Source organism: Streptosporangium sp. NPDC049078, from assembly GCF_040648855.1.
Lineage (GTDB): Bacteria > Actinomycetota > Actinomycetes > Streptosporangiales > Streptosporangiaceae > Streptosporangium.
Genome location: NZ_JBEZEL010000020.1, coordinates 1 through 51,473, shown reverse-complemented (window position 1 = coordinate 51,473; position 51,473 = coordinate 1). Strand labels below are relative to the sequence as shown.

At 68.3% G+C, this 51,473-nt stretch carries 74 protein-coding genes and 1 tRNA gene (1 of these 75 running past the window's edge); 46 read left to right on the top strand and 29 right to left on the bottom strand.

From position 1 onward, the window contains the following. Together AB0B90_RS30360 and AB0B90_RS30355 are read left to right on the top strand one after the other, a co-directional pair. A protein-coding gene (locus AB0B90_RS30360; RefSeq protein WP_362925961.1) for a DUF6221 family protein crosses the window boundary here: on the top strand, positions 1 to 350 show its 3' portion. 46 nt of this gene lie to the left of the window's left edge; 350 of the gene's 396 nt are visible here — the last part of the coding sequence; its start codon lies beyond the left edge, outside the window; the stop codon is at positions 348 to 350. Beyond that, positions 347 to 598: a hypothetical protein gene (locus AB0B90_RS30355; protein WP_362925960.1), complete on the top strand. Its 252-nt coding sequence runs from the start codon at positions 347 to 349 to the stop codon at positions 596 to 598. Before AB0B90_RS30360 ends, AB0B90_RS30355 begins: the two co-directional genes overlap by 4 nt. 48 nt (positions 599 to 646) lie before the next feature. Here AB0B90_RS30355 and AB0B90_RS30350 read toward each other — a convergent pair whose 3' ends face one another. Beyond that, on the bottom strand, positions 647 to 787 hold the full coding sequence (locus AB0B90_RS30350; RefSeq protein WP_362925959.1) for a hypothetical protein: 141 nt from the start codon (positions 785 to 787) through the stop codon (positions 647 to 649). A 33-nt stretch (positions 788 to 820) separates the two neighbouring features. Next, on the bottom strand, positions 821 to 1,204 hold the full coding sequence (locus tag AB0B90_RS30345; protein WP_362925958.1) for a helix-turn-helix domain-containing protein: 384 nt from the start codon (positions 1,202 to 1,204) through the stop codon (positions 821 to 823). Between the two features lie 109 nt (positions 1,205 to 1,313). Between AB0B90_RS30345 and AB0B90_RS30340 the strand changes: the two genes are divergently transcribed. From AB0B90_RS30340 to AB0B90_RS30195, 30 genes are all read left to right on the top strand, one after another. Continuing rightward, the gene (locus AB0B90_RS30340; RefSeq protein WP_362925957.1) at positions 1,314 to 1,562 is read left to right on the top strand and encodes a hypothetical protein; all 249 of its coding nucleotides are present in this window, start codon (positions 1,314 to 1,316) and stop codon (positions 1,560 to 1,562) included. Beyond that, entirely contained in the window at positions 1,555 to 1,854 is a 300-nt protein-coding gene (locus tag AB0B90_RS30335) for a DUF6221 family protein (RefSeq protein WP_362925956.1), read from the top strand. The genes AB0B90_RS30340 and AB0B90_RS30335 overlap by 8 nt, the downstream gene beginning before the upstream one ends. Before the next feature lie 29 nt (positions 1,855 to 1,883). Next, positions 1,884 to 2,048 carry a hypothetical protein gene (locus tag AB0B90_RS30330; RefSeq protein ID WP_362925955.1) on the top strand — a complete coding sequence of 55 codons (165 nt, stop codon included), beginning with the start codon at positions 1,884 to 1,886 and terminating at the stop codon, positions 2,046 to 2,048. Positions 2,049 to 2,196: 148 nt separating this feature from the next. Continuing rightward, positions 2,197 to 2,451, top strand: a complete 255-nt coding sequence (locus AB0B90_RS30325; RefSeq protein WP_362925954.1) for a hypothetical protein — start codon at positions 2,197 to 2,199, stop codon at positions 2,449 to 2,451. Positions 2,452 to 2,495: 44 nt separating this feature from the next. Next, on the top strand, positions 2,496 to 3,062 hold the full coding sequence (locus AB0B90_RS30320; protein ID WP_362925953.1) for a hypothetical protein: 567 nt from the start codon (positions 2,496 to 2,498) through the stop codon (positions 3,060 to 3,062). Between the two features lie 53 nt (positions 3,063 to 3,115). Continuing rightward, on the top strand, positions 3,116 to 4,243 hold the full coding sequence (locus AB0B90_RS30315; protein WP_362925952.1) for a LamG-like jellyroll fold domain-containing protein: 1,128 nt from the start codon (positions 3,116 to 3,118) through the stop codon (positions 4,241 to 4,243). Between the two features lie 19 nt (positions 4,244 to 4,262). Further along, positions 4,263 to 4,568 carry a hypothetical protein gene (locus tag AB0B90_RS30310; RefSeq protein ID WP_362925951.1) on the top strand — a complete coding sequence of 102 codons (306 nt, stop codon included), beginning with the start codon at positions 4,263 to 4,265 and terminating at the stop codon, positions 4,566 to 4,568. A gap of 11 nt (positions 4,569 to 4,579) precedes the next feature. Next, positions 4,580 to 4,921, top strand: coding sequence for a hypothetical protein (locus AB0B90_RS30305; protein ID WP_362925950.1), 342 nt, complete (start codon positions 4,580 to 4,582; stop codon positions 4,919 to 4,921). Then, positions 4,918 to 5,253 (top strand): hypothetical protein, encoded by a 336-nt coding sequence (locus AB0B90_RS30300; RefSeq protein WP_362925949.1) that lies wholly within the window; start codon positions 4,918 to 4,920, stop codon positions 5,251 to 5,253. Before AB0B90_RS30305 ends, AB0B90_RS30300 begins: the two co-directional genes overlap by 4 nt. A 13-nt stretch (positions 5,254 to 5,266) precedes the next feature. After that, positions 5,267 to 6,262 carry a hypothetical protein gene (locus tag AB0B90_RS30295; protein WP_362925948.1) on the top strand — a complete coding sequence of 332 codons (996 nt, stop codon included), beginning with the start codon at positions 5,267 to 5,269 and terminating at the stop codon, positions 6,260 to 6,262. Further along, complete coding sequence (locus tag AB0B90_RS30290) at positions 6,262 to 6,840, top strand: hypothetical protein (RefSeq protein ID WP_362925947.1); 579 nt, start codon at positions 6,262 to 6,264, stop codon at positions 6,838 to 6,840. Before AB0B90_RS30295 ends, AB0B90_RS30290 begins: the two co-directional genes overlap by 1 nt. Beyond that, complete coding sequence (locus tag AB0B90_RS30285; protein ID WP_362925946.1) at positions 6,840 to 7,421, top strand: hypothetical protein; 582 nt, start codon at positions 6,840 to 6,842, stop codon at positions 7,419 to 7,421. Before AB0B90_RS30290 ends, AB0B90_RS30285 begins: the two co-directional genes overlap by 1 nt. A 15-nt stretch (positions 7,422 to 7,436) precedes the next feature. Further along, complete coding sequence (gene terL, locus AB0B90_RS30280) at positions 7,437 to 8,972, top strand: phage terminase large subunit (protein WP_362925945.1); 1,536 nt, start codon at positions 7,437 to 7,439, stop codon at positions 8,970 to 8,972. Between the two features lie 16 nt (positions 8,973 to 8,988). Continuing rightward, complete coding sequence (locus tag AB0B90_RS30275) at positions 8,989 to 11,013, top strand: hypothetical protein (protein ID WP_362925944.1); 2,025 nt, start codon at positions 8,989 to 8,991, stop codon at positions 11,011 to 11,013. A 27-nt stretch (positions 11,014 to 11,040) separates the two neighbouring features. After that, positions 11,041 to 12,603 (top strand): phage protease, encoded by a 1,563-nt coding sequence (locus tag AB0B90_RS30270; protein ID WP_362925943.1) that lies wholly within the window; start codon positions 11,041 to 11,043, stop codon positions 12,601 to 12,603. A gap of 4 nt (positions 12,604 to 12,607) precedes the next feature. Then, complete coding sequence (locus AB0B90_RS30265) at positions 12,608 to 13,000, top strand: hypothetical protein (protein WP_362925942.1); 393 nt, start codon at positions 12,608 to 12,610, stop codon at positions 12,998 to 13,000. A gap of 19 nt (positions 13,001 to 13,019) precedes the next feature. Continuing rightward, positions 13,020 to 13,955 carry a hypothetical protein gene (locus AB0B90_RS30260; protein WP_362925941.1) on the top strand — a complete coding sequence of 312 codons (936 nt, stop codon included), beginning with the start codon at positions 13,020 to 13,022 and terminating at the stop codon, positions 13,953 to 13,955. 10 nt (positions 13,956 to 13,965) lie between these two features. Further along, on the top strand, positions 13,966 to 14,307 hold the full coding sequence (locus AB0B90_RS30255; protein WP_362925940.1) for a hypothetical protein: 342 nt from the start codon (positions 13,966 to 13,968) through the stop codon (positions 14,305 to 14,307). A 68-nt stretch (positions 14,308 to 14,375) separates the two neighbouring features. Next, positions 14,376 to 14,828, top strand: a complete 453-nt coding sequence (locus AB0B90_RS30250) for a hypothetical protein (protein ID WP_362925939.1) — start codon at positions 14,376 to 14,378, stop codon at positions 14,826 to 14,828. Between the two features lie 12 nt (positions 14,829 to 14,840). Further along, positions 14,841 to 15,296 carry a hypothetical protein gene (locus AB0B90_RS30245; RefSeq protein WP_362925938.1) on the top strand — a complete coding sequence of 152 codons (456 nt, stop codon included), beginning with the start codon at positions 14,841 to 14,843 and terminating at the stop codon, positions 15,294 to 15,296. Further along, positions 15,296 to 15,715: a hypothetical protein gene (locus AB0B90_RS30240; RefSeq protein WP_362925937.1), complete on the top strand. Its 420-nt coding sequence runs from the start codon at positions 15,296 to 15,298 to the stop codon at positions 15,713 to 15,715. The genes AB0B90_RS30245 and AB0B90_RS30240 overlap by 1 nt, the downstream gene beginning before the upstream one ends. Positions 15,716 to 15,748: 33 nt before the next feature. After that, on the top strand, positions 15,749 to 16,072 hold the full coding sequence (locus AB0B90_RS30235; RefSeq protein ID WP_362925936.1) for a hypothetical protein: 324 nt from the start codon (positions 15,749 to 15,751) through the stop codon (positions 16,070 to 16,072). Then, positions 16,072 to 16,410: a hypothetical protein gene (locus AB0B90_RS30230; RefSeq protein WP_362925935.1), complete on the top strand. Its 339-nt coding sequence runs from the start codon at positions 16,072 to 16,074 to the stop codon at positions 16,408 to 16,410. Before AB0B90_RS30235 ends, AB0B90_RS30230 begins: the two co-directional genes overlap by 1 nt. Continuing rightward, the gene (locus AB0B90_RS30225; protein WP_362925934.1) at positions 16,410 to 16,964 is read left to right on the top strand and encodes a hypothetical protein; all 555 of its coding nucleotides are present in this window, start codon (positions 16,410 to 16,412) and stop codon (positions 16,962 to 16,964) included. Before AB0B90_RS30230 ends, AB0B90_RS30225 begins: the two co-directional genes overlap by 1 nt. Then, a complete protein-coding gene (locus AB0B90_RS30220) occupies positions 16,964 to 17,425 on the top strand; it encodes a hypothetical protein (protein WP_362925933.1) in 462 nt (153 codons plus the stop codon). Before AB0B90_RS30225 ends, AB0B90_RS30220 begins: the two co-directional genes overlap by 1 nt. Before the next feature lie 29 nt (positions 17,426 to 17,454). After that, the gene (locus AB0B90_RS30215) at positions 17,455 to 17,652 is read left to right on the top strand and encodes a hypothetical protein (RefSeq protein WP_362925932.1); all 198 of its coding nucleotides are present in this window, start codon (positions 17,455 to 17,457) and stop codon (positions 17,650 to 17,652) included. A gap of 28 nt (positions 17,653 to 17,680) precedes the next feature. Then, a complete protein-coding gene (locus AB0B90_RS30210; protein ID WP_362925931.1) occupies positions 17,681 to 21,871 on the top strand; it encodes a hypothetical protein in 4,191 nt (1,396 codons plus the stop codon). Continuing rightward, the gene (locus AB0B90_RS30205; RefSeq protein WP_362925930.1) at positions 21,868 to 23,055 is read left to right on the top strand and encodes a hypothetical protein; all 1,188 of its coding nucleotides are present in this window, start codon (positions 21,868 to 21,870) and stop codon (positions 23,053 to 23,055) included. Before AB0B90_RS30210 ends, AB0B90_RS30205 begins: the two co-directional genes overlap by 4 nt. A 4-nt stretch (positions 23,056 to 23,059) precedes the next feature. Next, positions 23,060 to 26,365 (top strand): hypothetical protein, encoded by a 3,306-nt coding sequence (locus AB0B90_RS30200; protein WP_362925929.1) that lies wholly within the window; start codon positions 23,060 to 23,062, stop codon positions 26,363 to 26,365. After that, positions 26,362 to 26,532 (top strand): hypothetical protein, encoded by a 171-nt coding sequence (locus AB0B90_RS30195; RefSeq protein ID WP_362925928.1) that lies wholly within the window; start codon positions 26,362 to 26,364, stop codon positions 26,530 to 26,532. The genes AB0B90_RS30200 and AB0B90_RS30195 overlap by 4 nt, the downstream gene beginning before the upstream one ends. 1 nt (position 26,533) lies before the next feature. Here the strand turns inward: AB0B90_RS30195 and AB0B90_RS30190 are convergent, their stop codons facing one another. Beyond that, a complete protein-coding gene (locus AB0B90_RS30190; RefSeq protein ID WP_362925927.1) occupies positions 26,534 to 26,758 on the bottom strand; it encodes a hypothetical protein in 225 nt (74 codons plus the stop codon). A gap of 132 nt (positions 26,759 to 26,890) precedes the next feature. On the opposite strand from AB0B90_RS30190, the gene AB0B90_RS30185 reads away from it, so the two are divergent. The 7 genes from AB0B90_RS30185 to AB0B90_RS30155 all read left to right on the top strand — a co-directional run bounded on the left by AB0B90_RS30185 (position 26,891) and on the right by AB0B90_RS30155 (position 29,229). Continuing rightward, positions 26,891 to 27,262 carry a hypothetical protein gene (locus AB0B90_RS30185; protein ID WP_362925926.1) on the top strand — a complete coding sequence of 124 codons (372 nt, stop codon included), beginning with the start codon at positions 26,891 to 26,893 and terminating at the stop codon, positions 27,260 to 27,262. Continuing rightward, positions 27,259 to 27,465: a hypothetical protein gene (locus AB0B90_RS30180; RefSeq protein WP_362925925.1), complete on the top strand. Its 207-nt coding sequence runs from the start codon at positions 27,259 to 27,261 to the stop codon at positions 27,463 to 27,465. Before AB0B90_RS30185 ends, AB0B90_RS30180 begins: the two co-directional genes overlap by 4 nt. Continuing rightward, positions 27,458 to 27,775 carry a hypothetical protein gene (locus AB0B90_RS30175; protein WP_362925924.1) on the top strand — a complete coding sequence of 106 codons (318 nt, stop codon included), beginning with the start codon at positions 27,458 to 27,460 and terminating at the stop codon, positions 27,773 to 27,775. The genes AB0B90_RS30180 and AB0B90_RS30175 overlap by 8 nt, the downstream gene beginning before the upstream one ends. Continuing rightward, positions 27,772 to 27,930 (top strand): hypothetical protein, encoded by a 159-nt coding sequence (locus tag AB0B90_RS30170; RefSeq protein ID WP_362925923.1) that lies wholly within the window; start codon positions 27,772 to 27,774, stop codon positions 27,928 to 27,930. The genes AB0B90_RS30175 and AB0B90_RS30170 overlap by 4 nt, the downstream gene beginning before the upstream one ends. Beyond that, positions 27,927 to 28,658 carry a peptidoglycan-binding protein gene (locus AB0B90_RS30165; protein WP_362925922.1) on the top strand — a complete coding sequence of 244 codons (732 nt, stop codon included), beginning with the start codon at positions 27,927 to 27,929 and terminating at the stop codon, positions 28,656 to 28,658. Before AB0B90_RS30170 ends, AB0B90_RS30165 begins: the two co-directional genes overlap by 4 nt. 125 nt (positions 28,659 to 28,783) lie before the next feature. After that, positions 28,784 to 29,038, top strand: a complete 255-nt coding sequence (locus tag AB0B90_RS30160) for a hypothetical protein (RefSeq protein ID WP_362925921.1) — start codon at positions 28,784 to 28,786, stop codon at positions 29,036 to 29,038. Between the two features lie 80 nt (positions 29,039 to 29,118). Beyond that, positions 29,119 to 29,229: transfer RNA gene (locus AB0B90_RS30155), tRNA-OTHER, on the top strand. 45 nt (positions 29,230 to 29,274) lie between these two features. Here the strand turns inward: AB0B90_RS30155 and AB0B90_RS30150 are convergent. Continuing rightward, positions 29,275 to 30,366 carry a hypothetical protein gene (locus tag AB0B90_RS30150; protein ID WP_362925920.1) on the bottom strand — a complete coding sequence of 364 codons (1,092 nt, stop codon included), beginning with the start codon at positions 30,364 to 30,366 and terminating at the stop codon, positions 29,275 to 29,277. Continuing rightward, positions 30,291 to 30,743 carry an NUDIX domain-containing protein gene (locus AB0B90_RS30145; protein WP_362925919.1) on the bottom strand — a complete coding sequence of 151 codons (453 nt, stop codon included), beginning with the start codon at positions 30,741 to 30,743 and terminating at the stop codon, positions 30,291 to 30,293. Before AB0B90_RS30145 ends, AB0B90_RS30150 begins: the two co-directional genes overlap by 76 nt. A gap of 317 nt (positions 30,744 to 31,060) precedes the next feature. Here AB0B90_RS30145 and AB0B90_RS30140 point away from each other — a divergent pair, with 317 nt between their 5' ends. Further along, the gene (locus AB0B90_RS30140) at positions 31,061 to 32,350 is read left to right on the top strand and encodes a hypothetical protein (protein ID WP_362925918.1); all 1,290 of its coding nucleotides are present in this window, start codon (positions 31,061 to 31,063) and stop codon (positions 32,348 to 32,350) included. 146 nt (positions 32,351 to 32,496) lie between these two features. On the opposite strand, the gene AB0B90_RS30135 is transcribed toward AB0B90_RS30140, so the two are convergent. The 17 genes from AB0B90_RS30135 to AB0B90_RS30055 all read right to left on the bottom strand — a co-directional run bounded on the left by AB0B90_RS30135 (position 32,497) and on the right by AB0B90_RS30055 (position 42,626). Continuing rightward, complete coding sequence (locus AB0B90_RS30135) at positions 32,497 to 33,084, bottom strand: hypothetical protein (protein WP_362925917.1); 588 nt, start codon at positions 33,082 to 33,084, stop codon at positions 32,497 to 32,499. Positions 33,085 to 33,092: 8 nt separating this feature from the next. Continuing rightward, positions 33,093 to 33,587, bottom strand: coding sequence for a helix-turn-helix domain-containing protein (locus tag AB0B90_RS30130; protein ID WP_362925916.1), 495 nt, complete (start codon positions 33,585 to 33,587; stop codon positions 33,093 to 33,095). Between the two features lie 75 nt (positions 33,588 to 33,662). Further along, entirely contained in the window at positions 33,663 to 33,818 is a 156-nt protein-coding gene (locus AB0B90_RS30125) for a hypothetical protein (RefSeq protein WP_362925915.1), read from the bottom strand. A 452-nt stretch (positions 33,819 to 34,270) separates the two neighbouring features. Beyond that, positions 34,271 to 34,816, bottom strand: coding sequence for an NUDIX hydrolase (locus AB0B90_RS30120; protein WP_362925914.1), 546 nt, complete (start codon positions 34,814 to 34,816; stop codon positions 34,271 to 34,273). 209 nt (positions 34,817 to 35,025) lie between these two features. Then, on the bottom strand, positions 35,026 to 37,269 hold the full coding sequence (locus AB0B90_RS30115) for a hypothetical protein (RefSeq protein ID WP_362925913.1): 2,244 nt from the start codon (positions 37,267 to 37,269) through the stop codon (positions 35,026 to 35,028). A gap of 30 nt (positions 37,270 to 37,299) precedes the next feature. Continuing rightward, on the bottom strand, positions 37,300 to 38,775 hold the full coding sequence (locus AB0B90_RS30110; protein ID WP_362925912.1) for a hypothetical protein: 1,476 nt from the start codon (positions 38,773 to 38,775) through the stop codon (positions 37,300 to 37,302). Beyond that, a complete protein-coding gene (locus AB0B90_RS30105; RefSeq protein ID WP_362925911.1) occupies positions 38,772 to 39,218 on the bottom strand; it encodes a transcriptional regulator in 447 nt (148 codons plus the stop codon). Before AB0B90_RS30105 ends, AB0B90_RS30110 begins: the two co-directional genes overlap by 4 nt. Then, positions 39,218 to 40,303, bottom strand: a complete 1,086-nt coding sequence (locus AB0B90_RS30100; protein WP_362925910.1) for a DUF2637 domain-containing protein — start codon at positions 40,301 to 40,303, stop codon at positions 39,218 to 39,220. The genes AB0B90_RS30105 and AB0B90_RS30100 overlap by 1 nt, the downstream gene beginning before the upstream one ends. An 89-nt stretch (positions 40,304 to 40,392) precedes the next feature. After that, positions 40,393 to 40,557: a hypothetical protein gene (locus AB0B90_RS30095; RefSeq protein WP_362925909.1), complete on the bottom strand. Its 165-nt coding sequence runs from the start codon at positions 40,555 to 40,557 to the stop codon at positions 40,393 to 40,395. After that, complete coding sequence (locus AB0B90_RS30090) at positions 40,554 to 40,724, bottom strand: hypothetical protein (protein WP_362925908.1); 171 nt, start codon at positions 40,722 to 40,724, stop codon at positions 40,554 to 40,556. Before AB0B90_RS30090 ends, AB0B90_RS30095 begins: the two co-directional genes overlap by 4 nt. Beyond that, positions 40,724 to 41,047 (bottom strand): hypothetical protein, encoded by a 324-nt coding sequence (locus tag AB0B90_RS30085; RefSeq protein WP_362925907.1) that lies wholly within the window; start codon positions 41,045 to 41,047, stop codon positions 40,724 to 40,726. Before AB0B90_RS30085 ends, AB0B90_RS30090 begins: the two co-directional genes overlap by 1 nt. After that, positions 41,044 to 41,190, bottom strand: a complete 147-nt coding sequence (locus AB0B90_RS30080; RefSeq protein ID WP_362925906.1) for a hypothetical protein — start codon at positions 41,188 to 41,190, stop codon at positions 41,044 to 41,046. Before AB0B90_RS30080 ends, AB0B90_RS30085 begins: the two co-directional genes overlap by 4 nt. Next, the gene (locus AB0B90_RS30075) at positions 41,190 to 41,390 is read right to left on the bottom strand and encodes a hypothetical protein (RefSeq protein ID WP_362925905.1); all 201 of its coding nucleotides are present in this window, start codon (positions 41,388 to 41,390) and stop codon (positions 41,190 to 41,192) included. Before AB0B90_RS30075 ends, AB0B90_RS30080 begins: the two co-directional genes overlap by 1 nt. A gap of 83 nt (positions 41,391 to 41,473) precedes the next feature. Continuing rightward, a complete protein-coding gene (locus AB0B90_RS30070) occupies positions 41,474 to 41,761 on the bottom strand; it encodes a hypothetical protein (protein ID WP_362925904.1) in 288 nt (95 codons plus the stop codon). Further along, entirely contained in the window at positions 41,748 to 41,960 is a 213-nt protein-coding gene (locus AB0B90_RS30065; protein ID WP_362925903.1) for a hypothetical protein, read from the bottom strand. Before AB0B90_RS30065 ends, AB0B90_RS30070 begins: the two co-directional genes overlap by 14 nt. Before the next feature lie 196 nt (positions 41,961 to 42,156). Continuing rightward, positions 42,157 to 42,405, bottom strand: coding sequence for a hypothetical protein (locus AB0B90_RS30060; protein WP_362925902.1), 249 nt, complete (start codon positions 42,403 to 42,405; stop codon positions 42,157 to 42,159). Beyond that, positions 42,402 to 42,626, bottom strand: coding sequence for a hypothetical protein (locus AB0B90_RS30055; RefSeq protein ID WP_362925901.1), 225 nt, complete (start codon positions 42,624 to 42,626; stop codon positions 42,402 to 42,404). Before AB0B90_RS30055 ends, AB0B90_RS30060 begins: the two co-directional genes overlap by 4 nt. A gap of 284 nt (positions 42,627 to 42,910) precedes the next feature. Between AB0B90_RS30055 and AB0B90_RS30050 the strand changes: the two genes are divergently transcribed. Further along, positions 42,911 to 43,192: a winged helix-turn-helix domain-containing protein gene (locus tag AB0B90_RS30050; RefSeq protein WP_362925900.1), complete on the top strand. Its 282-nt coding sequence runs from the start codon at positions 42,911 to 42,913 to the stop codon at positions 43,190 to 43,192. 2 nt (positions 43,193 to 43,194) lie between these two features. Here AB0B90_RS30050 and AB0B90_RS30045 read toward each other — a convergent pair whose 3' ends face one another. Next, positions 43,195 to 43,422, bottom strand: a complete 228-nt coding sequence (locus AB0B90_RS30045) for a hypothetical protein (RefSeq protein WP_362925899.1) — start codon at positions 43,420 to 43,422, stop codon at positions 43,195 to 43,197. 134 nt (positions 43,423 to 43,556) lie between these two features. On the opposite strand from AB0B90_RS30045, the gene AB0B90_RS30040 reads away from it, so the two are divergent. From AB0B90_RS30040 to AB0B90_RS30030, 3 genes are all read left to right on the top strand, one after another. Further along, entirely contained in the window at positions 43,557 to 44,402 is an 846-nt protein-coding gene (locus tag AB0B90_RS30040; protein ID WP_362925898.1) for a helix-turn-helix transcriptional regulator, read from the top strand. A 6-nt stretch (positions 44,403 to 44,408) separates the two neighbouring features. Beyond that, positions 44,409 to 44,615, top strand: a complete 207-nt coding sequence (locus AB0B90_RS30035; protein ID WP_362925897.1) for a DUF397 domain-containing protein — start codon at positions 44,409 to 44,411, stop codon at positions 44,613 to 44,615. 192 nt (positions 44,616 to 44,807) lie between these two features. Next, a complete protein-coding gene (locus AB0B90_RS30030; RefSeq protein ID WP_362925896.1) occupies positions 44,808 to 45,899 on the top strand; it encodes a hypothetical protein in 1,092 nt (363 codons plus the stop codon). 405 nt (positions 45,900 to 46,304) lie between these two features. Here AB0B90_RS30030 and AB0B90_RS30025 read toward each other — a convergent pair whose 3' ends face one another. Both AB0B90_RS30025 and AB0B90_RS30020 read right to left on the bottom strand, forming a co-directional pair. Beyond that, positions 46,305 to 46,550, bottom strand: coding sequence for a tyrosine-type recombinase/integrase (locus AB0B90_RS30025; protein ID WP_362926065.1), 246 nt, complete (start codon positions 46,548 to 46,550; stop codon positions 46,305 to 46,307). Positions 46,551 to 46,602: 52 nt separating this feature from the next. Then, entirely contained in the window at positions 46,603 to 46,764 is a 162-nt protein-coding gene (locus tag AB0B90_RS30020; RefSeq protein WP_362925895.1) for a hypothetical protein, read from the bottom strand. Positions 46,765 to 46,837: 73 nt separating this feature from the next. Between AB0B90_RS30020 and AB0B90_RS30015 the strand changes: the two genes are divergently transcribed. Continuing rightward, positions 46,838 to 47,326 (top strand): HAD-IA family hydrolase, encoded by a 489-nt coding sequence (locus AB0B90_RS30015; protein WP_362925894.1) that lies wholly within the window; start codon positions 46,838 to 46,840, stop codon positions 47,324 to 47,326. Positions 47,327 to 47,733: 407 nt separating this feature from the next. On the opposite strand, the gene AB0B90_RS30010 is transcribed toward AB0B90_RS30015, so the two are convergent. Both AB0B90_RS30010 and AB0B90_RS30005 read right to left on the bottom strand, forming a co-directional pair. Further along, positions 47,734 to 48,273 carry a hypothetical protein gene (locus AB0B90_RS30010; RefSeq protein WP_362925893.1) on the bottom strand — a complete coding sequence of 180 codons (540 nt, stop codon included), beginning with the start codon at positions 48,271 to 48,273 and terminating at the stop codon, positions 47,734 to 47,736. A gap of 255 nt (positions 48,274 to 48,528) precedes the next feature. After that, positions 48,529 to 48,786 carry a hypothetical protein gene (locus AB0B90_RS30005; RefSeq protein WP_362925892.1) on the bottom strand — a complete coding sequence of 86 codons (258 nt, stop codon included), beginning with the start codon at positions 48,784 to 48,786 and terminating at the stop codon, positions 48,529 to 48,531. Between the two features lie 616 nt (positions 48,787 to 49,402). Between AB0B90_RS30005 and AB0B90_RS30000 the strand changes: the two genes are divergently transcribed. After that, entirely contained in the window at positions 49,403 to 49,795 is a 393-nt protein-coding gene (locus AB0B90_RS30000) for a Cpe/LpqF family protein (protein ID WP_362925891.1), read from the top strand. Between the two features lie 278 nt (positions 49,796 to 50,073). Here the strand turns inward: AB0B90_RS30000 and AB0B90_RS29995 are convergent, their stop codons facing one another. Beyond that, positions 50,074 to 50,484, bottom strand: a complete 411-nt coding sequence (locus AB0B90_RS29995; RefSeq protein ID WP_350941944.1) for a Rid family hydrolase — start codon at positions 50,482 to 50,484, stop codon at positions 50,074 to 50,076. 383 nt (positions 50,485 to 50,867) lie between these two features. Then, positions 50,868 to 51,149: a hypothetical protein gene (locus AB0B90_RS29990; protein ID WP_362925890.1), complete on the bottom strand. Its 282-nt coding sequence runs from the start codon at positions 51,147 to 51,149 to the stop codon at positions 50,868 to 50,870. Between the last annotated feature and the right edge of the window lie 324 nt (positions 51,150 to 51,473).

The window sequence follows — 51,473 nt, the reverse complement described above, 5'->3', positions numbered from 1 at the left end:
AGATGGTCGCTGTCGCTGCCACGAGAGGACCGTGGACCTGGACTGCGCCGCGCGGCTACCCGCAGCAGGTCAGCAATTCGCGGGCTGTGCTCATCGCTGAGACGTATACCAACCCCGCCTTCCCGGCGTACGACATCGAGCACATCGTCCGCCACGACCCGAACCGCGTATTCCGTGAGGTCGCAGCCAAGCGGAAGCTCCTCGATGATCTGTTCCCGGACATCCAGGGCATGGACGGCATGATTGAAGGGGAGTGGGGCCACCACAACCCTGCCGCCGACCGACTTCTGGAAGTGCTCGCCCTGCCGTACGCCGACCACGACGACTACCGGGAGGAATGGCGGCCGTGAGCGACCTGATGGCCGACCTGAAGTTCTGGGCGCAGATCGAAGGCGACAGTAAACGCACCCTCGCCTGTTCACCCGCCGACGCACCTTGGGTTCGTGAGGCGATCGAGGCCGCCGGGTGGAACCACATCCTCACCGTCATCGCCAGCCCCATCGTCACCGATGGGCAGATGATCATCATGGACGTGCAGGCCATGGACGCCAGCTTCAACGAGGCACTACAGCACTACCAGCCTGAGCCGCCCTGGTGACATGCGAAAGCCCCCACCAAAGAACTGGCGGGGGCCGACGCGCGGAGGTCAGACGGCGGGCTTCTGTGTACTGCGCTCGGCAGCGATCCGCTCCCAGAACCGCGTCTGCTGCTGCGGGGTGAGGAAGGACGCGAAGTCCTCCAAGTCCTGGTCGGTCTGGGCGGCGAGGATCTCGATGGTGCGGCTCATGGTTTCTCCTCGGAGAGGGGGATTGGGTGGAGGTCAGGCAGCGCGGTGCGCGGGGACAGCGGCGGCGAGGATGGCGGCCGCGGCCCGGTGGTAGCAGAGGTGCTTGCCGCGGGCGCCGGCTGGGCAGGAGCAGCCGCACCGGTGCACGAGGTAGGTGACGGCGCCGTCCGAGCTGACGGCGGTGTAGATGCCGGGGCGGCTGGTGGGGAGGATGCCGCCGGACTCGATGAGTTCGCGGGCCTTGTCGATGGCGGCGGGCTTGAAGTCGGCGAGGTTGGCGTTGAGGGTGATGACCCAGCGGCCGGCCTCGTTCTTGGCGGCGTTGAGCTTGCCCGAGGCGGCCCAGCGCTGGGCGGTGCGGAGGGAGACGCGGTGGGCGGCTGCGGCTTCGCGGGTGGTGACCTGGATGCTGGCCATCTTGTGCTCCCTCCCCAGAGTTTCGCTCCGGTGTTTCGTAACTTGCTTACGAATTCATCATGCACCGATCCCCTTTAATTCGCAAGAGGGTTTCGCTACCATCTTTCGTATGACTGAACCCGACCCCGTAGCCGCAGCCAGCGAACAGTGCCAGCGCTCTCAGAAGAAGGCAGACGAAGACCGCGCAGCCTTCTTCGACCTATGCGCCCAACGGGTGAAGAACGGCGTAGACACCGCCGACACCCTCGCCGCCCGCTCATTCCCCACGGCAGTCACCATCCGCAAAGAGCTGCGCGTGCGAGGCGTGGAAGCCCTCCCCAGAGGACCGAAAGCACGAAAGGGAACCGCGAATGGATGACCTGAAAGCCTTCCTGAGCGCCCGCTGGGACAAAGAGCACCGCGATGCTGACGCCGACGTGAACTTCTCCAGCCTCAGCGGAGTCCAGGACTACGCCGCCCGCACACTCCGCGACATCGAAACCAAGCAGCGAATCCTCGCTTCCTGGCCCGACCCGTTCGGTCGATGGACGGCAGAACAGGCGGACGCCGCGCGGGCCATGAAGGAGCAGATCCTCCGCCAGTTCGCGAAGGACTACGACCAGCACCCCGACTACGCCAAGATGACGGCTGCCAGCGAGAGCACGAAGTAGCGCCAACCACCTGGGAGAATGAGCGCACCATGCTCGACACCCAGCGCCTCCCCGTCGACGTCCTCCCATGCCCCAGCGGCGACGTCATCCTCATTCCTCGCGCACTCCTCGCCATCCGGTTGACACCCGAGCAGCAGCTCCAGCTCGCCGCCCGGTTCCCCGCGCTCGGCGCGCCAGCGGGCAACCCGAGCTGACCATCGACTGCCGCAACGCCGCGACCTGGAACAACCCCCCGATATGACAGCAGATTGACCTTCGCGGCCCCGACGTGTCACACTTCGCGCAGGCGAGACACGTATGCCCTCACCACGGTGAGGGCATTTCGCATATCCAGGGGGTGACATGACCCCCCTGGAACCCGTCACCGCCAAAACCGGCGGCCAGCGACTCCGTAGAACCCCCGCCACCATCCGGAAATGGGCGCAACGCTACGCCGCCCGCCAGATCGGCCGGCTCGGCCGCGAAAAGGCCTACGACTTCGCTGACCTCGCCACCATCGACGGCTGCATCCACCGCGGCGAAGAAGTCCCCGCCACCCCCGAGGCCCGCGACGAGCTCCGAGCCCGCCTGCGCGAGTCGTTCCGCACCGCCGCCTGAACCCCTCACCCCGCTTCCCCGCCCCGACCTGCTTGGAGGGTGCCATGACCGCCACCGCCGTCGACACGGCCCAGGCCACCACCCGCTGGACAGTCCACAGGTGGGACGCCGACCAAACCGCATGGGTACAGCGCAAGTCCGGACTGCTGTCGCCGACCGCGGAGGACTTCGCCCGGCTCGGCGTCGAGCCGTACAAGGTGTCCGAAGTGCTCGGCAACCTGGTGACGAACGCCGGATGGACCAGGTTGATGAGTTTGCTCACCAACCAGGGCGGCACGCAGGCGATGACCGCCACCCACACCCGCATCGGCGTAGGCGACAGCAACACCACCGAGACCTACACCGACACCGCCCTCAACGCGGTGACGAACAAGCTGTACAAGCTGGTGACCGGTGCGGGCACCCTCGGCACCCGCAGCCTGTCGTTCGCCACCACGTTCGGGCCGTCGGAGGCGAACTGGGCGTGGAACGAATTCGGCATGGACATCGGCGCCACCGCAGACAGCACCACGGTCGCCGCCTGCTTCTGGAACCACAAGGCCGGCATCGCCCAAGGGACGAAGGCGAACGGGCAGACGTGGGCGGCATCGGCCGCTGTCACGTTCTCCTAAATGATCTCTCTTTGGTCTGACCTGCAGCCCCGACAGCAGGAGGCGAGGCGGCCATGTCGGTCAGATTCGACGCATCCGGAGAGGCCTACAGCAGAGCCACCGGCTGGGGCGTCCAATCCGCGTTCACCGTCTGCTGCTGGGTCAAAGCCGCCATAGCCCCCTCACTGCGCACCGTCTGGCACGTCCACAACGGCGACGGCACCAACTACGCGCGCCTGTCCGGCACCTTCGACGGCTTCTCGCTGAACGTCGTCGCCGACGACGCCTCCGGCCCTCTCGGCTCCATGTCGGTCAGCACCAACACCTGGTACTTCGTCGGCATCGCGGTCAGCGGCTCCTCCGGCCGCCGCGTCTCCAAACCTGAGGGCGGCAGCTTCACCACCTCCACCTGGGGCAGCGGCACCGGCAGCGTCAACATCGCCACCTTGCGGGTCGGCGCCTCCGACACCACGTGGTGGAACGGGTCGCTTGCCGGATTCAAAATCTGGACCGCCGCCCTGTCGCAGGCGGAGATGGAGGCGGAAGCCGCCCAGTTCGCGCCGGTCCGCACCTCGAACCTGCGCGCCTACTACCGGTTCGCGACCCCCAGCACGACCGACGACTCCGGCAACAGCCAAACCTTGACCGGCGGCACCGGCGCGGCCACCGACACAGACCCCGCCCTCGCCACCACCATCCCCCTCACCGACACCGGCGCCGCCTCAGACGCCCTATCAACGTCGGCGACGGTGCCGCTCACCGACACCGCATCCGCCGCGGACACGCTGACCGTCACCCGGCAGATCGCCCTCACCGACACCGCGTCCGCCGCCGACGCTCTCACCGTGTCGGCAACCGTGCAGCTCGCCGACGCCGGCGCTGCCGCGGACACGATGTTCAACGGCCAACCGGTCGCCTTCGAAGACACCGGCACCGCCGTCGACGCGCTGACGGTGGACGGCGTCGCCGCACCCCTCGCCGAGTCCGCGTCCGCCGCCGAAGCGCTCACCGTCTCCGCGGCCGTGCCGCTCGCTGACACCGCGTCCGCCGTCGACGAGCTGTCCGTCAGCGAAGTGTTCTTCCCCGAGCTCGCCGACACCGGCGCCGCTGTCGACTCGCTGACGGTGGTCGAGGTGAAAGACCGGCACGCGGTCGCGCTGCCGCTGCGCCGCGCCTGGTCCTCCACCCCGCCAACCACCTGACCGAGAAGGGAGGTGCACGGTGGGCCCGTCCATCACCATCCCGGCGATCTCCAAGGAGTATGTGAAAGCGGGAGTCGGCGGATCCGCTGACCTGCCCGACTTCCTGGTGCACATGGCGCTGCTCCCGGCAGGCCAAGACCCGGGGCCCGACGACTGGCTGCCCGCGGAGTGGATCGTCGAGGACGGTGCGACCAAGGCGATGATCCTCGTCGGCCCCAGCACCCAGCTGCCCTTGACGAAAGGGATCCTCTACCAGGTGTGGGTGCGCATCACCGCCGCCCCGGAAATCCCCGTGCTTCAACCCGGCACCGTCTACGCCAGCTAGAAGGGGGAGTCGTGGCCGCCTTCCACCGCCTCGTCATCGAGCAAGGCGCCACGTTTGAGGAGCGCTACGAAATCGTCAACGACGAGGCGGTGTGGCCCATCCCCGCCACCTGGCAGGCCCGCGCCCAGGTTCGCGCCGAACCACTCGCCCTGGCCGTCATCCTCGACCTCACCGAGCACCTCGCCGTCGACCACGACGCCGGCACCATCACCCTGCGCATCCCCGCCACCACCACCGCAGCCCTCGACCGGGGCGGCGTCTGGGACCTGGAGCTGTACGACCCCGGCGACGTCGACCAGGTGTATCGCCTCCTGGCTGGCACCGTCGAGGTTGAACCGGAGGTCACCCGGTGATCGGCATCCGCATCGTCCAGGTCAGCCCGCCGCCCGGCCAGCGCACCATCCGCGTCTCACCCCCAGCAGGGCCGCCCGGCCCGGCAGGCGCTCCAGGCCCGACCGGACCGCAGGGGCCGCCGGGTCCGGCGGGCGGCGACATCTTTGTCTACGACCGGGCCGGAATACCCGCTGCGACGTGGACCATCGTCCACAACCTGGGCCGGTATGCGCATGTGTCGGTGCTCGCCGACGACGGTTCTGAGGTTCTCACCGACGTCGTCTGGGCCGACGTCCACACGACTGTGATCACTTTCGCTGCGCCGTTCTCCGGCAAAGCCATCATCGGATAAGGGGCAGCACAGCATGACGCGCAAGGTCCTCAACGGCCTCGACCTCGACAACCAGCGGATCGTCTCCCTGGCAGACCCGTCCTCAGCCAGCGACGCGGCCACCAAGGCGTACGTCGACCAGGTCGCCAGAGGCCTGAACTGGAAGCAGAGCGTCCGCGCAGCCACCACCACGAATGCGACCCTGGCCAGCGGGTTCGAGAACGGCGACGTCGTCGACGGCGTCACCCTCGCCACCGGCGACCGCATCCTCATCAAGGACCAGTCGTCCGGCGCCGAGAACGGCATCTACGTCGTCGCCGCCTCCGGCGCCCCCACCAGGGCGGTCGACATGGCCAGCGGCTCCGACGGCAAGGGCGTCGCCGTCACCGTCACCTCCGGCACCGTCAACGCCGACCGGGTGTACATCCAGACCGCCGACACCGCGACCGTCGGCACCGACCCGCTGACCTGGTCACAGCTCGGCGGAGGAGGCTCCTCCTACACCGCCGGTGACGGTTTGAGCGAGAGCCCGGCCGGAACGTTCAACGTGTCCGTCGGGGCGGGCCTGGAGGTCTCCTCCGACACGGTGCGCATCGCCGCCGCCGCGGCCGGCGCCGGTCTGACCGGCGGCGCTGGTTCCGCGCTCGCCGTCGGCGCGGGCACCGGTATCACGGTGAACGCCGATGACGTCGCCCTGTCGGCCAGCGTGGCGGGCGCCGGGTTGACGCACACCACCGGGGTTCTGGCCGTCGGCGCGGGCACCGGCATCTCGGTGGCTGCGGACGCGGTGGCGGTCGACACGGCTGTGGTGTCCCGGCATGTGGCGGCGAACGTGGGCGACGGGTCGAACACGCAGATCGACATCAGCCACAACCTCGGCACCTACGACGTGTCGGTGGAGGTGTTCGTCAACTCCGGCTCCCGGGAGACGGTGATCTGCGATGTGTCCCGCACCGACACCAACACCGTGAGGTTGAACTTCGCGACCGCACCCACCAGCGGCCAATACAGGGTCGTCGTGCAGGGCTGATGTCCACCCACCTGACCGCGCTGCAGCTGCTTCAGCAGGCCAGCCCACCCAGCCCGCCATCCGGCTACACCGCGCTGTCGGCCCGGTCCGGCGACCTGCTGTACACCGAGGACTCCGCTGGGGTGGAGCGCCTCCTGGCTGCCGGTCCGGCCCCGGTCCGGCTGACATCCACGGTCGCGTCGAACGCCACCGCGCTCAGCGACGCCACCGGCCTTGGTCTCGCCGTCCAAGCCGGGCGACGGTATCTGTTCAGGTTTTCCGGCCAGTACGTCAGCGCCGCGTCCACAACGGGGCTGGGGTTGGCGGTCAACGGGCCGACCCTCGGCTCTGACGGCCTGATGTGCAACATTTTCATGGCGCACACCAACGCCATCCCCATGCTCGGAGCAGTCTCGGCGTACAACACAGCCATCCTCGGCACCGCCAGCTCGACCGGCACCCGCATGCCGTGGGAGGTATGGGGCCACGTGCACGTCTCTGCGAGCGGCACCCTGCAGCTGCGCATGCGGTCCGAGGTCGCCTCCTCCGCGGTCACCCTCCAGATCGGCTCCTACGGGTACGCGTGGGCGGTCGGCTGATGACGCAGTTCCTGACTCCGGCGCTGCTCGCCGAAGCCGTCCTGGACACGCCTGAGGCGGGTTTCACCGCGCTGGGCGGGCTCGCGTCCGGCCCAGCAGCCCGCACCTCCGACGGTGCCGCTCTGCGCGTCCTGGACATCGTCACCGGCCGCGTCGCCAGCGCGCTGACCAACACCACCACGACGCTCGCCGACATGACCGGCCTGGGCCTACCGGTGGTCGCGGGCGGCGTCTACGTGTTCGAGTTTTCCGGCACCTACAGCAGCTCGGCGACCGGCTGCTACATCGCCGCCGCCATCAACGGCCCGTCCCTGGGCGCCTCCGGTGTGATCGTCAACCACCATCTGCACGTCGGAGTCGGCGCGGACACCTGGCACAACGGCTGCACCAACGCGTTCGCCGCGACGAACACGCCCGCCTACGTGATCGCGGCCAACACGGCGACGCCGTGGCGGCTCGACGGGTCGGTGGAGGTTGGCGCCAGCGGGGGACTGCTGGTGCCGCAGTTCGCCCGCGACTCCGGCGCCGGAACCATCACCATCCAGGCGGGTGCCTGGGGCTGGCTGCTGCGCATCGCATGACAGGGGAGGGCCGCCGTGACTGTGACCGCGCCATCCCCGTGGAAGATCGCCGCCGCCCAGTTCCAGCCTCGCACCCGACGGTGGGCCACCCCCGGCGACCTCGCCCAAGCCCTCGACCCCACCACCGTGCAGACTCCGGCGCTGGACCTCATCGACCGCGAGCTCGTCGCCGTCGCTGACGGCGAGGTAGACCGCCTCATGGTGTTCATGAGCCCACAAGAGGGCAAGTCTGTCCGGGTTTCGCACCGTTTCGCCGAATGGATGCTGGTCAACAACCCGGACACGCGGATCGCGATCGTCTCCTACGCCGACGAGATAGCCCGCCGGTGGGGTAGCGACATCAAGCTGGACACCCAGACCTACGACGGCTCCGACGACACCATCGACCTTGGCCTGCGCCTGCGCGCCGACTCCCGGGCCGCGGGCCGATGGCAGATCGAGGGGCACCGCGGCGGCGTTTACTGTTGCGGCGTGGCGGGGTCCCTAACCGGACGTGCTGTGGATCTGCTCCTCGTCGACGACCCGCTTAAAGATCTTGAACAGGCGCAGTCCGCCGCTTACCGGGAGCGAGCCTGGCGGTTCTGGCAGGCGGTAGCCGTACCCCGTCTCGGCCCAGGCTCCCGCGTGGTGATCATCCAAACGAGATGGCACGACGCGGACCTCGGCGGACGACTCCTGGCCCAAGACCCTGGCCGATGGCGTGTCGTCTCGATCCCCGCTGTCGCCGAATCGCCAGACGATCCGCTCGGCCGCCAGATCGGCGAACCGATGATCTCAGCGCGCGGAGAGCGAGACTGGGCCGCGATCCGCCGCGACGTCGGCGAGTACGTATGGGCTGCCCTCTACCAGCAGCGCCCCCAGCCAGCCGACGGCGGCCTGTTCAAACGGGCTGGCCTGCGCCACTGGGTGTCGGGCGGCGAGCAGCGGCTACGGCTCGGCGACCGCATCGTTGACCTGCGTGACTGCTGGAAGTTCCTCACCGTCGACCTCGCCGCGAGCGTGAAAACGTCGGCGGACTACACGGCGGCCGCGGTGTGGGCGATCGGCCCGGCTGGGGACCTGGTCATGCTCGACGGCATCCGGGAGCGCCTCGACCCGGCCGGCCACTGGCCCGCGGTGCGGGGGTTGCGGGAACGCTGGTCGGCGGACGTGGTGTTCGTCGAGTCGCGCATGTTCGGCACGACCTTGGTGTACGAGGCGGCTCAGGCTGGGGTGCCGGTGCAGGAGTTGCACGCCGACGCCGACAAGATCACCCGAGCCCTTCCGGCGACTGCGCGCGCGGACTCCGGCAGGTTGTGGCTGCCGTCGCAGGATCGGATGCCTGAGGTGGCCGATTGGCGGGATGAGCTGCTGGCATTCCCGAACGGGACGCACGACGACTGTGTGGACGTGGTCGCCTACGCGGCCCGGGTGGCGGGAGCGCACTGGCTGCCTGCGGAGTCTGCGCCGCTGCCTGGTCGGGGCGGTTCGGATGACGGGGTGATCGGCCAGGCGTACGCGGCGGCGACCGGCGGATCCGCTGGCGTCGATTTCATGAGCGTCAACTATTGAGAGCAGGGGGTTCGTGATGGTCAGCGCCCCCACCCGGGATATCGGTGTCCTCGACGGCGGCCACTACGGGCACCTGTACACGGATCTGCTGGAGATCATCCCGGATCTCATGTGGCCCACGTCGGTGCAGACGTACGCGCGGATGCGCCACGACCCGCAGCTGGCCGCCATCCTCGCCGCGTACACCCTGCCGATTCGCCGCGCGACGTGGGCCGTCGATCCGACCGGCTGCCGCGACGAGGTCGCCCAGCTCGTCGCTGACGACCTCGGCCTGCCCGTCCTGGACGCTGGCACGATGCCCGGCCCGGCGCGGCGCCGCGGGGTGCGGTGGGCTGACCATCTGCGCCTTGCCCTGCTGAGCCTGGTGTACGGGCACATGCCGTTCGAGCGCCGCTACGAAATCCGGAATGGTCAGGCCCGTCTGATCAATCTGGGGGAGCGGCTGCCGCACACGATCCGCGCCCTCGACGTCAACCGCGACGGCACCCTGAAGTCCATCAGCCAGGAGCACGCCGTAGGCGGCCCCATCCCTGCGGATCGGCTGCTGTGGTACGCGCACGAGCGGGAGGGCGCCACCTGGACGGGCCGCAGCATCCTGCGCCCCGCGTACGGACCGTGGCTGATCAAGCATGAGTTGTGGAGGGTGCACGCCACCAGCATCCGCCGCTTCGGGATGGGCGTTCCGTCGGTGGAAGCCCCGCCCGGAGCGACCCCGGGCCAGGTGACCGAAGCGCAGCGGCTCGCCTCCGCCATGCGCGCCGGAGACAGCGCGGGTGTCGGCCTGCCGCCGGGCTTCCGCCTGGCGATCACCGGCATGACTGGGTCGGTGCCGGACGCCATGGAGTTCGTGAGGTATCTGGACCAGCAGATGAGCCGCAGCGCGCTGACGGGCCTGCTCGATCTCGGCGAAACCCGCAACGGTAGCCGCGCGCTCGGCGACACCATGCTGGAGCTGTTCTTCGTGTCGTTGCAGGCGGTCGCTGACGAGATCGCCGACGCCGCCACCCTCGGCGCCGTCATCCCCTCGGTGGACCTGAACTGGGGCGAAGACGAACCCGCGCCGAAAATCGTCGCCACCGACGTCGGCGACCGGCACGAAGTCAACGCCCAGGCGCTGGAACAGCTCATCTCCTCCGGAGCGATCACCCCAGACCCGGACCTGGAAGCGTACGTGCGCGCCGCCTGGCGGCTCCCACAACGCACCACCCCACCACCACCCCCTCCGGAGCCAGTGCCGGTGCAGGCCCGTCGCCGGAAGCCGCGGCCCCGGTCGGTGCGGGCCGCCGGATCGGAGGACGGCGGGCATCGGCAGTTGACGCTCGTCGAAGCCGACTCGGGGATGGACCCGGACGCCATCCAAGCCGTCTGGTCCGACGCCCTCGGTGGGCTGCTCGCCGACTGGGCAGGCGTCTCCGCCACCTGGCGTGACGAGCTAGCCGAGCAGATCCGCGACATCATCACCGGCGGAGACCTCACCGCACTCGCCCGCCTGGTGCTCGACCCGGGTGCGGCAATCCAGCTGCTGGGCGCGGCGATGGTCGCGGTGGCGGAGAAGTCGGCCGCCCAGATGGTCGCCGAAGCCGCCTCCCAGGGGGTGGACGTCGACCAGCCGCCCGTCAACGAGTCCCACCTGCTCGACCTGGCCCGCGCACTGGGCGCCCTGCTCGCCTCCCAGCTCGCCGGAGCCGGGGCCCGGGAGGCGATCCGCCGGGCCACACCGGACGCGTCGGGGGAGGACGTCGCCGCCGCGGTGGTCGACCATCTCGCCAGCCTGTCGGATGCGTTCCTGCGCGAGCAGCTCGGCGGAGCCCTCAGCGCAGCGCAGTCGGACGGCCGGTTCGCCGTCCTCGACGTGGCGCCGGAGGCGACGTACTACGCGAGCGAAGTACTCGACCAGAACACATGCCCGAAATGTTCGGAGATCGACGGCCAGGAGTTCGCTGACCTGGCAGAAGCCAAGGCCACCTACATCACAGGCGGCTACATCGACTGCGACGGACGCCTGCGCTGCCGCGGCATCGTCGCCACCGTCTGGAACTGACCCCTCAACGCCTCGCGGAGGTGACCCGTGCCGGACCTCGCCGTGCCCACACCGCCGCCGCTCGCGAAAATCGCGAACGTCGAACTGATGCACACCGGCACCTGGAACCTGTCCACCGGCCCAGTGACGTTCAGCACCAACGACCTCGCCTCCGCCGTCGCCGCCCTCGACTGCCCGGCCGTCCGCCGGCCGGTGCTCAAGCTCGGCCACCTGGAAGCCGACCCCGACGAGCAGGGGCTGCGCTGGGACGGGCTCCCCGCAGTCGGCTACATCAGCAACATGGCCGTCGCTGAAGCGGGCCGCACCCTCGTCGGCGACTACGCGGGCATGCCCGGCTGGCTCGGCCCGATCATCGCGTCCGCCTACCCCGACCGGTCGATTGAGGGTCAGTTCGACCATCGCTGCCAGATGGGGCACCTGCACCCGTTCGTCATCACCGCGGTCGCGCTGCTCGGCGTCGCCGCCCCCGGTATCGGCACCCTCCAGTCACTGCAGGACGTCGCCGCGTTGTACGGCGTCGCCGCCTCCACACCGCCGCCCGTCTCGGGTGAGTCGATCGCCGTCACCGTCCACGCCACCCGGGAGGATCCCGTGCCCAACCCCCGCGCACCCCAGATAGCGGCCGGGGTCACCACCGAAGACGTCCGCCGCGCCTTCTACAGCAGCGATTTTGGCCGCGGCTGGGACATCTGGATCGAAGCGATCGAGCTGGACCCGATGCAGATCATCGCGATCGACGACGCCACCGGCAGCCGCTCCCGCGTTCCGGTGATGATCGGCGACGGCGACGGCGAGGACGCGGTCGCGTTCGGCGACCCGGTGCGGGTGGTGGTCCGCTACGACGACGCCCCCACGGTCGCCGCCTCCGCCGGGGAGGAGCGGGTGATCCGGTACAGGTCGCGCGACGAGTCCCGGCCGGAAGCCTCCACCCCGCAGCCTCCGCCGCCGTCTCAGCCTGCGGCGCCGACCCCGGCCACCCCCGCGGACCCGGACGCTCCGCCCATCGTGGTGCCGCCCGAGGCGCCGCCCACGCCGGAGGTCATCCCGGCCCCCCCACAGTCTCCCCCGGTCGAGCCGGCCGCGGGGCCCACCATCACACCCGAAGGAGGGGCGCTCATGCCCACTCTGGACGAGGGCCTGCGTGAGCGGCTCAGCCTCCCGGCTGACGCTGACGAGGCCACCATCCTGGCGAAGCTCGACGAGACCATCGCTGAGCTCACCGACCCCGCCAAGTCAGCTGAGCCGGTCGCCGCTGCGATCCCCGACGGAGCCGTCCTGGTCGACAGCGAGCGCCTCGCCCAGCTGGAGCGGCAGGCAGCCGAAGGCGTCGCCGCCCGCGCCCAGCAGCGTACCGAGGCCCGCGACCGGGCCCTCGACGACGCCGTGAAGGCCGGCAAGTTCCCGCCCGCCCGCCGCGAGCACTACGCCAAGGCGTGGGAGGCCGACCCCGACGGCACCAAGCAGCTCCTCGCGAGCCTCGCCGACGGCCTGGTCCCCATGACGGACATCGGCGAGCCCGGCGGCGAACCCGCCAGCGACGACGACGAGTTCGACCGCTTCTTCTCCACCCCCGTCCCCGGAAAGGCCTGATCCGGTGTCCGACTACCTTCCGATCTTCCTGCCCGGCAGCGTCGCCACCCTGACCACCTCCGGCGCCGTCACCGGCGGCCAGCTGCTCGCGGTCTCCGGCTCCGGCACCGTCGCCCCCGCCGCCGCCGGAGCCGCCAACTACATCGGCGTCGCCGCCGGAGACGCCCCCTCCGGAGGCAGGGTCGCCTTCTACCCGCGCGGCGTCATCCACGAAACCGTCGCCGACGGCGACATCACCGCCGGCGGGCAGCTGCAGACCGGCGCCACCGGCAAGATCAAGGCGCTCGCCGCCGCGTCCGGAAACGCGGCCGGAGACATCAACGCCGCCCGGTCCGCAGTCGGCGTCGCCCTCACCACCGGAACCGACACCAACAGCGTCCGCTGGATGGCCTGGTAACCCCGAGAGGAATTGAACGATGCCCGTCAACCCCCCGGGGGCCCCCACCCTGTCCGGCGATCTGCTGACCATCCACCGGATGCTGCAGTCGCCGACCCTGATCCGCCGCCGCCTGCGCACCATCGCGAACATGCGGTTCGTCGCCGACCGGATCCTCACCCAGCGGTTCCGCAGCGCGGGCGGCGCCGTCCTCTACGAGGTGTCCGAGCCCATCCTGAACGCGCGGCCCGTCGAGGGCGTCGCCCCCGGCTCGGAGTATCCGCGCGCGGTCACCGCCGAAGGCGTTGCCGCCCTGGCCGCCGTCACCAAGTGGGGGCAGTCGACCCGCATGACGGATGAGCGGATCAAGCGGCAGGCGCGGCCCGGCGACGAGGTGGACCGGTCGCTGCGCAAGGTCGTCAACACGATCATCAGCAAGGTGGACTCGGTGGCGATCGCCGCCGTCGCCTCCGCCGTCACCGCCACCGTCGACGCCGACACCTACGGAGGCGCCTGGAACGGCAACAACCCGCAGATCCTCCGCTCGATCGAGGTCGCCAAAGCCAAGATCGCCGACCTGGACATGGGGTACATGCCGGACACGATCCTCATGTCCAGCACCAAGTACGCGCTCATGGCCAGCGACGAGAAGGTCGCCGCGGTGCGGCGCCGAGAGTCCACGGACAACCCCGTCTACGGCGGCCAGATCGAGAGGATCGCCGGACTGGTCGTCGTGGAGGCTCCGGCGTCCCGGCTGCCGACCGACGACGTGTGGATCCTCGACAGCCGGGAGCTCGGCGGCATGGCCGACGAGTCCGAGGTCGACCCCGGCTACACGGTCGACGAGATGGCCGTCCAGGTGCAGTCGGCGCGGATCGCGCAGAACGACGCGTGGGACCTGTGGGGGCGGCGTATCACCGTGCCGGTCGTGCAGGAGCCGGGCGCCGGTATCCGGATCACGAACACGATCGACTAGGAGTCGTCGCATGTCGAAGACGTATCAGGTGGTCGGGGCGTGCATCGCGAACCTCCCGATCGACACCCCTCAGGGCGCGCAGCTCGTCATGCTGCACCAGCACGCGGTGCTGCCGCCGGGGGTGCCCGCAGACCGGATCAAGCACCTGCTGTCGGTCGGGCTGATCAAGGAGGTCGCCGCGTCGGCCGAGCCGAAGCCGCCCGCCGAGGAGCCGGAGCAGAAGCTCACCGCGCGCTCGTCGAAGGCGGAGCTCGTCGACCACGGCGTCGCCCAGGGCGGCGACCGGGCCGAGCTGGACGCGCTCACCCTCAAGGAGCTGCAGGGCCGCTTCCTCAAATCCGGTCAGCAGTAAGACGTGGTCTGGCCCGGGGCACCTCTTCCGTCCCGGGCCAGACCACCACAACCGAATAGGAGGGGATCGTGGCTGAGCCGTGGGCGCCGAGCCTGGAAGAAGTCGCCGACCACATTCCCACCCGCACCCGGTCGAGCGACGCGACGCCCGGCGACGACACCCTGTCGATGACGTTCAACGCCTCGACCACCCCGACTGGGGAGCAGGCGGCCCGGTTCATCGACTCCGCAGTGTCGGAGGTGCTCGGCGCTGTCGCCGGCCGCGTCCCCGATACCCCGACCTACCTGCGGGTGCTCGCGCAGAAAGCCGCCGCGCTGCGCGCCGCCGCCGACATCGAACTCGCCTACCCCGACCGGGACGCCGACGTCGACGTATCCGAGCGCCTCGACCAGCGCGCCAAAGACGCGCTGCTGCGGCTCGTGGAGGCGGTCAGCGACGCAGGCTCGCCCGGCTCCGAGGGGTCTCTGCTCCCGGTGTGGAGCATGCCCGCCCCCACCTGGCCCGGCGACTACCCCCTGTAGAGGAGGTGCCCGGTGGCTGCTGGCGGGCGCGGGATCGACATCCGCTTCAACGAGGCCGAGCTCGACGACCTGCTGCACGGCGCGGACGGGCCGGTCGGCCGCCGTTTGGCCCGCTACGGGGAGATCGTCACGCAAGGCGCGAAACGACGGGCGCCGGTTTCGCCCCGCGGGTCCGGTGGCCGGCCGTCCGGCTACCTCCGCTCCAAGATCGGGTGGCAGATGGGGCGGGACGCGCTCGGCCTGTACGTCGATATCGCCTCCCCAGCCCGCACTCCGCAGGGGGAGCCGTACGGCCTGTTCATGGAGGTCGGAACGCGTCCGCATGTGATCCGGCCGAAGAAGCCGGGCGGCTGGCTGCGCTGGGTTGGCTCCGACGGCAAGGTCCGGTTCGCCCGCAAGGTCAACCACCCCGGCACCAGCGCTCAACCACATTTGCGGCCCGCGCTCGAAGACCTGCGAGGCGCCTGATGGCGTACGTCGTCGCCGTCACCGCAGTGCGGAACTGGATCAACAGCCTCGACACCCTCGTCGGCGCCGGACGCCCCCTCGCGCTCGGCGCTTTCCGCCAGCACCCCCGCTCACCCGGCCACGGCGCCTACGCCCTGCTGTCCCGCATCGGCCGCGCCACCGGGGATCTGGTCGCCGAGGACACCATCGACAGCCCCCGCATCTCAGCGTCCATCTTCGCCGGCACCGACGAAGCAGCGGAGATCGCCGCCGTCGCCTACGCCAACGCCGTCGACGCGCTGCGCGGCACCCCAGCGGCCATGGGCGACACACGGTGTCTGGTCGCCGACGACCTCGCCGGGCCGCTGCTGGTCGACAACCACGACTCCGACCGGGAGCAGTACCACTACGTCGTGGATGCCTCCTTCTTCTTGCTCTGACCCCTTTAAAACTCGCCTGACCTGGAGGAACCCATGGCGGCATTGACCACACAGGTGCTGGTGCCCGGCGGCTCAGCATCCGTCCTCACCTCCGCCGCGGGAGGCGGCGACACCGCAACCCCCGGCGACGGCGTGTTCTTGGAGGTGCTCAACGAGGACGACGCGTCGAAGACCGTGACCCTCGTGACGCCGGGCACCGTCGATGGGCTCGCCATCGCCGACCGGCCCTTCACTGTTCCCGCCGGGGAGCGGTGGAAGATTCCGCTGGGCCGCCGGTACGCGGGCGCGGACGGGCAGGCGTCCATCACCTACAGCGCGGTCACCGACCTGAGTGTCGGCGTCTTCAAGGTCGCCTGATGAGCCGCAAGGAGCCCTCCTCCACCCCGGCGAAGGAAGACAAGCCGCTTGGCCCGCAGTCCGTCAGGGAGGTTGCCCTGGCCGACGACGCGTCCGCTACGTCGACGGTCGAGGCGCAGACCGCCACGGGTGAGCCCGGCCCGCCGTACTACATCGCCGCTGCCCCCCTGTTCATTGACGACCAGTTCAGCCGCGCCTTCAACGTCGGCGACCGCGTCCCGGCCGAGCACGTCGAGAAGTACGGCTGGGCCGACAAGGTTCGCCCGCCCGCCGCCCCCCAGATCGAGCCTGAGACCGCGCCCGGCCAGGCCACCAGCAGCAAGGAAGGTGACGCCTGATGGCGCGTGGAAACCCGGGAGCGCTCGCGCTCGGCCCCGGCAAGCTGTACATCGCGGTGCTCGGCACGACCGAGCCCACCGACCTCACCACCCCGTGGGCGTCGGTCTCCGCCTCATGGATTCCGCTCGGCTACACCGCCGAGGGCAGCACGTTCAACTACTCCGTGGACAGCGAGAACGTCGAGGTCGCCGAGGAGCTCGACCCCATCGCGGTCGCCCTCACCAGCCGCGAGATGAACCTCGACTTCGCCCTCGCCGAGATCACCGCCCGCAACCTGAAGACCGCACTCAACGGCGGCACCATCACCGCAGGCAGCGGCATCGTCACCTTCGAACCGCCAGACCTCGGGGAAGAAACCAGGACGATGCTCGGCTGGGAGTCCGAGGACGCCACCGAACGCTGGGTGTACCGCAAATGCCTGCAGGTCGGCGGCATGGAAATGTCACGCCAGAAGGGCGCCTCCAAGGCCACCATCAGCTGCTCCTTCAAGCTGGAGAAGCCCGCCGCAGCCAAGGCGTTCAAGGCAATCCTCGACGTCGCGAGGGCTGCCTGATGGCCCGACGCTCCTACACCTCGCCCGGCCGCAAGAAAAGCACCGGCGAGGGGTTCGACTTCTCCTTCGAACTCGACGGCGTCGTCTTCGAAAACGAGGGCTCCGTCAGCCTCATCGACCTGTCGGAGTTCGCCCGCCTGGCCGCGATGGGCGTCGACTCGCAAAGCCCGGAGGGCGCCTCCATCATCGCGGAAGTCTTCCTGATGGTGCTCGGCGAAACCACCTACCGGAGGTTCCGCAGCCACTGCCGCAAACACGGCACGGACGACGAGACGCTGCTGGCCATCATCAGTGACCTCATGTCGGAGGCCGGTAACCGCCCTACCAGCAGGCCCTCGGACTCCTCCGATGGGCCGCCGAACGACCCGGCTACTGCGACGGTCGTTTCCTTCTCGCGGGCCACCGTCGAGCAGGTGCCGGTGCAGGCGGAGCCGGAGACGCAGCTGGTGTCCTACGGCTGAGTGACCTGCCCTTCCCCGATCTGCTCGACGTGCTGCATGCCCTGTGGATCGAGTGGCGGGCCGACCTGCAGCGCACCACAGCGCTCTTCACGCTGGCCGGCGTCGACAAGCAGCAGGTTCAACCGGATCCGCATGTCGACTTCGACGACTTGTTCACGCCCGCTGCTCCGGTTCGTCAGGACCGAGAAGAGCGCAGACGGGTGATCGCCCAGCTCATGGCCGGATAACTGCATAACGCAAGGCGAGGGGGTCGAGTTGGCTGCCCTCGCTGAGGCGTTCGTCCGCGTCCGCGCCGACACCGGATCCGTTAAGGACGACGTCCGCCGAGGGTTCGACGACGCCGGAAGCAAAGCGGGCGACGACTTCGGCCGGTCCTTCTCCCGCGACGCTCAGGGGCGGCTGCGCGACGAGCGCGGCAACTTCGTTCGAGAAGGGGAAGGCCTCGGCGGTGCGGCCGGGGACGGCTTCACCGACGAGTTCGGGCGCCGCCTCACCCGAGACAGCAGCGGCCGACTGCGCGACGAGCGCGGCAAATTCGTGCGTGAAGGCCACGGCTTGGGCGAAGGCGCTGGCGACGGCTTCACCGACGGGTTCCGCCGGTCAGCGCACGCTGATCCTGGAGTCCTCGCCGCAGAGCGGCCCCGCGTGTCGCGTGAAGGACGGCGCCTCGGTGAAAGCGCCGGCGACGGCTTCAGCGACGGCTTCCGGGACCGGATCGGCGGCCTCGGCGACATCGCCGCCCGCGTTTTCGACCTGATCACCCCCCGGTTGGGCGGCCTGGTCGGCGGGTTCGGCCATGTGACCGGCGCGGTCGGCCGTTTGGTGTCGGCGCTCGGCACGATCGGCGCCGCCGCTGGTGGCCTGTCAGCGCTGGCCGTCGCCGCGGCGTCCGCAACCGCCAGCGTGGCGGGCCTGGTCGCCGCGCTCGCTCCTGCGGCGGGGGCGATCGCCGCATTGCCGGGGGCGGTGCTGCTCAACGTCGCTGCGATGAGCACTCTCAAGCTCGCGCTGTCCGGCGTCGGCGACGCGTTCGCCGCCGCCCTGTCCGGCGACCTTGAGAAGTTCCTGGAGAGCACCAAAGACCTCGGCGCCGCCGCGGCCGAGGTGGCGTACGAGCTGTTCCAGATGGCGCCCGCGTTCGCCGGCATCAAAACCGCCGTCCAAGACGCCCTGTTCGGGCCGCTGGTCGGCCAGATGTGGAGTCTGCTGCCTGCGATCAACGCGGTGCAGGGCGGCATGGTGGGTGCGGCTGCCGCGTTCGGGCAGGGTGCCGCCGAGCTGCTGGACTTCGTGCGTCAGGGCGAAACGATCTGGGCCGTCCAGTCGGTGTTCATGTCGCTGCGCGACGCCGTCACCTCCTTCCTGCCCGCCCTGCAGCCGCTGCTGGCCGGGTTCCGTGACCTGGGTGTGGTCGGCGCCGCCTGGGTCGCGAATCTGGTGCCGGGCATCGCGGACGCCGCGGAGCGGTTCGGCCGGTTCCTGTTCCACGCCGCTGCCTCCGGTCAGGCGCTGGCGTGGATGGACGGCGCCCTGGCCGTCCTCAAGCAGCTGGGCGCGATCCTCGCCGACGTGGGCGGCCTCGTCGTCGGCATCGGCCGCGCCATGGAAACCGCCGGCAACAACGCGCTCGGCGTGCTCGGCCAGCTGGTCGACGCCGCACACCGGTGGGTGGACTCGGCGCAAGGCCAGCAAACGTTGGTCACAATTTTCCAGTCGTTGGCGCAGGTCGGCCAAGCCCTCATCCCGGTCATCACCGCCATCGCCTCAGGCATCGGCGTGCTGGCGCCGATCGTCGCCCAGCTCGCTACCGCGTTCGCGCCGGTGCTGGTGTCCGCGGTGCAGGGCATCGTGGCCGCCCTGGCAGCGGTCGCCCCGGGTCTGACCGCCCTGGTGCAGGGTGTCGGGTCGGCGATCACGGCGATCGCCCCCGCTCTCGGGGCGCTCGGGGCGGCGATCAGCGTCACCCTGGCGCGGATCGCCCCCTTGTTCGACGCGGTTGGCCAAGCCTTTGTGGCGCTGCTGCCAGGGATCACCGCCGTTGTCCAAAGCATCGGCACTGCGGTCGGCGCCCTGGCGCCTGCTCTGGGCCCGGTCGCTGCCGCGATCGCTGGTGTCCTGCAAGCGGTGTCGCCGCTGCTGCCCGTCCTCGGCCAGCTGGTCGCCGTCATCGCCACGAGCCTCGCCCAAGGTGTGCAGGCGGTTCTCCCTTCCCTGTCCGCGCTCGCGGCGGCGGTCGGCCAGGGCGTGCTGGCGCTCACCCCGCTGCTGCCGGTCCTCGCCAGCGTCGCCGCGACCCTCGTCAACACGCTGCTCCCGGCGATCACCCCGCTGATTCCCGCGCTCGCGCAGATCGCCGCCGAGGTCGGCGGCACCATTCTGACCGCGTTTAGCCAGCTCATCGCCGCCATCGCCCCTGTCCTGCCGGTCCTCGGCAACCTCGCCGTTCTGGTGGCGACCACGCTCGGCGATGCCCTCAAGCAGCTGGCGCCGCTGCTCACCCCGCTCGCCTCCGCCGCCGCGAGCGCTTTCACGCAGATCGCTGCCGCTGTTACCCCGCTGATCCCGGCGATCGGCGCCGTCTTGGTGCAGTGGAATCAGGCGCTGCTGCCCGCGCTGACGTCGCTGATGCCCGTCGTGGGCCAGGTCGTCTCCGTGCTCGGCGGCGCCTTGATTCAGGCGTGGCTGCAGCTGGCCAAGGCGATCGTTCCGCTGCTGCCGGTGGTCGCCCAGCTGGTGCAGGCGCTGGTGGGCGCCCTCCTACCGGCGATCTTGCCGTTGATTCCGATCGTGGTGCAGCTGGTGACGGCGATTGGTGGTCCGCTGCTGCAGGTGTTCGCGGCCTTGGTGACCGCGTTGCTGCCGCTGCTGGCTCCGCTGTCACAGCTCGCCGCGGTGCTGGGCGGGGTGCTGGTGCAGGCGGTCACCGCGCTGACGCCGTTCATCATGCAGATCGCGACCATGCTGACCAGTCTGATCCCGGTCATCACCCCGCTCGTCGCCCTGGTCGCCCAGGTGGCGGCGCAGCTGGGTCAGATTCTGGTGCAGGCGATCACCATGCTGGTGGCCGCGATCACCCCGCTGATCCCGATCGTTACCCAGGTGGTGCAGCAGGTCGGCACCGCGCTGCTGGCGGCGCTGACCGCGGTGGCGCCGAGTCTGGTCACCCTGCTGCAGGCGTTCGTGTCGCTGCTGCCTGCGATAACGCCGATCGTCGGCATCGTCGCCCAGCTGCTGGTGGCGTTCGCGCCGCTGATCTCGGCGGTGCTGCCGGTGCTGACCACGCTGATTCAGACGCTGGTGCCGATCGTCGTGACGATCGTGGAGGCGTTCGGCGAGCTGCTGACCGCGATCATGCCGATCGTGCAGGTCGCCGCCGATCTGATCGTCGCGTTGCTGCCGCTGGTGCAGGTGCTGGTCGAGCTGGTGGCAACGGTTTTGCAGTACGTGATCCCGGCGCTGGCCCAGTTGATCAAGTGGGTGGTTGACCTCGCCGCGATGATCATTTCGGCGATTAGTCCGGCGATCGAGTGGTTGGCGGAGCGCTTCAAGTGGGTCGTGGACCAGGTCGTCGCCTTCTTCGAATACCTGTACGACGTCCTGGTTGGACACTCGATCATCCCCGACCTGGCGAACGCGCTGAAGGACTGGTTCGACAAAGCCGTCAAGTGGATCATGGATGCGATCGAAGGCCTCAAGGCCATCCCCGGCAAGGTCGCCGCCTGGTTCGGCGACATGAAAGACCGGGCGATCAAGCTGGCGGGCGACCTGGTCAGCTGGGTGCAAGGACTCCCCGGCAAGATCATGGACGCCGTCTCCAGCATCAGCCAGTTGGCGGGCCGGGTCGGCGACTGGTTTAACCAGATGAAGGACGCGGCGATCGGCCGGGCGAACGACCTGCTCAACTGGCTACGCGGCCTGCCCGGCTCGATCATGAACATTTTCGGCAGCCTCGGCGGGTCGCTCGGAAGCGTCGGCCACAACATGATCATTGGGTTGTGGAATGGGATCGTCGGCGCCTGGAACTGGTTCGTCGGCGCGGTCGGCGGCCTGTTCACTGGGCTGATCGACTGGTTGCGCCGCCTGCTCGGCATCGCCTCCCCGTCGAAGGTTTTCGCCGCCCTCGGCAAGGAGTTGCCTGCTGGTCTGGCGGTCGGAATGGACGCCGGAGAGCCGATGGTCGCAGCAGCAACCGAGCGGATGGCCGGAGTCGCCTCCGCGTTCTCGGTGCCCGACGTCGCGCCGGCCGGTGCCGCGTTCAGCGCCACCGCGGCGGGCGGCATTACAGCTGCTGCGGGGGCGGGGGCTGGTGGCGGGGTGACGATTCAGGGCGACCTGGTGATGCGTGTGGAAGGCGTGTTGGATCCGGCCAGGCCGGACGCCTACCGGACTCTGCTGGTGCAGTTGCGTGACGGGCTGCGGGACCTGGACCGGGAGGTGTACGCGTGAGCGACCTCGTCTTGGGGCGGCTGAACTTGCGTGAGACGTTCAGCCTGTCGGAGACCGCGTCCGGTGACGGCCGGTCGATGAGCGTGGAGGGCAAAGAGGTCACCCCGCTCATCTCCCGGGCGGAGCTGCTTGAACGTATGGAGGGCGCCCTCGGTCTGGTGGGTGCGCTGGTGCCGGTTAGATGGTCGGAGAAGTCGGAGCGGGACGGCTACTACACGATCACCAACGCTTCCGCCGACTACACCGACCGGTTCGCGCAACGGCTGGCGTGGGTGACGTGGAAGCTGAGCCTGCGGCGGCACGGCGCGGACTCCGATGTTGATCTGGAGTCGAGGCTGACCGGGGCGCGGCGCGCGAACGATTTCAGCCTGTCGGGGGAGCGGTGGCATGCGCCGCCGCCCGGCCACTACGCCTACCACACCGGCTCCACGCTGCCGAGCACGATGACGCGGGCCACCACCGACGGGCTCATCACGGTCTACCGCGGGCTGCCTGCCGGGGTGTCGCCACGGTGGGGGTGTCCGGCCGGCGACTACATGCGGGGGCGGGCCCGGATTCTGTCGGCCGGGTTCGAGCGGGTAGGGGCCGGTTACCGGGTGGCGGTCGACGGCTGGGAGTTGTCGAACGGCCTGGTGCGGGTGCGGCCTCTGCTGGCGGGCGGGTCTCTCGAGGTGGCGTCGTTCGCGGGTGGGGTGTGGCGGCCGCGGGCGTGGTGGGTTTCGGTGGGGTCAACGTTGGTGGAGCGGTTCGAGTCGGCGACGGTGCTGCGCAACGACCCTGAGCAGTGCATTGTCCGACTGGTTGAGCACCGGTCTCCGGTGGGCCGCGCTGTTCTGGATCTCACTCTGCGGCGGGGTTCCCGCTTCGTGGAGGGGTATCTGCAGCGGGGCGACTCCGGCACCCTGTCGGTCTATCTGGCGTCGGCGGAGTCGTTGACGGACGGCACGTCGTATGTGGTGCGCTCGACCAACGACGCCGATGGCAATCGGGTGACCGCCGGGTCCGCTCGCAACTTCGATCCGCACGCCAACGGCGGGCTCGTGAAGACCTCGGCGACGGCGATGGACTTTTACCTCGGCACGGTCGCGGGCGGCTCCAGCGCGGTGTCCGGTGACCAGGCGACGCACCTGCGAGACCAGTACATCGGCGTTCTGCCGGAGACGACCGGCGTCGTGAGGAGGTGAGCGGGTGGCTGTTACCGAGGTGCTGATGGGGCTCGGCTCCTGGAGCGTCACCCTGTCGGAGGAGACGCCGCGCGAGATCCTCGACCGGCTCGGCTTCTTCGGCCACATCGCCATCGTCGCCGGGCGAATCAACGCCGCCGAGTACAACGACGAGCTCCTCACCATGGCCCGCTACGTCGGCGTCCTCACCGGCCGCGAACTCGACCAGCGCAAGGTGATCAAAGGCCAGAGCATGGCCGTCTGGTTGGGCGACAGCGACGACAAGGGCGAAGTTCTGGAGTCCCCGGTCGAGATCATCGGGCAAACCTTCCCCAACGCCATCCGAGCCATCCTCGGCTCGTCAACCGCGGTGGTCGAGGGCACCCTGTACAGCGCGCCCGGCACCTACACCGGCCGCCACCAATGGGTGAGCAAACGCAAGGCGATCGACTACATCTGCTCGACGAAGGACTGCGACTGGCGCGTCAACGGCAACGCCACGTTGGACGCCGGACCATCCGCCAACATGTTCCGCACCACCCCCACCTGCGTCATCGCCCGCCACGGCGCCGCAGGCCCCGACATGACGGTGACCGGACTCCCCGGGGACATGGCGCTCGCCCGGGACGTTGAGGACTGGACGTCGCGGGTGGTGCTGCTCGCCGAGGGCGAGGGCGCGTCGGTGGCCACGGCCGGGGTCAACATCATCACGAACCCGTACCTCGACCTGCGGGGCAGCGCGGTGAAACGCACCCGCTTGGTCAGCGAGTCCGGGACGGCGACAGGTAACGCCCAGGCACGCGCCCAGCTGCAACTCAACAGGTTCAGCGGCACCCGCAACGCCATGCGCCTATCGGCGAAGGACTACGACATCCGCGGGTCCTTCGTGCCCGGCGACTGGGTGTGGGTGTACGACCCCGACGCAGGCCTCTACGACACCGGCAACGAAATCCAGTACCGGGGGCAGCGGATCAACCCGATCCGGCTGCGCGCCGTCGAGGCGTCATGGCCGGTGGCGGAGGGGATGACGGTCGCCTACCGCCACCAGGACGGCGCCTGGCTCGACCTCACCCCGTACATGGTGTGGGAGAGCGGCGCCACCAGCGTGGTCGTGGGCGAGCTGAACCGGGCCCTCACCAACTCCGGCACCGAACCGGTGGGTCCGCGTCCGACCCCGGACGCCACCGTGCCCGGCGAGGTCAGCTGGGTGCTGCCGTTCCAGACTGGCGTCTACCTGGATGCGCTCGGCGGGACGCGGGCGAACATCCTGCTGTTCTGGGACACGCCGCTCAACGTGGACGGGTCCACGATCCTCGACGGCGACCACTTCGAAATCAGATACGACGTCAGCCCGGCCGCCAGCTGGCGGATGGCGTACGCCGCGTGGGACGACACCCAAGCCGTCATCGGCGACCTCAGCCCCGGCGTGCTATACGACTTTCAGATCCGCGCCGTCGACCTGTCCGGCAACGCAGGCGCCTGGTCGGCCACCGAGTCGGCGACCGCGCACCCGGACACGATCCCGCCCAGCACGCCGGCCGCGCCGACGGTGGCCGGATCCTCGCTGGCCCTGCAGGTGCGTCATGAGCTGGGCAAGGCGACCGGCGGCACCTTCAACTTGGAGCTCGACCTCGACCATCTTGAGGTGCATGTCGGCGACACCTCGGGGTTCACCGCGGACGAGACCACTGTGCTGGGGAAGATCGCCGCGAATGCGGGGATGATGCAGGCGCAGATCGCCGCGGTGGGCACGGTGGAGGTGGAGGAGACGACCACCCGGTGGGTGCGGGTGGTCGCGGTGGACGAGGCCGGCAACCGGTCAGATGCGTCGGCCGCCGCGAGCGCGACCGCCTTGCTGGTCGACTCCGCACACATTTCGGATCTCACCGTCACCAAGGTGACCGCGGGCACCATCTCGTCGAACTGGCTGATCGGCGCCAGCATCCGCACCGCATCGTCGGGTCAGAGGGTGGAGCTCAACGCCACCGGACTACACGGCTACAACAGCGGCGGCACCGAACTCGTCAGTCTGCTCAACGACGGCACCTTCACACTGAGGACGGCCGCCTCCGGCGCCCGGGTCGAGGTCAACGCAGGCGGCCTCGGCGCCTGGAACGCCGGCGGCGTGCAAACCGTCGGCATCCAGGGCGGGGACGGCGTGTTCTTCATGCGGTCCGGCACGTCCGGGGCGCGGGTAGATTTGAGCACGATCAGCGGCCTGCGTCTGTACGACAGCGGCGGCGTCAACACGGTGGCGCTCGACCCCAATGGGTCGTTCGTGCTGCGCTCGGATACGTCAGGGGCGCGGGTGGAGCTCGACAGCGCCGGATTTCGCGCGGTCAACAGCGGCGGCGTCGAAACGGTCAACATCAGCGCCGCGTCTGGCGGGTTCATCTTGCGCTCGGCCACCTCCGGTGCACGCATCGAGCTCGACACGCTCGGACTATGGGGCTTCAACTCAAGCGGCTACGCAACGTTCATCCTGAATGCGGCGACCGGAAACGTTGATGTTGTGGGCCGCATCTCCAGTAGCACTAATTCAGGTATGAAGCGCCTGGTCATCAACCCTCTGCTCGCGGGGGACGCGGAGATTCGTTTCTACGAGGACGCATCCAACTACCATTACATTACGTCGTTTGTGGCTTCTTCTGATGCGCTGCAAATCGGTAGCGTCACTTCCGGTGACCGCAAGTTTATGCTGAACATCGCGCCTGGCGGCAGTAACTACGTTGGTTTGGTCACTGGCTCCAACACCGAGTTTGCGGGCTTGAAGTTTATGGCTGACGGCAGCATCGATGTGCGCGGAGCAGGTCTGAGCAGTAATACAGGGGGCTTGAACTTCAAGGCACAGTCGGGTCCTGGGGATGGGTTTTTCCGCTGCTTCTGGAATGGCAGCGACATCCAGTTCGTTCGGAATGACACGAACTTCGTCGTTAAAACGTTCATCATCGACCACCCGCTCGACGACACCCGGCATCTCGTGCATGCCACCACCGAGTCGCCGCACAACGGCGTCGAATACTGGGGTGCCGCGACGCTCGGCGAGGACGGCCAGGCGGTGGTGGAACTGCCCGCCTACTTCGAGGCGCTCACCGCCGTTGAGGGCCGTGCTGTGCTGCTGACCTGTCACGACAAACCAGGCGAGGCCGCGGCGACCTATCCGCGTGATGGCCGGTTCGTCGTCGTCGGCCCTGCTGGGTGCCGCGTCTGGTGGCTGGTCAAGGCGATCCGCGCTGATGTGCCGTCGCTGTTGGTGGAGCCGCGCCGCACCGAGGTGGACGTTCACGGGGACGGCCCGTACCGCTACTACACGAAGAGGACGACCGCATGATGGAAGAGCAGCAGACCGTCGACCCGGGCGAGGTCGTGCAGGAGTACCGGGTGCGGCTGGACGCCGCCATCTACGACAACGTGCTGTTGCGGGCCGCGTTGCGGAAGGCGCAGCAGGAGGCCGCTGACCTGCGCGCGTCTGCACGCCCGGTTGAGGCGGGCGGCTGATTCACCAGCGGCGGTGTGCTCGGCGTATGCGGCGGTGGCGTGCCCACACGTAGGGCCAGGCGAGGCCGCAGGTGAAGAGCACCAGCATGATCTCCCAGAAGGTCCACCGCACCCGGATGCGTCCGCCGCCGCCGATGTGGGTGTGTTGCTGCACGGTTTGGTTGACGTTGACGTAGACCGGCGGCTGGCCGTGCGGCTGCTGGGGTCCTTGCGGCGGGTGGTTCATGGTGTCTCCGCGTTTCTGAGGGGTGCGTGTGTGACGCTCGCCCCGCCTTCCCGGGTTACTGGTGGCCGGATCCGGCCAACTCCCGCCTGACACTTCCTACTTCGGCGTGAGCCGTACCTGAGAGGCGGCTGAGTGGAGTTCGCGGCGATTCCCTGGGCGCAGGGCTCCCTGGTCGTCATCGCCCTCGGCGTCATTGTTTCCGTCTTCACGATGGTCTACAAGGGCCTACTGGTGCCCCGCTCCCACGTGCAGGACCTCCGCGAAGACCGGGACGCGCGCATCGCCCAGGCGGAAAAAGACCGCGACGAACGGGTCGCGGACGCGGAGCGGGACGCTGAGGCGTGGCGGCGCCTGTTCGAGGCGGAGAGGGACGCGCACGAGACGACGCGGCGCGCGCACGCCGAGGAAGTCGGCGCCGCGCTGGCCGCGTCGACGGAGGGGGCGCAGGTTGCGGCGGCGCTGCTGACGGAGATCCGGGCGCGACAACTTGAGGCGAAGCAATGACCCGACCAGAAGATGACCGGCCGGACATCGACGAGGCCACTCGACTCGTGGAGGAGTCGAAGCGGCGCGCGGACGCTGAGCAGCGGCGCGCCCGGGAATCAGCGCGCGGCACCTGGTCGCTGGCCCGCCGTCTGCGCTGGCTGCGGGAGGAGAACGGCTTCGACCGGATCATGGATGAGGCGTACGGGGGGTCTGGTGGTTGAGGAGATTCGGCTGGCCGGGTCGGTGCTGATCTGGGTGACGACGCTGCTCGCGGTGGCGTGCGTCGTGGTGCATCAGCTGCTGGCCCGCTGGTGGAAGACGGGCAGTGGCCGGCATGTGTTCACGTTCGAGGCGGTGCTGGCGTTGTCGTTGACCTTGTGGTCGTTGCGGCTGGTCATTCCGGAGGGTGATTGGTTTCAGGTGGTGCGGTTGGCGGCGTTTGCTGGGATGCCGTTTGTGCTGGCGTGGCGCATCAAGATCATTGTTCAGACGTGGCGTAAGGAGCGCCGGCGACGCGAGGAGGGGTTGTGACGAAGAAGACGGAGGCGGAGCTCGTCGCCGAGCACGTGGACACCCAGGAGTGGGGGGCCACCGAGTCCGACGAGGAGCAGGTGCTGGCCGGACTGGGCTACGTGCTGAACGAGGCGACCGGCATCTACGAGGGCGACGGGGGTGAGGTGACATGAGCGCGTCTGCGATGCTCGCCGCCGCCCGCCGCACCCTGGGCATGGCGGGGCGGCCGAACGCCGTCACACGCGACTACGCGGCCCGCCACGGCGAGGAGTTTCTGCGCGCCCCGTGGTGCAACATGTCGATCACCCGGTGGGCCCGCGAGTCCGGCAACGCTGCCGCGGTGCTGCCCAAGGGCGACCGCGCTTACACCGTGTGGCACGCCTACGACGGCCAGGATCTGGGCCTCTGGTACGCCGGGACGCTGGCGAACATTCGGGCGTTCGCGGAGCCGGGCGCGGTCGTGTTTTTCGACTGGGGCGGCGCCGACTCGATCCCGTACATCGACCACGTCGGCGTCGTCGAGCGGGTGCTGCCCGACGGCCGGGTGCAGACGATCGAGGGCAACACCGGTGATGCGTGCAAGCGCAGGGTGCGAGCCCACGGTGTCATCGCCGGGTTCTGGAATCCGCCGTACGGCGCCAAGAAGGATCTGCTGGAGGAACTCGTGGACAAGCTGCCGCTGCTGGTGAAGGGCGCCGAGAAGAAGGCCGGCAACCGGCCGCACATCAAGACGGCGTTCAAGCTGCTGGACGCCCGCGGGTATCCGCTGGCCACCGGGGTGGATGACATGACGTTCGGCGAGCCGATGGACAGGCGGGTCCGCGAGTTTCAGAAGGCGAAGAAGCTGGTGGTGGATGGGGAGATCGGCCCGAAGACGTGGGCGAAGCTCATCCTGCCGTGATCGAGGCGGCGCTGCTGCAGCTGCTGATGAGACGTACTGATCCCCGGCGAACTGTTTCCGAACTGGAAATAGTTCGCCCCCTGAACGTCCCGCCGCACCGGCGGGCTGTCCCTGAGGAGGGGCGCATGCATGGAGATCCCATCACGACGAGCAAGCCGGTCGAGGCGAAGGTGAAGGCCATGACGGTCGGCATCTACCTCGCCTCCGCGGCGCTGCTCCTGGTCCTGGAGATGGTCAAGGGTGATCTGTCGTTGATCGATTTCCTGCCGGGCTGGGTGCAGGCGCTGGTGGCGCCGCTGCTTCCGACGGCGATCGCGGCGGTGGCGGGGTACAAGGCGCGGCATGAGCCGCGCCCGGACCTGCCGATGTCGCAGCGATAGCCTGATCTCCTGGTAATCCGGGCCCGCTTCTGCCACGGGACGCCGTGGCACCCGCTTACAGGGCGGTACAGCGGCGGGGTGCTCTCGTTGTCCAGTGGCCCAGGACGCCGCCGGGAGTAGGGATCGAGGCCCGCCCTTCGGGGCAAGCGGCACCCCTGGCGGAAACGCCGGTTCAAATCCGGTCGAGAGCGCGCGAGGAGCCCCCGCCGTCTTCGGACGGCGGGGGCTCTTTCGCTTCACATGCTGGTGTCCGGCTCGGGCCCGCAGTAGGACGCAGCGCGGAACAGGGCGGCGAACGCTCCCAGACCGTGCCGCTGGTCGAGCCAAGCCGACAGTGGGGCCAAACATCCGCTGATCATCGTGGACACGATGACGTCATGCAGGCCATCGGCGTCGCTGCCGCCGATGTCGGCCAGGAAAGCGCGGTAGGGGTTGTTCACGCCGCGGCCGTAGGCGGCCAGCGCCGCCAGGAAGTCCTGCCTGCTGGCGGTCCGCTGTTCGGCAGGCGCCTGCTGCGCGGGCAGGTGAGCCAGGTCGTCGCCGGCGAGGCGGCCGGTGACGTCGCGGAACGCGAAGCGATCCACCCCAGTCGGCTCGGCGATGCCGAGCCGCTGCGCCGCCTGCCGGGCGATAGCCGACGCCTCCCGGTCGGTGGCGCCCTCCATCACCACCCCCAGGTTCCGCGTCGAAACCGTGCCGGCAGGGTCGGGCGCCGAGTAGGTACAGCCGTCCAAGCTGCGGATGTTGAGGCCATACCGCACCCGGTACACCTCGCCGTCCCGCACCCGGTACTCGCGGTAGGAGCCGTAGTGCAAGCAGTCGTGGGCGTAGGCGCGCAGCAGGTCCAACGCGACCAGCCCCGGAGCCTCCGCGGTACGGTCCAGGCGTCCGTAGCGGGTGACCACGGCCCCCATCTGCAGGTGCCGGTACCCCTGATCGGCGTAGTGGAAGCCGCCGAAAACGTTGGCCCGGGTGGAGCGAACACCAACCCATACCCGGTCGGTCGGCAGGAGCCGGTGCAGGCCCAGCGTCTCGTACCGGTCAGCGAGGATCGCGGCGCCGGTGTAGAAGACCTCCAGGGCGTCGCTGCCGAGGTCGGCCAGCACCCAGGGCAGCAGCGAGAAGACGACGCCCGGGTGCGCCTGGTCGAGGCCGGCCGATGCTCGCCGCGCGGCGAGGATTTCGGTGAGCGCCGCACGGTCGGCGGGCGAGCCGACGAGGTGTTCGTTGGGGGTCAGGAGCCCAAGGTCGGCTACTCGGGCTTGTTGTGGATCAGGAGCCGATGCGACTCCTGGATGCCGTCGGGCAGATCGTGCGGTGTGAACCATCTCGCCTCCAGGATCTCCATTGAGTCGACGTTCATGGTTCCGCCGGTGACTACGGCTTCGTACGCGACCTCGACCCGCAGCTGGTAGCCGCTCTTGAGGTGGGCAAGGCGGCCGACCTGCACGTGCAGGCCGGTTTCTTCGCGTACTTCGCGGACGATGGTGTCCTCGAAGCGCTCCCCCTTGTTGGCGTAGCCGGTGGGCAGACCCCACTGGCGGCCTTCCGGCCATAGCCGGTGCCGAAGGAGAAGCACGTTGCCGTCTGAGTCACGGACGATGCCGGTGACGCCGATCATGAACTTGGCGTGGCGGACCCACAGGATGCGCCATTGGAGTGGGCCTGCCAGGGCACGCCAAACCCGGGTGATGAGGTGCTTCATGGGGTCTCCTGATGGTGGGGCGCCGGGGTGGCGCCGTTCGTGTTCACCTTGGCCGACTAGGGGGCGGTCAGCCACAGGAATGGGGGACGTGTCTTGCTTGGTTTGGCGTGCGGGCTTCAGGGTGCGGCGCGGTGGTGGCCGTCATCAATGCCAGCAGCGGCTGAACATTGTCAGCTGACAATGTTCGAGGTGACGTTTGGGTTACTGTCGATTGCAGGTTGTTGCGCCGGAGGGTCGCGATGGGTGTTGAGCGAGCACAACGAGCCGCGCTTTTGAGGCAGGCCAAAAGTGTCAGCCTCACATGCAGGAACCACGGGATGAAAGCGCCGAATATATGCGCCGAAATCCTCAACCAGGTTCCCGGGATGCTGCCGCTGGAGGCATGGCGTCTGGCACACGGGTGGAGCCGCGCTCGCACGATCGAGGAGATCGCAGCCCTGTACGCCGAAGACGGGCTGGAAAGGCCAGACGTCAACACGGCGATGTTGTGCAAATGGGAGCATGGCCAAGGAAAACCGGGTGCCGTGTATTGCGACGTTTTGTGCCGGTTGTACGGGGTTTCCGCTGAACGCCTGGGATTACCGACACCGAAACGCCGCAATAAGAAATCCAGCGACGATGAGAAAGAGGATCCCATGGAACGCCGAACGTTGATCAAAGCGGCGGGAGTGGCGGGGGTCGTTGTCCCGCTGCATCTGCTGCTGGACCTTGAAGCTGCTCTTGCTGTGCCTGTCGAATCCAGCCGCCCCGCGGCGCTCGCCGAAGTTCAGCGGCGCCTCCAGGCGGCGCGGGGCCAGTTCGATATCAGCTCGCTCGTGCCTCTGCTGGCCTCGTTTCCTGGCCTGCTGTCGGCTGCTCTCGACGCCGCCAAGAGGATGGACACCCCGGCGGGGTGGGCAACGTTGTCTGCTTGCTACAACCTCGCCACCGACGTGTTGAACAAGGTGGGCCGCAAGGACACGGCGCTCCGCACCGCCGACCATGGGGTGCTGTACGCGCAACGCTCCGAGGACGCGGTAGCTCAGGGCGCGTCCGCCCGCGCAATGGGCATGATGCTCCGCACCACCGGGCAGCATGACGCGGCCACGAAGGTAGTGGAGCGGGCCGCCGACACCTTGGCGGTCATGGGGCTCCGCAAAGCGCCACAGTTGGGCACGTACCTGCGGCTGATGTGTACTTCGGCCTACACGGCGAGTCAGGCGGACGATCGGGAGGAGGCGTTTTCGAGGCTCGCGGAGGCTGAGCGGGCCGCCGCCCGTCTGACCGCGCTGACGGGCAAACCGGAAGCCGAGCCGTTCACGCGGATGTACCGGATGAACATTTTCTACTCGCTCGGTGACGCTGGTGCGGCGCTGCAGGTGGGTAAGGATCTCCGCCCGGACATGTACCCGACGCCGGAGCGGCGAGGACGGTTGCACACCGACCTGGCGCGGGCCTGGTGGATGCGTGGCCGGCCGGAGGAGACAGCGCACGCGCTTCGGGAGGCGTTGGGCGAGGCGCCCGGCGAGGTACGGGACCGGCCCAAAATCTGGAAGATAGCGGATGATCTCACCCTCATGCATCCGCAGGTGTCCGGGGTGAGGGAGCTCGCCGCCGCGCTGCGCTGACGTCTGGGTCCCGGCTCCCCTCGCCGGAGCCGGGACACCCCTTGGGACGCCTCAGGAACCCCACGGGTTACCAGGCATAACAGGACGGCATGAGGCAGCAGAAAACCCCCGCCCAGAACAGGGCGAGGGCTCTTCGCGTTGTACGGCTACCGGTTCAGCCAGGCGTCCACGTCAGACTGCTCCCACAGCGGCGTACGCCCCACCCGATCCGTGGGGGGAGGCGCCAGTTGCTTGGACGGGTGCGCTTTGGACCGCCATGACGCGGCGGTCATGTGTCGGCCGTGGATGGCTAGGTAGGCGGAGACCTGCTCGGCGGTCATCAGCGTGCTGGAGTCCTCCACCTGTACGAGTGGCTCCCCGCCGAGGCTGGAGCGGGTGGCGCCAACGATCCGCCAGCCGGGCGGGATCTTTGCCGCCTGCCGCTCCAGCCACTCGACGGCGGGCATTGGGGAGTCGGCGGTGTACTTGTCCCAGCGAGCCCAGTCCATCGTGAGGGGTTGGTCGGCCTGCTCGGGGGTGAAGTAGTGCTCCCAATTCGGCTGGGTGTCACGGATGCGCTTGTCGGAGCGCAGACGGATCGTGTCCGCGACGGCGTCGGCGCAGTGCGAGATGGCTTCGGCGAGCGCGCGGGCACGCGGCGACAGCTCGCCCAGGTCCACTTCGTCGTAGGGGGCGATGACGCGTTTGCCGTCCTGGGTGCGGGTTGTGCGGATTTTGATTTTCACGGTGGCCATGGGGTGTCCTAGATGCAGTCGCAGGTGCGGGGGTCGAGGCCGCAGTAGTGGCACTCGTCGCGGGATGCGCGGGAGGACAGGCCCGTCAGCGCGGACATCTCGCGGTGGGCGAAGTCTCCTCGGTGTCCCTGCTGCGGGCGGGGCTGCGGCGGCGTCCACCCTTCCTGGGCGAGCGCCTTGCCCCTGGCGACCATGAGGCGGTCGTACTCGCCATCGATGTAGTACTCGCCGGTGGCCTTAAATGCCCGGTACTCGCCGAGGCAGCGGGCGTCCATGAAGGGGTGGCGGATGCCGAGGTTGGCGACAGCGGCTTCGAACTCGTCGCGGCTGATGGGGGTGATGGTCACGGTCTTGGCTCCCAGGGCGATACGGCGGGCGAGGGATGCGGCTTCGATGACCCACCGGCCGCTGACCTTGAGGGCGGCGATGACGCCTTTGCGGCACCAGGTGCGGATGGTGGCGACGGTGACGCTGGCCTGGGTGGCGGCTGCGGTGGTGTCCATAACCTAAGTATGCATTGTTACGATGCGCATCGTCAAGATGCACGCTTGGGTTAGGTGATGAGGCCACCATTGGCGTTACCGCTGGGGTCGCCCTGCCTCGGCCGCCTCGCCCCGCATGATCTCCGCCGCTTCTTCCTCGGTCCCGCCCGCGGCGAGGTGGAGCCGAGCACGGGCAGCATCGGCGTCGAAGCGGGCCAGGGCGCGGATGGCAGCGTTCCACTCGGAATCCATGCCGCCATGCTCACCCGCCCGCTGATCGTCCGCAGGCAGACACAGCAACGCCCCCGCTCGGTCTCCGGACTGGGCGGGGGCTCCATTCGCGCTGTGCGGCTACCGCGCGGACACTCAGGTGACCTTCTCCCAGCGTTCGGTCTCGGGATTCCAGCGGGCATCAAGCACAACTCGGCAGTCAGCGGCTGTCGGGGGCTGATCGTCGGATCGAACCGTCAGTGCGACCTCTGCCACTCGCCACCGTGTTCCGTCTAGGTCCGACCACCTCTTACCGTCCAGGTCGTACAGAAGTCCCTGGGTAGGCAGGTCGTAGGTGGGGAAGGAGGCCACTTCATCGCCGTCTTCCTTCTGCAGGGTTACGTGGTATCGCGCATCGGATCGGGTCATTGGGTCATTGTCCAGCAGACACGACGACGCCCCCACCCCGAAGGGCAGGGGCGCCAGAAAGGCCACTACACGCGGGTCGTGGCCTGCGGTTGTCGGGCCGCCCGGTCGATCCGCTCCAGATCCTCCAGCGTCGCTGTGACGAGCCCAGCGGCCACCAGCCACGCCACCCACACCGGCTCGATCCCCGGCTCGGCGGCGAACTCGACCGCCGACACCCTCCCCGCCGCGTAGGCCGCGGTGCGGTCGGTCAACACCTGCAGCTCATCCGCCGCGACCCAGCGCACGTTCCGGGTCTCCCGGGCAGACGGCGCCAACTCGCCGCTCACCTCAGCCCGGTAGACGCTCCACCAGTGCCCCACACCGAGCGGGCCAGGGATGCGGCGGCACCGGTTACGCCTCCACTCGGCGCACACCAGACTCAGGCGGGCCACGGTCAGGCCGAGCTCTTCGGCGACCTCGGCGCGGGCGGCGTCGATCACCCCGCTGTGGCCGTCGACGTGTCCGGCGGCTCCGGCGACGCCGGGCGGGAACGTGGCGCGGTCGAACATCAGCCACTGGCCAGCGCTGTTGCCGATGAGGACGCCGACGCTCTTGTTGTCACACCTGGGCATACGAATCTCCTCGGATGTGGGACCCCGTTGCCGGGGCCGCGGGGAGGGGGTTGAGGGCTCTCAAACCCCAGGGAAGGGGGGTGTCTCGGGGGACCCCCACACCCCCACATGACTTTGTTTCCGCAGTTCAAGCGGGTGTGGGGGTGCCGTGTGGGGGTTGTGGGGGTGTGGGGGTGCCACGTGGGAGTCCCACGTGGGGGTTGTGGGGGTCACGCCGCCGGCCAGTCAGCCACCTCGGGCGGCACCTCCAGGTCGCCGCGGCGGATCGCGTCGGCCGCGTCGAGGAGATGCTGGCGTTCGTAGCCGCGGCGTCGTTTGCCGTTCCGTTCGAACGCGTTGGGCGGCCGGGTCACACCCAGCTGGCCGAGCAGTGCGGCCAGTTCGTGCTCGGTCATGCCCAGTGCGGGGGCCATCACCTCGCTGTGCAGGCGCCCGTCTTCCCACGGCAGTGCCAGCGCCCGGCGGAGAAGCTCCGGCAGAGGAGTCTCGGCGCCGCGGATCTCGTGGACCTGCTCGACGCGCACCGGACCCGATGGCGCGGGCTGGGCGGGCATCGGGGCTTCCCCGGACGCGATTCGCTCCGCGCGAGCCGCCGCGACCAGCGCTGCCGGGTCCGCCCACCCCGACGTCGACCCGCCCTTCAGCAGCTTCAGATATGCCCCCGCCGCTTCCCGGGGGGCTGGGGGCTGCACTGGAGGCCGCGGTTCCATCTCCCCGCCGCTGGTCGCATCGCCTGCGGCGGGGTGAGTGAGCGCCGGATCCCAGATGATGGGCTTGCCGCGGCTGTCGGCGACGCCTGGTAACTCGATTGGCTCGGGCCGTTCCAGGTGCACCCGGTCTTCGGGGGTGGAAAACAGCCACCGCATCCGGGAGTGGCGGGTGGCGTACGCCCAACCCGCCGCCGCCGCGCTGGGGGCGTCCAGGTCCGGGCGCATCGCGGAGATCGCCAGGGACGCCGGACGGATGTCGCGGCCCGGTTCCATCTTGAAGCACCGCCACGCGCGAATCTCCTGGCGGCCGAACAGGCGAACGAAGCCGCTACCAGGCCCGGCGAGGTCTTCTACCTTCGGGCCGCGGTCGTAGTCGTAGAAGTAGTCGATCTCTTTCTGTGCGCCGCCCGCCATGATGATCCGGTTGTGGAACAAGGCCAGCAGGTCGGTCGACAGCGTGTTGCTGGTGGAGCGCAGCGCCGACACCAGCACCTGGCAGGCTTCGTTACGGCCGATCCGCGCGGACTCTTCCAGGTTGTCGCGGATCGCCGCCTGGATCGGGTCGCGGATCGTCTGCGACAGCACCTCGAACCCCTCGTCCAGCATTTCGGTGATCTGCGGCACGTCCTTGTCGACGGGCAGCAGTTGCGAGTTGGCTTCCATCCGCCGCTTGCTGTACGCAGTCTTGCGCTCCTTGGCGATGACCTTGTGGGCGTGTGAGACCAGCAGCGCCTCCTCCGGGCACGGAGCAGCCCAGTCGACCGCGGGCCGCTCCACCTGCCCAGCCAGCCAAGGCGCCAGCCACGCCTGGGAAACACCTCCACCGTTGAGGTCGAGCTGCCAGGTGAGGTTGTCGACACACACTCCCAGCTCAACGGTGATGGTGTGCAAGGTGCCGGTCTTACCGGATCCGGTGGTGCCGACCACGATGATGCGCGGCTCTCGCACCTGCACCCGCATAGGGCTGGCATCACGATGCTTGCCCAGCACGATGCCGTCCAGCACGGAGCGGGGACTGTAGTCGCCGGGGTGGTCGAGGTCCAACGCGAGGTGGTTGACGGTGGCGACATGCATCCACACCGAGCCGCGGCGGCCCGCACTGGTGAACTCCACCCCGCACCCATCCAGCAGGTCGGCGTCCGCGGCGAGCCCTTCACGGTGCCCGTCGAGGCGGCCGATGGTCACCCCGCCCGGCGGTAGGCGCAGCAGCAGGGAGAACCCGGCTTTCGTCGGCCAGTCCCGCACCTCGGCGACGTCGACGCGGACTTTGCAGACACGGCGGACTCGATCGACCCAGTCTTCGGCTAGGGCGAGGTGACGGCGCGGCACCATCGCGGTGCTGGCCCGCCGCTCAGCGCGCTGAGCAGCTGGTCCCGGCAGGGGAGGCTGGTTGCCCCACCCCGCCAGCAGGCCGGCCATCAGAGCGCCGATACCCAGGGTCGGCCACGCTTCGACCTGGCCAAGACCAGTGGTCATGGTCCAGGTCAGCCAGCCGCCCGCCCCGGCCCAGCAGCCAAGCCGATACCACAGGGACCGCTGGTCCGTGCCGGACCCGGACAGGAGGGTCGCGGTGATGCCCGCGGAGGTGAGGCCGACCGCCCACCAGGGGGACAGCCCGGCGATCTCCCCAGCGCCGAGCGACAGGGTGGCCAGGCCGAGGGCGCCCATGCCTGCGGCGTTGACCGGTCCGCGGGGTTTGAGCGACCAGTCGGCGCGCGGCCGAGATGTGGTGGTGGCGCCCACCGGGCCCCCTTTCATGCAGGTGCGGCTGGGTTACTGGACGTTCCACTTGCGTTCGCCGACGCGCGGCGTCACCCGGCGGGCGATGTCGTCCTTGTGGCGGACCTTGAAGACCTCGGAGACCTCCTGCCCTTGAGCGCCGATCTTGGCGAAGGAGCTGTACATCTCTTCGAGGCGTTCAACGACGTCGTCGTGGAGGGGGTATTCGGCGCGGAGCCGGTCGGCCCAGATGCGGAATCCGGTGGCGACGGCGCCGGTGACCTCGTCGAGGCTGGCCAGGTGGGCGTCGACGTCCATCATGTCGTCGCTGTGGTAGGCGGCGGCGGCGCCGGGCAGTTCGATGGCGGCCTGGAGGAGGGTGAATGAGCTCACGGGGGTTGTCCTTCCGGGGACGAGCGGTGCGGGCGGTGAGGCGGGGGTTGCCGGTTGGGGGTGGGTCTGGTTGAGGGTGAGGGTGGTGTCGGGAGCGGGTTGCGGCGTGGCGTCTGGGGGTGAGGGCGAGGTCCGCCAGCGGCGGGTGAGCCACGCCCACCCGGAGACGAGGGCGGCGACCACCTCGGCGTCCCACCGGCGGTAGCGCTGCCGCAGGGCAGCGACCGCGGCGCGGCGGCCACCAGTGAGGGCTGCGGCCCAGGCGGTGCTGGCCCGCTGCCCGGTGCGCCGGTCGACCCAGCGGCCTGCCCGCCGAGCGGCGTCAGCGGCGCGCTGGTCGAGGTGCGGGGTTGCGGCCCTCCGGCGGATCGCTTGCCCGGCCCGGGTGAGGTGCTGCCGGGCGGTGCGCGCGTACCGTCCAGCCTGGTGGGCCAGGTGGGCGGTGTGAGCGTCCAGACGGGGGGAGGTGGTTCGGCGGCGGATCGTGCGCCCGGCGGTTGCCAGCTGCTGGGCTGCGGAGCGAGCGGCTCCAGGGGCTTGATGACGGCTTCTGTCGGCTCCTCGCGGACCACTGGCGGGCTGCTTGGGGTTGGGGCGGAACGCGCCAGGGGTGCGGCCAGACGGCGGCTGGCCGCCGGTGAACAGGTGACGGCCTGCCCGCCCGGACCGGTTGCCGAGCGGCGGCATGCGGGAGCTCGTCGAGGTGCGCGTCGACCGGCCAGAGGGGGAGCCGAACGTCATCTTCCGCCCGGACCATCCGCCCGCGGGGCTGTGATGGGTGGACCGTACTCCGCGGTCGCGGCGTGACCGGTCCCGGCGGGGGTGCGTCTGACGCCACCGCCAGTACCCGTAGCCTCCCGCACACGCCACAGTGCCCCCGGCGCCGGCCAGCAGGCCGAGAGCGCCGAGGGCTTGGTAAAGGCCGAAGCCTCCCAGGGTGAGGACGGAGGCGGCACCGACGGCGAGCTGCCCCGCCGGGGTGCCAGCCTCCTGCTTGTCCTCCCCGGAGGGCTGCGCGGGTTGTGTAAGGCCGTTGTCGTGCTCGGCCACGTCGGGCTGCTCGACTGGCTGCCATCGGTCGGGTTCCGGCTCGGACACAGCAACATCCGGCGCTTCGGCCGGCTTGTCGGTGGTCATGTCCCACCTCCAGCGATGATCAGGGCGGTAAGGAAGAGCCACAGGTGGTGCCAGGACTGGTCGAGGGCGTAGGCGCCTGAGGCGAGGCCTTCGCCCATCCGGTAGAAGCCGCCCTTGCCGATCCGCTCGGCCAGCTTGGCGAGGGTGGTGCGGCGGTCGGCCCAGTAGTGCGAGGCCGCGTCGCCGAGCAGCCCGGCGGCCAGCCAGGGGGCGTCCAGCCTCAGGCCGGTGACGAGCATGACCAGGCCGAGGGCGACCGCCTTGGTGATGGTCAGGGTGGCGACGTGCCGGGCGCAGGCCGCGCGGCCCGCCCGGGTCGGGGCTCCCTTGGCGCACGCCTGGCGGTGCGTCTGCACCCAGTGGTCGCCGAAGCTGTGCGCGGCGAGGAGAGTGAAACTGACAGCGGCGAACGTGGCGAGTGCGGCGAGAGTCTCGACGGTCATCACGCACCACCCGCCGGGCCGTGCCCGTTGACCCGCACCTGCGCGCCGGTCCGGAGAAACTCCTCACGATCGATCGAACGCCCTCCGAGCACACCGGGGAAGTCGTTGTCCTCAGGCTCGGACTCCTCGGCTGCGGCGCGCTCGTTGTCGACGTCGACTCGGGCGTAGCCCGCCTTCCGCTTGCTGATCCGGGCGAGGGTGCCGAGCTTCTCCTGGGAGAGCTTCACCCCTCCGTCGAGGCACGCCGCGTAGAGGAGCTTCGCGAACTCGTAGCCGTCAACCTCGGGCGCCTCGGGCTCGTTCCGGACCGGCGCCGGATCGGACATTTCGACTGATCCGGCGGGGGTGGCCACCAGCTCAACGTCACGGTGAGTCACCGCCAGGTTGGCCGTAGGCGCCTCGCTGTGGATGTCGAGCGCCTCCGGGAACAGGTGCCGGAAGACGTGCATCAGGATGTGCGAACCGAACGCGATGGCGCCGACCAACTGCAGGGCGATCAACCCCACAACCCAGGGATCCAACGCTGTCTTCAGGACATCCGACTCCCCGACCATCTCGAATTTGCCCAGGCCGTGCAGGTGGTTGACCACATAGGACGTCACGGTGAACAGCGCCACCACGCCCAGGCAGTAGATCCGGGGGCCGCGCTGGTGTCGCAGCACGACCGCCCCCACCAGAGCCAGAACGATCAATCCGTCGGGGGCGAACGGGTACAGCCACGCACCCCAGTCGTCGAAGTGAGCAGCCTTCGCGCCGTCCGAGTGCGCCGTCCAAGAACCACGGAACGCAACGCCGATGACGACGGCCAGAAGTACGGCGAGGACGAACGCGATCCGGCGGGCGGCGGCGCTCTGGATCACCGGCGCGGAGGTGATCCGGGTGGGTGCTGCAACCGGCTCGGGGTGGGGCTCAGGCGGCGCGGGGGCGATCGTGACTGGAGTCGCGGCCGGGCGGTCAGCGCGGCGCAGTCGAGCGGTGAAGCGACCCCAGCGGGACGACCGCGGACCGGCCTGCTCGGGGTGGTCCAATACGACGGCCGCACGGTCCTCGACATGGTCCTCTGACGTGACCTTGGCCACGTCCATAGCGTTCTCCATCACGGTCCTTCTCTGCTATTGGTGGTGCGGAAGCAAGGTCCCGGACCGCGGTTGAGTCGCGGTCCGGGATCGCTGAGTCAGGGGGCGAGCTTCTCCAGCGCGGCCCGGTACGTCTTGTCATTGGCGGTCTCGCCACCGAGGGCTTCGGCACGCTCGGCGCGGGCGGTCTCCGCGAGGAGGTCGGCGGAGTCGAGGGCGTTGAGGAGGGCCAGATCGCGGGCCAGCTGCTGGGCCGGTGTCATCGGGCACCACCGCTGTAGCAGCGCGGGCAGCCAGGGTGGGTGCACCAGTTGGCGGGGACGACGGCCCACATCTGGACCACGTCGTTGAGCCGGTTGAGGTCGCGGCTCGCCCGCCAGGCGGCGGCGCGGACGACGACGTCGTGCGCGGCGACGATCAGGGCGATCATCAGCTGGCCCCCTTCCGGGAGAACCAGCGGCGGCGAGGCTGCTGGGCGCGGATCGCGTCGGCCAGCTCCCGCACCGCGGCGGCCACATCGGCGACCTCGGCCCGGATGTCGGCGACGTCGGCCAGGCCCTCGCGGAGCTTGGCGACCTCTTCGCTGAGGGCCAGGACCGCGCACCCCGTGCCGATCTGGGCGTCGCGCAGCGCGCGGAACCCGTTGGAGTAGTTCGGCCCCCCGTCGTACTGGCTGGTCCAGCAGTCCCTCTCGTCGGCCGCGGTCAGGAACTTGTGCGCCTGGTCAGCGATCGTCGACAGCTTCTTGCTCATCGGCCCTTCACCGCCTTGAGCACGGTGGGCCGCAGGCCGTCCCGGGTGCTGCCCGGGTTGGCGGCGACGGTCCGGATGATCGTGGTGTTCCGTGATGCATCGCCGACCGGCAGGGAGAGGGTGAGGATGACGTGGAATTCCATCACCGGCCGCCCTTCCTGGTCTGCTCCTGGTAGAGGGCACGGCAGGAGGCGCCGGGGATGGCGTCCGGCCAGCCGGAGGGCTGCTCGCCGGACGGCTGGCGGGAAGCGGCCTTGAGGGTGCGGCTGTGCAGGAGGGGGATGTTGTCCGGGTCCGGACCCGGAGGTGACGCGGGTATGGCTGTACGGCTACGGTTCTGCATGGTTCGGCGCTCCAGTCATGTTGGGGCTTCGTGCCAGGTAGAGGACCCTCGCCCGATGCCAGTCGGGCGGGGGTCTTCTGCGTTCAGAGGGTGAGGTCGGCTCCTTGGTCGAAGCGGAACCGTCGCCCCCAGGAGAGGGTCTGCTGCACCCTGATCAGGAAGCGGCTGGTTCGCCACGGCCCGCCGGGCAGCCGGTAGACGACATCAGCGTCCTCGGGGAAGCAGAACAGCCACTGCCCGTATCGGAGCTTCCCGGCGAGGACCGCGGCGTGTTCCTTGCTGATGGGGCTGGTCTCGACGCGTTCCGCGCCAGTGCTGGGTGTCCACCGCACCCCGTACTCGATCTGCGGGAGGCGGTCAGCGGCGCTCACTGCTACTCCTGACGGGCTGGTGGTCGGAGGGGCGGCAGTGAAGGATCAGCTGCCCGTGGCGCTGCTCGGCGTCAGGGATGGATGCGCACACCCCGGTGCTGCTGGTGAGGTGCAGTTCCATGCCGCTGTGGCCGTGCACCCACCACATGTGGCCCGTGTCGGTCGAGACGACGACATCGCCGGGCTGGAAAACGGTCACGCGCTCTCCTTGAAGGTCGGATGGTGGACCCCGCCTCCTGGTCGGGTGGACAGGGGGCGGGGTCCGGTCCGGCGGGGTGCCGGACTGTGGTGGCCCTGACGGAGGACAGGTCCACCACCCGAGGGGCGGATGCCCAATCCGCGCCCTGGGTGTTGCACCGGCTGCCACCACCTCACGGGCAGGGGCGGCCGGGGGATCATGGGCGGTAGCCTCCGCACCGGTCGACCAGTTCGGCCTGCTCGGCGAGCGCGGCGGTGAACTCGTCGTAGGTGTCGCAGGTGAAACCTGCGACGACGCCGGCGGCGCGCTGGTTGTCGCTGAGCGGGGACGTGCGGCTGGCGTACCACCGGTTGGTGGCGCGCAGGCGCAGGATCGTCCACCCGGGGTAGGTGAACTCCAGTGCGGCGCGCCGTTCGGATGCGGTCGGTTCCGTGTGGAGGGTCACGACGCTTCGACTTTCGCGGCGCGCTGTTCCTGGTCGGCGAGGAGCGGGGACAACTCGTCAAGGGTGTCGGCGTCGACCATGCGGTGGACGTCGGCGTGCTCCTCGGCGGTGCTGATCGGCTCGTGGCGGGTGGCCCACCAGCGCCCGGTGTCGCTGCGCCAGATCGTCCAGCCCGGAAACTCCGCGGCGAGCTCGTCGAGGTCCTTGATGTCGGCGCTCATGGGGTTCCCGCCGATCGGAGCCTCCGGCCACGCCCTACCCGGATGGGTGTGGCCGGAGGCGGCTGGTGCATCCGCTGGCCGGGTTTCGGCCGGGGGTGCACACTGGGGGTGCGACCGCAGACCCATCGCGAGGGGCGGCCGCACCCGTCTTTCACCTCGTCCGGGCGGGGGCCCGGCGAGGAAGCATGATCGTTACTGTGCCATGCTGTTGCATGCTGTAGCAGACTTCTGCCTGCACTTCCCTGCTTAGGCAGGCAGTGGCATGAAGCTCTACCGTCTCCACCATGATCAAAAAGGTGGGGGGCGAGATCGTCTGGGCGACGGACCGGGCGAGATGGAAGCAGGTCGCCGACGAGCTGCGCCACCGCATCCGGGACGGCGAGTACAAGCCGCGCTACCCCATCCCCAGCCTCAACCAGCTGCACCAGGAATTCCAGGTCGCCAAAAACACGATCCGCAAGGTGGTCGTGCAACTGGTCAACGAGGGCTATGTCCGCGCTGAGCACGGCGTTGCGACGTTCGTGCGCCCGAAGGAGGACTGGCCGCCCGCTCAGGACGATGAGTAGCGTCATGGCGTGACCTCCGCCAACAGCTGCTCCTCGGCGCGCAGGCGCTCGGCCAGCGCGGCGGGCGTGTCGCCGTCGACGTACAGTCGCGCCCCGGCCTTGATCTGAGCTGTGGTCGGCCGGTCGTTGCGGATAGCCCAGTAGGGGCGGTGGCCGGCACCGGTCCCCCTGATCTCCCATCGGGAGAACTCATTGTCCGACGCCTTGGCGTCGTCCTGCTTGTGCGTCATCCTTGCCTCACTTGCGGTAATCGCCGAGGGCCTGCTGACATACTCACGCGCTCTCAAGTAAAATGCAAGAGGTAAGTTCACATAAGCAAAATGTCTATTTTGTGCGGAAACTCCACTTTTGAGGAGATGGCAACGTGACGTCCAGCCCCACAGTCAAACGGCGCCGACTGTCCGCGGCCCTCCAAAAACTGCGCATCGCCGCAGGTATGGAACCCAAGGACGCAGCCAAGCGGCTGGAATGGGACCAAACCAAGGTCCACCGCATCGAACGCAACAAATGGGTCCGCCCCGACCCGAACGACATCCGCATGCTCCTCGACCTCTACGGAGTCACCGACGAGCGTCAACGCGAAGGCCTGCTCACCCTCGCCCGCGAATCACGCCAACGCGGCTGGTGGGCCGACTACCAGGACGTGTTCCGCGGGTCCTTCCCCGACTTCGAGGCCGGAGCTGCCGTCATCCAGACCTACGAGATCGCTTGTATCCCGGGGCTTCTGCAAACCGAACGGTACGCTCACGCGATCATCGAAGGCGCACACCTGGAGAACGACGTCAACCGCCGCGTCCAGGCGCGCCTCGCTCGCCAAGGGGTACTGAACCGAGACAGTCCGCCACAGTTCTGGGCCGTCATCGACGAGGCCGCGCTGCGTCGCGTCGTCGGCGGGCCAGAGGTCATGGCCGAGCAGCTGCTCCACATCGTCAAGGTCGCCGAGCAGCCCAACGTCGCCGTCCAAGTACTCCCCTTCGATGCCGGAGCCCACGCCGCCCTCATGGGTTCGTTCGTCATCCTCGACTTCGAAAGCGATCTTGACCCGAGCATCGTCTACGTCGAGACCGAAACAGATGCTCTGTATCTGGAGGAGGCGCCCGTCCTACACAGGTATAACGTCGTCTACAGCCATGTGCAGTCGCGGTCCCTCTCCCCGGAGGAGTCGCTGAAGTTCATGGAGTCCCTGGCCAAACAACTACAGCAGAGGTAGGCGAGGATGGATCGAAGCAACCAGCCTCAGCTCGTCTGGCGCAAGAGCACGCTCTCTGGCGGCAGCGGCGACAACTGCGTGGAAGTGGCGGACCTGCCAGATGGCGGCGCCCTCATACGCGACACCAAGAACCGCGCGGGCGGCGAGCTCCACATCACCCCGGGTGGGTGGCGCACGTTCCTGTCGGCGGTTAAGGCCAGCTCCTTCGAGTAGGTCACCCGCACCGGGTGACGGTCTGCGCTGGCAGCTGTTCCGGGTGCAGGATCTCTGAAACACGGCGGGCTCGCTCGGTGGTGGAACACCGGGCGAGCCCTTGATCACCACCTGCACTACCAGGAGGAGACCCATGGGCACGATACACGCTGCCCCTGCACGTACTCTCGCCCGCCGAAACAGCGGGATCTGATGGGGTACGAACTGCGTCGCTGGCTCGCCGACCGCCTCCCCGCCGCCCTCTCCTCAGGAGAGCGGCTGGTCGCCCTCGAGATCGCCGACCAAGCCAACGAGCAGACCCGCCGCGCCTACGGCAGCCAGACCCGCGCCATCATCCTGCGCCGCACCGGCTACGCCGACAGCAAGCAACTCGGCAAGGTGCTGACGAAGCTGGCCAAGAACGGCATCGAGATGCGCGAGCCGATCCGCGGCAAGGACGGTGAACCCGTGCGTGATAAGCGAGGCCGGGTGATGTACGCCTGCAATGGGCGCGAGATGTCCGAGTTCGTGGTGCCCCACCTGGAGGACCTTCCAAGCTGCCCTGATCAGGGCAGCTTCCTGGATGAAGCTGCCCCCGGAAGGTCGCCCAATCAGGGCAGCTTGGAAGATGAAGCTGCCCCGCCTGGTCCGGAAGCTGCCCCAGATGGGGCAGCTTCCGGCGTGAAGGTGCCCCGCCTGGTCCCGAAGGTGCCCCGAGCGGGGCACCCTTCTCCTCAATCCCCTCAGGAGAACTCCTCATCTCTCCTCAGCCACGAGCGCGTCGTCCTGGAGGCCCTCGCCCCGGCTGGCGTCACCGAGGACGAGATGAGAGAAGTCATCAGGGAGATCACAAAAGCGAGCAAGGTCAAGATCGAGAACCCGGCTGGCTACTTCAGGGCGATCGCTGCGCGCGGAGACCTCCCCGACTACCTCAACCGGGTCCGCGGCAACGCTGAACGAGCCGCCTCCTACGCCGCCCGCCAGACCCAACCGCCGCCCGTCACGCCGGAGCAGCCGCCGGCCGCTGACGAGCCGCCGGTGACGTCGGAGGAGCGGGACGCCGCGATCGCAGCTGTCCGGGAGGTTCTGCGCGGAGCCCGGGTCCGCCGCGGCCTGGGCGGTCCGGCTCGCCTCGTTCATCCTCGGGCGCCTCTCGAGGTGCCGCCTGCTGTCGCCGCGGCTCACGCGGCGCTGAACCGGCGCGGTGATGCGTTCGATTTGCTGACTGCGGCCCGGCAACAGCTGGGCGGGCAGGCGGGGCGGGACGAGGTGGTGGTGCTCGCCGCCGAGCTGGCGCACGCTTGACTCAGCCGCCGGGGCGGGAGTGCGTGGGGGCGGTCAACGCGGCAGGCCCCCGCGGTGAAGCGGGGGCCTGTGGATCGAAGCCTTTCGATCGTAGCCAGCGGCGCCGACAGAACGCGAGAGCAAGCGGTCGTTCGGTTATACCGATTTCGGATGGATCCGATCGCGGGCCCGGCGGCTGGGAGGCGTGGGAGGAATTTGGGAGGAGCCACCCCCCAACAAGCATGATCAACACCGATTAGTATGTCCCGGTTGACCTGCATAAATACGCATATATGCAGGTCACGCAAGGAGCCTAACGTTGTTTGCAAGCAGGATGTCAGGAGTTCGAATCTCCTAGGCTCCACTCCCTCTCGGACACGAAAAAGCCCAGGTCAGGCATGGTTGCCGTAACCTGGGCTTTGATCTTCATTCGGCCTTCTTTCGCTCCCGTGCCCGTTGCGTGCCCGATCCCTTCCCAAGTGCCCCACGGGCGAGACCGTCGAGCTCCCGCTGCCGCTCGTACGTCGAGTGTTGATAGACCATCGCGGCCCGCGTGCTGGAGTGCCCCATACGCTCCATCAGCTCTCGGATCGACGCCCCGGCGTTCGCGGCGAGTGTGTTTCCGGTGTGCCGCAGGTCGTGAAAGTGGATCTTTGGAAGGCCCGCGTCTATGAGCGCCTAAGTCCAGACGCGGCGATTGAAGTTGGTGTTCCGGAGTGGACCGTCATCCGGCCCCGCGAAGATCAGCCCTTTGTTCGCCGTCCTGGGTGAAGTCCTTCACATGCGCCCGCAAGTCCTCGATGATCAGATCGGGGATCACCACCCTCCGCTTGCCCGCCGCCGACTTGGGTTCGGTGAAGACAAGCCCTTTGCCGGTGAGCTGCATCAACTGACGCTCCAGCGCACGGTCCCGGCGTCAAGCGCCGCCGTACCCGGCCATCTGTGGCATCCTCTGGCTTATGGCGATCAAGGCGCTGTTGTTCGATGTCGACGGGGTGTTACTCGACTCCAGCGCAACGCACCGACGGATCTGGGATGCCTGGTCGGACATGCGCGGGCTGGACAGAAACCTGGTGTGGAGCCTCACTCACGGCCGTCGGCCTGAGGACACCGTCCGCGATGTCGCCCCTGATCTCGATCCCACCGTCGAGCGCAAGGTGTTGAACCAACTGATGGCCATGGAAGGTGATGCCTTCCCGGCAGCATCGGGGGCTGTAAGCCTGCTGGGCAAGCTGGAGCGGCATCCTTGGGCATTGGTTACTTCGGGCAGCCAAGCCCCTGTTCACCGGCGCTTCCGGCTTGCCGCGCTTCCGTTGCCCTCGGTGCAGATTTACGGCGAGAACGTCACACGTTCTAAGCCTCATCCCGAGGGCTATCTCAAGGCGGCTGAACTTCTCCTGACTGATCCGAACGACTGCATCGTGATCGAGGATGCCCCCACGGGGTAGCCGCTGGGAAGGCAGCGGGATGCACGGTGATCGCTGTGGCCACTACTCACACTCCTCGTGAGCTGGCCAAGGCGGATGACTGCTTCCCCTCACTTAAGGAGGCGACACCGTACCTTCTGAAGTTGATCAACAATCGCTGAGTGCTGCACCGGCGGCACATGACCGCTCACACCTCATTCGTCCAGCACCATTCCAAGGCAGATGACGACCTCCCAACCTCCGGTGACCCGCTCCTGTCGGAAGCAGTCCCGGGCCGGGCGACGTGCCCGTTGCGTGCCCGTCAGGAGGGTGATCAAGGAGGACTCACGGGGAACCACGGGTACTCGGAGCACTCCCCCAGGTCAGCGTCTTCCCAGCTCAGCGACCAATCATGATAGAGACTTCCCAAGCTGATAATGCAGATCACTCTATTCCGTGCCAGCTTGACTAGATCGTTCAGAGTTCAGCCAGTATTCAAATGATAAACTCGTAGATTTGAGCACGGCAGGATCGTATGGCGGCTCAGGCCAGATTTGCAGAAAGTAGTGATCGCCTATTTCGATCGCGATTTCTTCGTCCATACCTCTAACGTGGTATCGCAAACGATATGTTCCGGGACCGGCGGACAGCGGAGGAAGAGGATACGTCCTCCCTCCTCCCCACTCCTGCAGCGAAAGCCGGCCCGATGGGGACTCGTAGCTGATCTCGACGATGTCTTCGTAGCCATCGAGGTCAGCGCCCGGATCCCGATCGGCAACAGCCACTGTGAACTCCACCGTTCCCCACTGAGGGCCTACAAACAGGAGGGCCCTGCCTGTCTCCACTCGGATGATCCCCACAGGGGGGCTTGGCACGTCATCAAACTGGCCGGCCGCGTCACACCCCTCATCCACGAGATAAACCTGGCTGTAATCCACCTCCACATCCATCTGTTTGATCTGCACGACAGGAGTTTCATCTCTGGTCATGGGCGGGAAGCATAGACTCCGCCACCGACAAGATCGGCTATCAGAGGCAGAGCAATCAGGCTGCCGTCAAGTGATGGGCGACGAGCGAGTTTCCCGTGCCAGATGCGTGCCAGAACAGGCGGGGAACCACGGTCACTCACGGGGACTCACGGGGACTCGACCCGCCCTGACCTGCACCCCTGTTTTCCCAGCTCGGGGCAGCAAGCTCAGTAGATGATTCCCAAGCTGATGTTGCCGCTGGAAGAGCACCTGATCTTATTCATCATCGTCGTCACTGGTGTACGCGTCATATAACTTGCGGCGGAGGAGATCGGTTCGGACAGTCAGGGCACCAAGAAGTTCCTCATCGCTCAGCCCATCCGTGGTCCTGAAGGCCCATGAGGAGTGACCTTCCTCATCAAAGCACTTCACGAGAACTATCGCGCTCAGAGCGGTCCATCCTTCGGGAAGCGAGTAGACGTTGAGACCATTCAGGGCCTGGCCTACGGGTACTTCTTTCTCTCCCTCCGTCATGGAGTCTCCTGATGGCCGGTAGTGGAACGAATCGAGATGTGCTGCTCAAGCGCGTCGCAGCAAACATCGAAACCACTGTGTCGAGGGCACTCGACTTCACCAGCTCGCGGGCAGTAGTAGATGTTCGAGCAACCGCAGTCGAAGAACACAGGCAAGGGGTCAGGCAGGCCAAGCATGTTTCTGATCATGTGCCGTTGGCTCCCTGCTGTGCAACTACTTTGATCTTCGATGGTCCGGTAGTACCGCAACAGAGGCACATGGCGGCTCATATCCACACCCGTCCAGCACCGGTTGAGACCAAGTTCCGAGTCACTGATCATGGCCGGGATAGTCCTGAAAGGAGGCGATCAGGCCATTGAGGAAGCCTTGGCTGTACAGCCATAAGTACAGCCAAGAGGGTGAACGACGCCGGAACTCAGCGAACGTCCACGGACACCGTGCCCGCAGGTCAGAGCCTCAGACCTTGATTGAATCGACCTCTTTTAATCCGCAGGTCGCCGATTTTGGCAGCCATCAGGGAAGGGGGAGGAGTGACCAGTAGTAGAAGGTGTTCATGTTCCGGACAGGATTGATTGGTAGTATGTCGCCCTAAGTATTTGATAACAAGGAGTCATGGGTGCGACCGTCCCGGGCATTGGCTGGTCTTTTCGTCCTGCTCGCCGTCCTTCTGACAGGATGCGCGAGTGCTGATGGCAGCAAGGGGATTGTGATCCCCGACAGCCCAGTCGGCAAACAGATGCGGTGGTATCTGGATGCTGTGAATCGCGCTCCGATTGCCGAGGGCGAGCTGAAGGAGCACCTAAGTCAAGATTTCCTCAAGGAAATTCCTCCGCAGAGATTCAATGAGATCGCCCAGGGGCTGACAGAGCTGACAGTGGATGAACTGAGCAGCACCAAACCGACAGTGCTGATTGGGCTGACATCCATTCCCCTGGGACAGAAATATGACACGAAGATCTCCGTAGGGACTGACGGAAAGATCGACTACTTGCTCTTTGAGCCCAAGTAGCGACACGGGGTGACAGCAGCACTGTGACGGCAACGGCCCGAACTCGGCGGCATGATCTCGACTCTCGACTTCGGTAGCCGTACGGCAGAGCCTTTGATCGTCCTGATGAGGAAAGACCCGTCACAGACGGCGTGCCCGTCGCGCGCCGGGCATGCGGCCTGGGGCCGGTCTCGGCGCGCGGGCAGGACTTCGGACCGTCGCCGTACGCCGGCCGCGCCGCCCGGACCATGCGATCCGCCCATGGTCACGCCGCCGCTGCCCAGACAGGGCCTTACTGCTCAGGAGTCGAGTACGGCGGCGACGGCTTCGATTTCAACGAGCTGGCCGTCGTAACCAAGCACGGTGACTCCCATCAAGGTGCTCGGTACGTCATGGTCACCGAACGAGTCCCGGACCACCTGCCAGGCAGCCACCAAATCCTCCCGCCGGGTGGACGCGACGAGAACCCTTGTGCTGATGACGTCCTGCAACGATGCGCCGGAGGCAGTGAGAGCCGCCCGCATGTTCTCGATGGCTTTCGCTGCTTGGCCCGCGTAGTCCCCAATCGCTGCCGTCGAGCCGTCCTCGTTCAGGGGACACGCTCCGGCGAGGAAGATGAGTCGCGACTCGGCAGGCGCCGTGGCTGCGTAAGCGTACTCGGCGATGTCGGACAGAGAAGCGGAGCGGATCAAAGTGATGGCGCTAGGCATGGTCGCTCAGTTCCTTTCATATCGGGCACAGAGCGACCATCCTGACGTTGGCCTCCTGCCTGCCGCCTCCTATTTTCACAGGCCAAGCCGCCCGTACCTCGCGGCCCGCCCATGGTCACGCCGCCGCACAGACGCAGCCCTACGATCGCCACTGCGTGGTCGAACGTCGTACGTGGTCGGGGGCGATCGCTGATCCAGGGTTTGTTCCGCACCCTGGATCAGCGATCATGGTGGTTGATCGCCGAGCGACTGGGAGCCGCCCTGGGAGCCACCGGACTGGACAATCATGAACGTTGGCGGAGCGCTGCGGACGATGTGGCCTTCAGCGACCTGCCTGGTGAACGAGTCCGGACGGCTCTGAAGATCGTTTGGGGACCTATGGATCAAAAGATTGAACCGTGCCCGCCCACACCCGGATCGGCCAAAAGCACCACCCGACCAGCCTCCACATCGAGCAGCACGCTCATGATTTCCGCGATTGACCACCCGCTGGTGGTGTAGGCACGGCTTTCAAGGTCGGCGTAGCTGTGAGAGAGAGCGTTCACGAGGGAGGTTGCCGCGCCGAATCCCGCTCCGACCACCAGGGCACTCACCAGGATCTCTACGGGACGGGTCACACGCGAGCAGTCCTGCCATCGACTGCCGTGCCGCTGATCGTTGGTCACGACGCCTTCCTATCGGAAAGATCATGATTTGTACGGCGGATGTTCAATGCGATCCAGAGATCAGCCACATTTGGCGGTCGGGGACATATTTCAAGTGGATCACCAAATGCAGCACCCACAGGAGGCATTTCACCCTCGGCCACCTTAGCCCGATCGACTACGAGCAGTAGACCCCCGATAAGGTGCTGCTCGCCGCACAACAATCGGCGTCCACACTTCGGGGCGAGCGCCCAAGGCCGGGTAGTTAGGGTTTCTGGCCTGCTGGCAAGGGGCCGGGCGAAGCCGTGGTCGCGGTGTAGATGCCGTGGCCGATCTTGCGGATGA

Bases quoted from the DNA above. Each gene is read 5' to 3' on its own strand.
- AB0B90_RS30350 (WP_362925959.1), bottom strand. From the start codon at position 787: ATGAGCCGCACCATCGAGATCCTCGCCGCCCAGACCGACCAGGACTTG.
- AB0B90_RS30345 (WP_362925958.1), bottom strand. From the start codon at position 1,204: ATGGCCAGCATCCAGGTCACCACCCGCGAAGCCGCAGCCGCCCACCGC.
- AB0B90_RS30340 (WP_362925957.1), top strand. From the start codon at position 1,314: ATGACTGAACCCGACCCCGTAGCCGCAGCCAGCGAACAGTGCCAGCGC.
- AB0B90_RS30335 (WP_362925956.1), top strand. From the start codon at position 1,555: ATGGATGACCTGAAAGCCTTCCTGAGCGCCCGCTGGGACAAAGAGCAC.
- AB0B90_RS30330 (WP_362925955.1), top strand. From the start codon at position 1,884: ATGCTCGACACCCAGCGCCTCCCCGTCGACGTCCTCCCATGCCCCAGC.
- AB0B90_RS30325 (WP_362925954.1), top strand. From the start codon at position 2,197: ATGACCCCCCTGGAACCCGTCACCGCCAAAACCGGCGGCCAGCGACTC.
- AB0B90_RS30320 (WP_362925953.1), top strand. From the start codon at position 2,496: ATGACCGCCACCGCCGTCGACACGGCCCAGGCCACCACCCGCTGGACA.
- AB0B90_RS30315 (WP_362925952.1), top strand. From the start codon at position 3,116: ATGTCGGTCAGATTCGACGCATCCGGAGAGGCCTACAGCAGAGCCACC.
- AB0B90_RS30295 (WP_362925948.1), top strand. From the start codon at position 5,267: ATGACGCGCAAGGTCCTCAACGGCCTCGACCTCGACAACCAGCGGATC.
- AB0B90_RS30290 (WP_362925947.1), top strand. From the start codon at position 6,262: ATGTCCACCCACCTGACCGCGCTGCAGCTGCTTCAGCAGGCCAGCCCA.
- AB0B90_RS30285 (WP_362925946.1), top strand. From the start codon at position 6,840: ATGACGCAGTTCCTGACTCCGGCGCTGCTCGCCGAAGCCGTCCTGGAC.
- AB0B90_RS30275 (WP_362925944.1), top strand. From the start codon at position 8,989: ATGGTCAGCGCCCCCACCCGGGATATCGGTGTCCTCGACGGCGGCCAC.
- AB0B90_RS30260 (WP_362925941.1), top strand. From the start codon at position 13,020: ATGCCCGTCAACCCCCCGGGGGCCCCCACCCTGTCCGGCGATCTGCTG.
- AB0B90_RS30255 (WP_362925940.1), top strand. From the start codon at position 13,966: ATGTCGAAGACGTATCAGGTGGTCGGGGCGTGCATCGCGAACCTCCCG.
- AB0B90_RS30240 (WP_362925937.1), top strand. From the start codon at position 15,296: ATGGCGTACGTCGTCGCCGTCACCGCAGTGCGGAACTGGATCAACAGC.
- AB0B90_RS30235 (WP_362925936.1), top strand. From the start codon at position 15,749: ATGGCGGCATTGACCACACAGGTGCTGGTGCCCGGCGGCTCAGCATCC.
- AB0B90_RS30230 (WP_362925935.1), top strand. From the start codon at position 16,072: ATGAGCCGCAAGGAGCCCTCCTCCACCCCGGCGAAGGAAGACAAGCCG.
- AB0B90_RS30225 (WP_362925934.1), top strand. From the start codon at position 16,410: ATGGCGCGTGGAAACCCGGGAGCGCTCGCGCTCGGCCCCGGCAAGCTG.
- AB0B90_RS30220 (WP_362925933.1), top strand. From the start codon at position 16,964: ATGGCCCGACGCTCCTACACCTCGCCCGGCCGCAAGAAAAGCACCGGC.
- AB0B90_RS30195 (WP_362925928.1), top strand. From the start codon at position 26,362: ATGATGGAAGAGCAGCAGACCGTCGACCCGGGCGAGGTCGTGCAGGAG.
- AB0B90_RS30190 (WP_362925927.1), bottom strand. From the start codon at position 26,758: ATGAACCACCCGCCGCAAGGACCCCAGCAGCCGCACGGCCAGCCGCCG.
- AB0B90_RS30180 (WP_362925925.1), top strand. From the start codon at position 27,259: ATGACCCGACCAGAAGATGACCGGCCGGACATCGACGAGGCCACTCGA.
- AB0B90_RS30165 (WP_362925922.1), top strand. From the start codon at position 27,927: ATGAGCGCGTCTGCGATGCTCGCCGCCGCCCGCCGCACCCTGGGCATG.
- AB0B90_RS30160 (WP_362925921.1), top strand. From the start codon at position 28,784: ATGCATGGAGATCCCATCACGACGAGCAAGCCGGTCGAGGCGAAGGTG.
- AB0B90_RS30150 (WP_362925920.1), bottom strand. From the start codon at position 30,366: ATGGTTCACACCGCACGATCTGCCCGACGGCATCCAGGAGTCGCATCG.
- AB0B90_RS30145 (WP_362925919.1), bottom strand. From the start codon at position 30,743: ATGAAGCACCTCATCACCCGGGTTTGGCGTGCCCTGGCAGGCCCACTC.
- AB0B90_RS30140 (WP_362925918.1), top strand. From the start codon at position 31,061: ATGAAAGCGCCGAATATATGCGCCGAAATCCTCAACCAGGTTCCCGGG.
- AB0B90_RS30135 (WP_362925917.1), bottom strand. From the start codon at position 33,084: ATGGCCACCGTGAAAATCAAAATCCGCACAACCCGCACCCAGGACGGC.
- AB0B90_RS30130 (WP_362925916.1), bottom strand. From the start codon at position 33,587: ATGGACACCACCGCAGCCGCCACCCAGGCCAGCGTCACCGTCGCCACC.
- AB0B90_RS30125 (WP_362925915.1), bottom strand. From the start codon at position 33,818: ATGGATTCCGAGTGGAACGCTGCCATCCGCGCCCTGGCCCGCTTCGAC.
- AB0B90_RS30120 (WP_362925914.1), bottom strand. From the start codon at position 34,816: ATGCCCAGGTGTGACAACAAGAGCGTCGGCGTCCTCATCGGCAACAGC.
- AB0B90_RS30110 (WP_362925912.1), bottom strand. From the start codon at position 38,775: ATGACCACCGACAAGCCGGCCGAAGCGCCGGATGTTGCTGTGTCCGAG.
- AB0B90_RS30105 (WP_362925911.1), bottom strand. From the start codon at position 39,218: ATGACCGTCGAGACTCTCGCCGCACTCGCCACGTTCGCCGCTGTCAGT.
- AB0B90_RS30100 (WP_362925910.1), bottom strand. From the start codon at position 40,303: ATGGACGTGGCCAAGGTCACGTCAGAGGACCATGTCGAGGACCGTGCG.
- AB0B90_RS30095 (WP_362925909.1), bottom strand. From the start codon at position 40,557: ATGACACCGGCCCAGCAGCTGGCCCGCGATCTGGCCCTCCTCAACGCC.
- AB0B90_RS30090 (WP_362925908.1), bottom strand. From the start codon at position 40,724: ATGATCGCCCTGATCGTCGCCGCGCACGACGTCGTCGTCCGCGCCGCC.
- AB0B90_RS30085 (WP_362925907.1), bottom strand. From the start codon at position 41,047: ATGAGCAAGAAGCTGTCGACGATCGCTGACCAGGCGCACAAGTTCCTG.
- AB0B90_RS30080 (WP_362925906.1), bottom strand. From the start codon at position 41,190: ATGGAATTCCACGTCATCCTCACCCTCTCCCTGCCGGTCGGCGATGCA.
- AB0B90_RS30075 (WP_362925905.1), bottom strand. From the start codon at position 41,390: ATGCAGAACCGTAGCCGTACAGCCATACCCGCGTCACCTCCGGGTCCG.
- AB0B90_RS30055 (WP_362925901.1), bottom strand. From the start codon at position 42,626: ATGAGCGCCGACATCAAGGACCTCGACGAGCTCGCCGCGGAGTTTCCG.
- AB0B90_RS30050 (WP_362925900.1), top strand. From the start codon at position 42,911: ATGATCAAAAAGGTGGGGGGCGAGATCGTCTGGGCGACGGACCGGGCG.
- AB0B90_RS30045 (WP_362925899.1), bottom strand. From the start codon at position 43,422: ATGACGCACAAGCAGGACGACGCCAAGGCGTCGGACAATGAGTTCTCC.
- AB0B90_RS30035 (WP_362925897.1), top strand. From the start codon at position 44,409: ATGGATCGAAGCAACCAGCCTCAGCTCGTCTGGCGCAAGAGCACGCTC.
- AB0B90_RS30030 (WP_362925896.1), top strand. From the start codon at position 44,808: ATGGGGTACGAACTGCGTCGCTGGCTCGCCGACCGCCTCCCCGCCGCC.
- AB0B90_RS30020 (WP_362925895.1), bottom strand. From the start codon at position 46,764: ATGCAGCTCACCGGCAAAGGGCTTGTCTTCACCGAACCCAAGTCGGCG.
- AB0B90_RS30015 (WP_362925894.1), top strand. From the start codon at position 46,838: ATGGCGATCAAGGCGCTGTTGTTCGATGTCGACGGGGTGTTACTCGAC.
- AB0B90_RS30010 (WP_362925893.1), bottom strand. From the start codon at position 48,273: ATGACCAGAGATGAAACTCCTGTCGTGCAGATCAAACAGATGGATGTG.
- AB0B90_RS30005 (WP_362925892.1), bottom strand. From the start codon at position 48,786: ATGACGGAGGGAGAGAAAGAAGTACCCGTAGGCCAGGCCCTGAATGGT.
- AB0B90_RS29995 (WP_350941944.1), bottom strand. From the start codon at position 50,484: ATGCCTAGCGCCATCACTTTGATCCGCTCCGCTTCTCTGTCCGACATC.